Origin of the sequence: Chryseobacterium sp. MYb264 (genome assembly GCF_035974275.1) — a bacterium.
GTDB lineage: Bacteria > Bacteroidota > Bacteroidia > Flavobacteriales > Weeksellaceae > Chryseobacterium.
Window position 1 is genome coordinate 1,844,891 of sequence record NZ_CP142422.1, and the last position, 57,671, is coordinate 1,902,561.

At 36.4% G+C, this 57,671-nt stretch carries 50 protein-coding genes (2 of these 50 running past the window's edge); 16 read left to right on the forward strand and 34 right to left on the reverse strand.

The genetic code is table 11. The features are described from left to right. From VUJ46_RS07910 to VUJ46_RS07920, 3 genes are all read right to left on the reverse strand, one after another. Window positions 1-2,366, reverse strand: partial view of a hypothetical protein gene (locus VUJ46_RS07910; protein WP_326984449.1) — the 5' portion only. It extends 403 nt beyond the left edge of the window; only the first 2,366 of its 2,769 coding nucleotides appear in the window; it begins with the start codon at window positions 2,364-2,366; the stop codon falls past the left edge of the window. A 67-nt stretch (window positions 2,367-2,433) separates the two neighbouring features. After that, window positions 2,434-3,552: a hypothetical protein gene (locus tag VUJ46_RS07915; protein ID WP_326984450.1), complete on the reverse strand. Its 1,119-nt coding sequence runs from the start codon at window positions 3,550-3,552 to the stop codon at window positions 2,434-2,436. Window positions 3,553-3,563: 11 nt separating this feature from the next. Next, window positions 3,564-4,082, reverse strand: coding sequence for an RNA polymerase sigma factor (locus VUJ46_RS07920; RefSeq protein ID WP_326984451.1), 519 nt, complete (start codon window positions 4,080-4,082; stop codon window positions 3,564-3,566). Window positions 4,083-4,501: 419 nt separating this feature from the next. On the opposite strand from VUJ46_RS07920, the gene VUJ46_RS07925 reads away from it, so the two are divergent. Then, window positions 4,502-5,704, forward strand: coding sequence for an aminopeptidase C (locus VUJ46_RS07925; protein ID WP_326984452.1), 1,203 nt, complete (start codon window positions 4,502-4,504; stop codon window positions 5,702-5,704). Between the two features lie 255 nt (window positions 5,705-5,959). Here VUJ46_RS07925 and VUJ46_RS07930 read toward each other — a convergent pair whose 3' ends face one another. Beyond that, window positions 5,960-7,021, reverse strand: coding sequence for an NADH:flavin oxidoreductase (locus tag VUJ46_RS07930; RefSeq protein ID WP_326984453.1), 1,062 nt, complete (start codon window positions 7,019-7,021; stop codon window positions 5,960-5,962). A 135-nt stretch (window positions 7,022-7,156) separates the two neighbouring features. Here VUJ46_RS07930 and VUJ46_RS07935 point away from each other — a divergent pair, with 135 nt between their 5' ends. Further along, a complete protein-coding gene (locus VUJ46_RS07935) occupies window positions 7,157-7,549 on the forward strand; it encodes a winged helix-turn-helix transcriptional regulator (RefSeq protein WP_326984454.1) in 393 nt (130 codons plus the stop codon). 10 nt (window positions 7,550-7,559) lie between these two features. Next, window positions 7,560-7,961: a hypothetical protein gene (locus tag VUJ46_RS07940; protein ID WP_326984455.1), complete on the forward strand. Its 402-nt coding sequence runs from the start codon at window positions 7,560-7,562 to the stop codon at window positions 7,959-7,961. Window position 7,962: 1 nt separating this feature from the next. On the opposite strand, the gene VUJ46_RS07945 is transcribed toward VUJ46_RS07940, so the two are convergent. Together VUJ46_RS07945 and VUJ46_RS07950 are read right to left on the reverse strand one after the other, a co-directional pair. Then, window positions 7,963-8,709 carry a class I SAM-dependent methyltransferase gene (locus VUJ46_RS07945; protein WP_326984456.1) on the reverse strand — a complete coding sequence of 249 codons (747 nt, stop codon included), beginning with the start codon at window positions 8,707-8,709 and terminating at the stop codon, window positions 7,963-7,965. 88 nt (window positions 8,710-8,797) lie between these two features. Further along, window positions 8,798-11,230 carry an alpha-ketoacid dehydrogenase subunit alpha/beta gene (locus tag VUJ46_RS07950; RefSeq protein WP_326984457.1) on the reverse strand — a complete coding sequence of 811 codons (2,433 nt, stop codon included), beginning with the start codon at window positions 11,228-11,230 and terminating at the stop codon, window positions 8,798-8,800. 138 nt (window positions 11,231-11,368) lie between these two features. Between VUJ46_RS07950 and VUJ46_RS07955 the strand changes: the two genes are divergently transcribed. Further along, window positions 11,369-11,662, forward strand: a complete 294-nt coding sequence (locus VUJ46_RS07955) for a hypothetical protein (protein ID WP_326984458.1) — start codon at window positions 11,369-11,371, stop codon at window positions 11,660-11,662. A 1-nt stretch (window position 11,663) separates the two neighbouring features. On the opposite strand, the gene VUJ46_RS07960 is transcribed toward VUJ46_RS07955, so the two are convergent. From VUJ46_RS07960 to queA, 5 genes are all read right to left on the reverse strand, one after another. Further along, window positions 11,664-12,641 carry a polyprenyl synthetase family protein gene (locus VUJ46_RS07960; RefSeq protein WP_312390723.1) on the reverse strand — a complete coding sequence of 326 codons (978 nt, stop codon included), beginning with the start codon at window positions 12,639-12,641 and terminating at the stop codon, window positions 11,664-11,666. Window positions 12,642-12,816: 175 nt separating this feature from the next. After that, window positions 12,817-13,698, reverse strand: a complete 882-nt coding sequence (locus tag VUJ46_RS07965; RefSeq protein WP_326984459.1) for a hypothetical protein — start codon at window positions 13,696-13,698, stop codon at window positions 12,817-12,819. 88 nt (window positions 13,699-13,786) lie between these two features. Further along, window positions 13,787-14,725 carry a sterol desaturase family protein gene (locus tag VUJ46_RS07970; RefSeq protein ID WP_326984460.1) on the reverse strand — a complete coding sequence of 313 codons (939 nt, stop codon included), beginning with the start codon at window positions 14,723-14,725 and terminating at the stop codon, window positions 13,787-13,789. A 77-nt stretch (window positions 14,726-14,802) separates the two neighbouring features. Next, window positions 14,803-15,837, reverse strand: coding sequence for a 23S rRNA (adenine(2503)-C(2))-methyltransferase RlmN (gene rlmN / locus VUJ46_RS07975; RefSeq protein WP_326985083.1), 1,035 nt, complete (start codon window positions 15,835-15,837; stop codon window positions 14,803-14,805). 71 nt (window positions 15,838-15,908) lie between these two features. Then, complete coding sequence (gene queA, locus VUJ46_RS07980) at window positions 15,909-16,958, reverse strand: tRNA preQ1(34) S-adenosylmethionine ribosyltransferase-isomerase QueA (RefSeq protein ID WP_326984461.1); 1,050 nt, start codon at window positions 16,956-16,958, stop codon at window positions 15,909-15,911. A 174-nt stretch (window positions 16,959-17,132) separates the two neighbouring features. On the opposite strand from queA, the gene VUJ46_RS07985 reads away from it, so the two are divergent. The 4 genes from VUJ46_RS07985 to VUJ46_RS08000 all read left to right on the forward strand — a co-directional run bounded on the left by VUJ46_RS07985 (window position 17,133) and on the right by VUJ46_RS08000 (window position 21,299). Beyond that, on the forward strand, window positions 17,133-17,825 hold the full coding sequence (locus VUJ46_RS07985; protein WP_267402411.1) for an AIM24 family protein: 693 nt from the start codon (window positions 17,133-17,135) through the stop codon (window positions 17,823-17,825). A gap of 162 nt (window positions 17,826-17,987) precedes the next feature. Next, window positions 17,988-19,373 carry a Gfo/Idh/MocA family protein gene (locus VUJ46_RS07990; protein WP_326984462.1) on the forward strand — a complete coding sequence of 462 codons (1,386 nt, stop codon included), beginning with the start codon at window positions 17,988-17,990 and terminating at the stop codon, window positions 19,371-19,373. Then, window positions 19,363-20,271 carry a nucleotidyltransferase family protein gene (locus tag VUJ46_RS07995; protein ID WP_326984463.1) on the forward strand — a complete coding sequence of 303 codons (909 nt, stop codon included), beginning with the start codon at window positions 19,363-19,365 and terminating at the stop codon, window positions 20,269-20,271. Before VUJ46_RS07990 ends, VUJ46_RS07995 begins: the two co-directional genes overlap by 11 nt. After that, a complete protein-coding gene (locus VUJ46_RS08000) occupies window positions 20,262-21,299 on the forward strand; it encodes a phosphotransferase enzyme family protein (RefSeq protein WP_326984464.1) in 1,038 nt (345 codons plus the stop codon). Before VUJ46_RS07995 ends, VUJ46_RS08000 begins: the two co-directional genes overlap by 10 nt. Before the next feature lie 136 nt (window positions 21,300-21,435). On the opposite strand, the gene VUJ46_RS08005 is transcribed toward VUJ46_RS08000, so the two are convergent. The 5 genes from VUJ46_RS08005 to VUJ46_RS08025 form a co-directional block, all read right to left on the reverse strand. After that, window positions 21,436-21,924, reverse strand: a complete 489-nt coding sequence (locus VUJ46_RS08005) for a DNA-deoxyinosine glycosylase (protein WP_326984465.1) — start codon at window positions 21,922-21,924, stop codon at window positions 21,436-21,438. A 175-nt stretch (window positions 21,925-22,099) separates the two neighbouring features. Then, window positions 22,100-24,094, reverse strand: a complete 1,995-nt coding sequence (locus VUJ46_RS08010) for a S9 family peptidase (protein ID WP_326984466.1) — start codon at window positions 24,092-24,094, stop codon at window positions 22,100-22,102. A gap of 194 nt (window positions 24,095-24,288) precedes the next feature. Next, the gene (locus VUJ46_RS08015; protein WP_326984467.1) at window positions 24,289-24,633 is read right to left on the reverse strand and encodes a phage holin family protein; all 345 of its coding nucleotides are present in this window, start codon (window positions 24,631-24,633) and stop codon (window positions 24,289-24,291) included. A gap of 557 nt (window positions 24,634-25,190) precedes the next feature. Beyond that, the gene (locus tag VUJ46_RS08020; RefSeq protein WP_326980898.1) at window positions 25,191-26,639 is read right to left on the reverse strand and encodes an IS1182 family transposase; all 1,449 of its coding nucleotides are present in this window, start codon (window positions 26,637-26,639) and stop codon (window positions 25,191-25,193) included. Window positions 26,640-26,831: 192 nt separating this feature from the next. Then, window positions 26,832-27,848 carry a LacI family DNA-binding transcriptional regulator gene (locus VUJ46_RS08025; protein WP_326984468.1) on the reverse strand — a complete coding sequence of 339 codons (1,017 nt, stop codon included), beginning with the start codon at window positions 27,846-27,848 and terminating at the stop codon, window positions 26,832-26,834. A 165-nt stretch (window positions 27,849-28,013) separates the two neighbouring features. On the opposite strand from VUJ46_RS08025, the gene VUJ46_RS08030 reads away from it, so the two are divergent. The 3 genes from VUJ46_RS08030 to VUJ46_RS08040 all read left to right on the forward strand — a co-directional run bounded on the left by VUJ46_RS08030 (window position 28,014) and on the right by VUJ46_RS08040 (window position 31,623). Beyond that, window positions 28,014-29,447 (forward strand): mannitol dehydrogenase family protein, encoded by a 1,434-nt coding sequence (locus VUJ46_RS08030; RefSeq protein WP_326984469.1) that lies wholly within the window; start codon window positions 28,014-28,016, stop codon window positions 29,445-29,447. 11 nt (window positions 29,448-29,458) lie between these two features. Continuing rightward, window positions 29,459-30,805 carry an MFS transporter gene (locus tag VUJ46_RS08035; RefSeq protein ID WP_326984470.1) on the forward strand — a complete coding sequence of 449 codons (1,347 nt, stop codon included), beginning with the start codon at window positions 29,459-29,461 and terminating at the stop codon, window positions 30,803-30,805. Between the two features lie 83 nt (window positions 30,806-30,888). Further along, window positions 30,889-31,623: a hypothetical protein gene (locus VUJ46_RS08040; protein WP_326984471.1), complete on the forward strand. Its 735-nt coding sequence runs from the start codon at window positions 30,889-30,891 to the stop codon at window positions 31,621-31,623. Between the two features lie 321 nt (window positions 31,624-31,944). Here VUJ46_RS08040 and VUJ46_RS08045 read toward each other — a convergent pair whose 3' ends face one another. The 3 genes from VUJ46_RS08045 to VUJ46_RS08055 all read right to left on the reverse strand — a co-directional run bounded on the left by VUJ46_RS08045 (window position 31,945) and on the right by VUJ46_RS08055 (window position 35,622). Further along, on the reverse strand, window positions 31,945-32,367 hold the full coding sequence (locus VUJ46_RS08045) for a PaaI family thioesterase (protein ID WP_326984472.1): 423 nt from the start codon (window positions 32,365-32,367) through the stop codon (window positions 31,945-31,947). Between the two features lie 136 nt (window positions 32,368-32,503). Continuing rightward, complete coding sequence (locus VUJ46_RS08050) at window positions 32,504-34,054, reverse strand: GMC family oxidoreductase (protein ID WP_326984473.1); 1,551 nt, start codon at window positions 34,052-34,054, stop codon at window positions 32,504-32,506. 161 nt (window positions 34,055-34,215) lie between these two features. After that, complete coding sequence (locus VUJ46_RS08055) at window positions 34,216-35,622, reverse strand: aldehyde dehydrogenase family protein (RefSeq protein ID WP_326984474.1); 1,407 nt, start codon at window positions 35,620-35,622, stop codon at window positions 34,216-34,218. Window positions 35,623-35,725: 103 nt separating this feature from the next. Here VUJ46_RS08055 and VUJ46_RS08060 point away from each other — a divergent pair, with 103 nt between their 5' ends. After that, complete coding sequence (locus tag VUJ46_RS08060) at window positions 35,726-36,595, forward strand: AraC family transcriptional regulator (protein ID WP_326984475.1); 870 nt, start codon at window positions 35,726-35,728, stop codon at window positions 36,593-36,595. 123 nt (window positions 36,596-36,718) lie between these two features. Here VUJ46_RS08060 and VUJ46_RS08065 read toward each other — a convergent pair whose 3' ends face one another. The 11 genes from VUJ46_RS08065 to VUJ46_RS08115 all read right to left on the reverse strand — a co-directional run bounded on the left by VUJ46_RS08065 (window position 36,719) and on the right by VUJ46_RS08115 (window position 47,901). Further along, entirely contained in the window at window positions 36,719-38,848 is a 2,130-nt protein-coding gene (locus tag VUJ46_RS08065) for a type IA DNA topoisomerase (protein WP_326984476.1), read from the reverse strand. Between the two features lie 643 nt (window positions 38,849-39,491). Beyond that, on the reverse strand, window positions 39,492-40,139 hold the full coding sequence (locus tag VUJ46_RS08070) for a hypothetical protein (RefSeq protein WP_326984477.1): 648 nt from the start codon (window positions 40,137-40,139) through the stop codon (window positions 39,492-39,494). 342 nt (window positions 40,140-40,481) lie between these two features. Next, complete coding sequence (locus VUJ46_RS08075; RefSeq protein ID WP_326984478.1) at window positions 40,482-41,378, reverse strand: pirin family protein; 897 nt, start codon at window positions 41,376-41,378, stop codon at window positions 40,482-40,484. Between the two features lie 294 nt (window positions 41,379-41,672). Further along, window positions 41,673-42,257 (reverse strand): Crp/Fnr family transcriptional regulator, encoded by a 585-nt coding sequence (locus tag VUJ46_RS08080; protein ID WP_267406957.1) that lies wholly within the window; start codon window positions 42,255-42,257, stop codon window positions 41,673-41,675. 10 nt (window positions 42,258-42,267) lie between these two features. Beyond that, window positions 42,268-42,579, reverse strand: coding sequence for a hypothetical protein (locus VUJ46_RS08085; protein ID WP_326984479.1), 312 nt, complete (start codon window positions 42,577-42,579; stop codon window positions 42,268-42,270). 192 nt (window positions 42,580-42,771) lie between these two features. After that, window positions 42,772-44,382, reverse strand: coding sequence for a Na+/H+ antiporter (locus VUJ46_RS08090; RefSeq protein WP_326984480.1), 1,611 nt, complete (start codon window positions 44,380-44,382; stop codon window positions 42,772-42,774). A 116-nt stretch (window positions 44,383-44,498) separates the two neighbouring features. Continuing rightward, complete coding sequence (locus tag VUJ46_RS08095) at window positions 44,499-44,846, reverse strand: hypothetical protein (protein WP_326984481.1); 348 nt, start codon at window positions 44,844-44,846, stop codon at window positions 44,499-44,501. Between the two features lie 61 nt (window positions 44,847-44,907). Continuing rightward, complete coding sequence (locus tag VUJ46_RS08100) at window positions 44,908-45,528, reverse strand: alpha/beta hydrolase (protein ID WP_326984482.1); 621 nt, start codon at window positions 45,526-45,528, stop codon at window positions 44,908-44,910. Between the two features lie 2 nt (window positions 45,529-45,530). Next, window positions 45,531-46,484: a VOC family protein gene (locus tag VUJ46_RS08105; RefSeq protein WP_326984483.1), complete on the reverse strand. Its 954-nt coding sequence runs from the start codon at window positions 46,482-46,484 to the stop codon at window positions 45,531-45,533. Window positions 46,485-46,538: 54 nt separating this feature from the next. After that, window positions 46,539-46,835, reverse strand: a complete 297-nt coding sequence (locus VUJ46_RS08110; protein WP_326984484.1) for a GNAT family N-acetyltransferase — start codon at window positions 46,833-46,835, stop codon at window positions 46,539-46,541. Window positions 46,836-46,968: 133 nt separating this feature from the next. Then, the gene (locus tag VUJ46_RS08115; protein ID WP_326984485.1) at window positions 46,969-47,901 is read right to left on the reverse strand and encodes a ring-cleaving dioxygenase; all 933 of its coding nucleotides are present in this window, start codon (window positions 47,899-47,901) and stop codon (window positions 46,969-46,971) included. 592 nt (window positions 47,902-48,493) lie between these two features. Between VUJ46_RS08115 and VUJ46_RS08120 the strand changes: the two genes are divergently transcribed. The 4 genes from VUJ46_RS08120 (at window position 48,494) to VUJ46_RS08135 (ending at window position 53,722) form a co-directional block, all read left to right on the forward strand. Further along, window positions 48,494-49,522, forward strand: coding sequence for a methionine ABC transporter ATP-binding protein (locus tag VUJ46_RS08120; protein ID WP_326984486.1), 1,029 nt, complete (start codon window positions 48,494-48,496; stop codon window positions 49,520-49,522). Then, on the forward strand, window positions 49,515-50,171 hold the full coding sequence (metI, locus tag VUJ46_RS08125; RefSeq protein ID WP_326984487.1) for a methionine ABC transporter permease MetI: 657 nt from the start codon (window positions 49,515-49,517) through the stop codon (window positions 50,169-50,171). Before VUJ46_RS08120 ends, metI begins: the two co-directional genes overlap by 8 nt. A 176-nt stretch (window positions 50,172-50,347) precedes the next feature. Beyond that, complete coding sequence (gene metQ / locus VUJ46_RS08130) at window positions 50,348-51,157, forward strand: methionine ABC transporter substrate-binding lipoprotein MetQ (RefSeq protein ID WP_326984488.1); 810 nt, start codon at window positions 50,348-50,350, stop codon at window positions 51,155-51,157. Window positions 51,158-51,457: 300 nt separating this feature from the next. Next, a complete protein-coding gene (locus tag VUJ46_RS08135) occupies window positions 51,458-53,722 on the forward strand; it encodes a glycoside hydrolase family 3 C-terminal domain-containing protein (RefSeq protein ID WP_326984489.1) in 2,265 nt (754 codons plus the stop codon). Between the two features lie 299 nt (window positions 53,723-54,021). Here VUJ46_RS08135 and VUJ46_RS08140 read toward each other — a convergent pair whose 3' ends face one another. From VUJ46_RS08140 to VUJ46_RS08155, 4 genes are all read right to left on the reverse strand, one after another. Then, entirely contained in the window at window positions 54,022-54,978 is a 957-nt protein-coding gene (locus tag VUJ46_RS08140) for a Fic family protein (RefSeq protein WP_326984490.1), read from the reverse strand. 114 nt (window positions 54,979-55,092) lie between these two features. After that, window positions 55,093-55,641 carry a DUF2652 domain-containing protein gene (locus tag VUJ46_RS08145; RefSeq protein WP_326984491.1) on the reverse strand — a complete coding sequence of 183 codons (549 nt, stop codon included), beginning with the start codon at window positions 55,639-55,641 and terminating at the stop codon, window positions 55,093-55,095. A 57-nt stretch (window positions 55,642-55,698) separates the two neighbouring features. Continuing rightward, window positions 55,699-57,117, reverse strand: a complete 1,419-nt coding sequence (locus VUJ46_RS08150) for a TolC family protein (protein WP_326984492.1) — start codon at window positions 57,115-57,117, stop codon at window positions 55,699-55,701. A 149-nt stretch (window positions 57,118-57,266) separates the two neighbouring features. Further along, on the reverse strand, window positions 57,267-57,671 hold the final stretch of the coding sequence (locus VUJ46_RS08155; RefSeq protein ID WP_326984493.1) for an efflux RND transporter permease subunit. 2,736 nt of this gene lie beyond the right edge of the window; 405 of the gene's 3,141 nt are visible here — the last part of the coding sequence; the start codon falls outside the window, past its right edge; the stop codon is at window positions 57,267-57,269.

Below are 57,671 nucleotides of genomic sequence, written 5' to 3' on the forward strand. Positions count from 1 at the left end.
GAACGTCCGTAATAATCGAGAACAGCCTGAGTTCCGTTCCAGATTTGCCCACCTTTTTTCCATTCCCAGTTGATATCTAAAGTCAACCGTTTATAGTTAAAAGTATGATTGAATTTCATCACAAAATCCGGTGTCGGATCAGCAATTATTTTCATTCCATCTGCTTTTTTAGGAAAACCGAATTCATCAATAATCAATTGATTATCTGCATTTCTCTCAAAATAACTTCCCATCACCGCTCCCAAAACCTGACCCTTTGAAAGGGTTTTATAAATATCCTTAAAACCTGAAACTGCCCAATCATCATATCCCGCGGCCACATGATCTACAATATCTTTATACTTGAAAAACGAAATTTTGTTGGCAACATAAAAATTCTGACCTAAGCGAAGACGTTCATAATTAAAATTGAATTCATAACCGCTATAGGTATGATCTGCCCTATTTTTAAGTTTCAACTGATTATTTTCAAAAAAAGGAAATACATCATTTTTGATTTTTCGATTAAAATATTCCCCTTCAAGACTGACTCCATATCCCAGATCCAGTTTTCCGCCAATTTTCCATTCATGAACATCTGTATTCGAAAGATTATTAAAGCTTTCCACCTCATCAATCGGAAAATATAGGTAAGAATTTTCCGCGTTCAGCAAAGTAGTTGCATAAGAAGCATACGATCTTGTTATTTCAGGTTCAGCGCTAAGTTGAGTATAGGCTCCCAACAGCTTAAAGTTGATTCTTCTCCAATTAAAGATTTCATTGAATTTCAAATAAGCATTTGCCTTTGGAAGCCAGTATGCATTTTTATTTGAAGTGTTTGAAATATAGAATGAATTTCCAAAATTAATTCCCATTTCAAAATAATTATCACTGATTTCCATATTATAATTAAATCCATAATCCTGAGAAGTTCTTTGATAATTGTATTTTCTACCAGTTAAACTGTTGTAAACATCCGATTTTCTATCATTTAAAATAAAATTTGCACTGAAAATATTTCTAAATCCATAATTTCCCAACGTATAATTTCCTGTAATATTAGAATTATATAAACTGTTATTTTGCGTTCTTTCGTTCAAAATCCCGTTAGTAAATCCATAAGTGGAAGGTTGATACTGATCGAAATTCGAGAAATGATCGTTTTCGTAAGACTGACTGACATTCAATTTAAAATCACCCCATTTTTTCGCTATATCTAAACTGAATTGTCGCCTGTTATCCCGATAATTGTATTTATTTTCTTGTTCAAAAAGGAAAAATGGATTATCCGCTGACTTGCTGTAACTTCTTTGCAAGCCATTTGAAAGAAAAGTTTGCTGAGAATTTGAAAACGAAATGGGAGTCAGTAGAGCATTTTGGTAAATTCTATTGAAAAGCCCTATTCTATTCGCATTTGTCGCTTTATTTTCTTCATAATTAAAAACAGCATTCACTGTGTAGCCCTTAAAAGCAGAATTAAATTTAGCTTTTAATGTATTCGAAATATTGAACTGATCGATAAAATACATTTGATCTTTTTGCTGACCTAATTCCAATGAAAGCCTCAGTTTTTCCTGATATCCCCGCTTAATAAAAGCATTTATATTTAACTGATTACGGTAGCCCACCGTTGTTTTAAAAATATCATTATGATAGGCTTTGGCGGGTGAAACTCCTTTATCAGAACTTACCAATCTTCCATTTTGGTCGTATTCATAAGGCTGCCCATCAAATGTTAAAGTGGAAATATCCGGGCCGAAGCTGAAAACCTCGTTCGTTTCAGGTCCTCTCCAAACCAAACTTCCGTTATCAGATCTTCCTTGTACGTATCTGTTTTGTGTTTTGGGAATAGAATTTCGGTTCTTAATATCGAAAGAAGTTGTAAAACTTCCGTTAAAAACTAAGTATTGCTCCTGAAGGGATTTCAGCTTATACAAACTGTCATTTTTTCGTTTTAATTTCCTAATCGATGAAAAATATTTATCTGAATTTTTACTTAAACCCAACGTCGAATTTTCAATGCTGAATCGATCCTCAGAGCTTCCTGAAATAAGGCTATCATACGTTTTACTGTAAATATGAGTTACATTTTCTTTCTCATCCTGGCCTTCGAGAATAGATTTTAATTCTTTTAAACGGTAAGACATCACCACTTCCGTATTCTTCCCGTTATTCCAAACCAAAGTATCGTAAGGCTTTGCAGCAAGAATGGCAAATCCCTTCTCATCAGTCATTTCATAAATCCCGCTGTTTTTATTAAACACCTTTAAAAAATTCTGCGGTTTACCTTTATGATTAAAAAAAATTCCTGAATAGTAGAGATTAGAATCCTGGGCGAAAGCTGCCACAGCTGTTGTCATCAGACAAAAGATATATATTTTTTTCATGGTTAATGATTTACTATTAAACAGAAATTATTATAATTTAATTTTCGATTTTGAAGGGAATGAATACCTACTTTTTCTTTGCTCCAGCTTTTATCAAAATTTCATTTATTTTTTTTCTTTCCGCTCTTGAAATATCTTTTGTTTCAACAACAATGGCACCGCCTGAAGCCTTTGCTCCAAAAAACTCAATAGCTTTTTCATCCTTTAACACGGTAATGGCTACGATACGGTTGGGATTCAGTGTTCTGAATTCGTCCATATCCGTAAGTTTTCCATCAATAACATACAACGGATTTTCTTTCGCATTGGCAGAACCTCGAATGATGACATCTACTTTTCCGGCCCTTGGATTTGCTGACGGACTCATGCTCAATCCGGCAACTCTTCCCTGTAGCATATCTGCCAAAGATTGATCACCAACTTTTTCAGCCAAAATATTATTAGATGCTATTTTCTTTTTATTTCGTAAATACGTGGCATTATAGCCTAAAACCAAGGGTTCTTTCATTTCATTCTTAATCTCAAACTGACTGTTAACAGAGGCCAACGCTTCTGCGGTATCTGCTTCAATCTTCATTTTGGATCTGGTAAAATTGTCAGAAGACACTACGTTGGCCGATACATTAGAAGCTATTTTCTCTCTTTTTGTACCCAATCCCATAACCACTACTTCTTCGATATTTTTTCTTTTCACACTGTCCATTATTTTTGGCAAGGCAGGTACTAAAATTTCTTTGGTAACATATTCTGCTGAAGGATATTCAATTCCGTTGGAAGAAAGGATAAATGGCTTTTCATCAGCCTTTGGTTGATGATAGGCTAATATTTCCTGTTTTCCTGACCGCTTCGGAGCTGCTGCCTCATTTTGAATATTAACCTTTACTGTACTGTCGATTTTCTCAATGGGTGTATTTTTAGGCCCGGTGGTATTTTTTGCAACGGTATAAGGTGTATTTTCGGTTGGGCCTTCACTTTTGTTTACGAAGTAAAAAGTTCCAAAACCAATTAATAAACTTGCAGCAATGCCATAAGGAATCCAGGTTGAGATGGTTTTCTTTTTTTCTTCTTTTTTATCTAATCTTTCTTCAATTTGATTCCAGACTTTATCAAACCCAGGAAAAGTCGCAGGTTCGTCTACTGCTTTGGAAGCTTCGTTGAAAGTTTTGTCTATATTATTATTTTCCATTGTGTTTACGTTTAAATATTTTGATTCACCAACAGTTCCTGAAGTCTTTTTCTGGCAAAATTGAGTTGAGATTTCGAAGTTCCTTCGCTGATGGAAAGCATGGTTGCAATTTCTTTATGAGGATAACCTTCAATAGCAAAAAGATTAAAAATAGCCCGACAACCTTCAGGAAGGAAGTTTAAAAGACTTAAAATATCTTTTTCGAAAGAAAGACTTTCAGTTCCTGAATCATGAGATTCTGCATAGTTTTCATCCAGAGAAATATGGAGAGCTTTTTGGGAACGAAGTTTCTGTAAACATTCATTTACGGCAATTTTTCTTGCCCAGGATTCGAAGATATCGGGATTCTGAAGCTGATTCAGCTTCGTGAAGATTTTATAGAAGGTATCTGCCAATACTTCTTCAATATCTTCATCGTTTTTCAGATAGCGCTTACAAACTGTATACAGCTTGCCCGCCATCTTCTCGTACACTCTCCGCTGTGCATTGCGGTCGTTACGCTGACATTCTATTAGTAATTCTTTTTCCATAGTCAGGCTTTATACTTATAGAGATGCATGAAATTTCAGAAAGGTTGGAAACATGGTTAACTTTTTTTAAAAATAGTTGAAAATGATGAATAAGGCAAATGGGAAAATGGAAAAGAAGCTGGATGATGGAGGTTAGAGTCAGAAAGTGAAAGAGATGACCACGCCCCTAGCCCCGATTGCAGCGGATACCCCGGAACTGGGTTTGAGAGTTTGAGAGAAGGAGGGCTTAAGCGTTGGAGCGCTTTGGAGCGCTTTGGGGTGAGGAGTATGAGCGGAAAGCGGGAATAGCTTCTAATAAAAATCTTACTTTCATAAAAAATTTTCCCTTTTCATAAAAAACTTAATATTAAATTTAACTTTTCCCTTTGTAACGAATCTTTAATAGGAACGACTATTCATATAAATAATCTTTTACAGTAATGAAAAATAGAAAAATTGCCTCATTACTTTTTGTTTTGTCTGCAGGAAGTATGATGTTTGCACAGGATGACTTAATCAACAAGTTAAAAAACAACCAATCTCAAAATGCTAACTTTCAATTTACTACGGTAAAAGATGTGGGAGCCACTTCAGTGAAAAATCAGGGTTCTTCGGGAACATGCTGGAGCTATTCCGGGAATTCTTTCCTAGAATCTGAAATGCAGAGAATGGGTAAAAAGCCTGTAGATCTGGCGGAAATCTTTACTGCAAGGAACTCTTATCATGATAAAGCAAAATTATATGTTTTAAATAACGGAGCCATCAGCTGGGGCGACGGAGGGGAATTGCATGATGTTGTGAATATGTACAAAAAATATGGTGCGGTTCCTCAGGATGTTTATACAGGACTTAAATCGGGGCAGACTTTGAATAATTTCAAAGAAATGCAGGGGAAATTAAAGCCTGTTTTAGATAGTTTGGTTCAGGCTTCCTCTAAAGGAAAACTTTCGGATAACTGGATGTCTTCTGTAGATGCGATCTTAGATGAGTATTTAGGAAAAGTTCCTACTAATTTTACGTATGAAGGGAAAAATTACACTCCAAAAACCTTTGCTAAGGAAGTTGTAGGCATTAATCCTGAAGATTACGTAGAAATTTCTTCTTATAAAGATTATCCTTATTACCAAAAATTTGTAGTTCCGATTCCTGATAACTGGAGTCATGATTCTGACTGGAATGTTCCGATGAAAGATTTAACAGCGATTGTTGACAACGCTGTCAACAAAGGGTATTCTGTAGGCTGGGCAACAGATGTTTCTGAGCCTTATTTCTCTTACAAAAATGGGGTGGCGTATGTTCCGGATATGGATTTAGATCAAATTACGGCGGACAATAAAGCTACTTTATTCACGGAGCCTAAAAAAGACAAAACAATCACCGAAGATATGCGTCAGAAAGCATTGAACAATCTTTCTACAACGGATGATCACGGAATGCACATTGTAGGATTGGCAAAAGACCAAACCGGAAAAGAATATTATATGGTTAAAAACTCTTGGGGTGTAACCAATGATTTTGAAGGATATCTGTATGTAACAAGACCTTATGTTGAATACAAATCAACGGCTATTCTTGTTCACAAAAATGCAATTCCAAAGAATATTCTAAAACAATTGAAACCAACTAAAAATATTGGTTTATAAGATCACTTTTTGCCGTTTATTGGCAATTTAGATAATTAATCTGTTAAAAACCGTTCTCATTTTTTGAGAACGGTTTTGTTTTTTCAACAAAAACCGGCTTTCAGATCTTCTAAAAGCCGGTTTCGTTTAAAAATTTAAATAGGTAATCAAGATATATATAAATTGTGAACAGCTGATATCACTTTGCCAGTGAAAAGTTGTTAATAATGAAGGTTAAAATTAACCGCAAAGCAATTCACCATTCACAATCGAATTTTAGTATAAAGTCGCTAGACTTTCTGCAGAAAAATCAAGAAGTTCTTCTGTGTTCCCTTCTTTGATCTTCGTCACCCAGTTTGGATCCTGTAAAAGAGCGCGTCCAACAGCAACAAGGTCAAAATCTCCTCTCTCTAATCTTTTTGTAAGTTCGGATAAATCTGCTTTTTCAGTTCCCTGACCTGCAAAAGCTGCCATAAAATCACCTTCCAAACCTACAGAACCTACGGTAATCGTTGGCTGACCAGTAATTTTCTTAGCCCAACCTGCAAAATTCAGATCAGAACCCTCAAACTCAGCTTCCCAAAAACGTCTTTGAGAACAGTGGAAAATATCAACTCCAGCTTCTTTTAAAGGCAATAACCATTCTTCCATTTCTTCCGGAGTATGGGCTAATTTCGTTTTATAATCCTGTTGCTTCCATTGAGAAAGACGGATAATAATCGTAAAATCTTCTCCAACAGCAGCTCTGATCGCTTTCACCACATCAACCGCAAATTTGCTTCTTTCCTTCAAAGTTTTTCCACCGTATTCATCCGTTCTTGTATTCGTTATATCCCAGAAAAACTGGTCGATAAGATAACCGTGAGCTCCATGAATTTCCAGCACATCAAAACCAAGATCTTTTGCAGATTTTGCAGACGCTGCAAACTGAGCAATCGTATCCTGAATATCTTCCAAAGTCATCGTAGAAGCCTTTTCCATATCTTCTAACGGATAATCTTCAGCACTTCTCGTATCTCCTACATGCCAGATTTGAGGACCCATTTTCCCTCCATTTTCATGAACGGAATCGATCACATTTTTCCAGCCATTTAAAGCTTCTGTTCCGTAAAAATCAGGGATATTCTGAAGATTTTTAGAAGCAGGTCTGTTGATCACTGTTCCTTCAGAAAGAATCAATCCAACTTCTGCAGCTGCCCTTCTTGCATAATATTCCGTAATTTGCTGAGTAGGAACTCCGTTATCAGACTGCGCTCTCGTCATCGGAGCCATTACGATTCTATTTTTAAGTTCTAAATTTTTATATTTAAAAGGTTTGAATAATGATTCTGTACTCATTTTAAAAGTATATTTTATAATTGTTACACAAAGTAACTAATAATAGTTCGTTTTTGTATCTTTCACATTAAAAAAAGTGGTAACTTTGTGGTAACTTACATTAGTAACATAAAAGTAACGCTTGAAATTTTTACTATGAAAAAGAATGAGTTAATGGCTTACAGTTGCCCTCTTGGAAAGGCGATGTCGGCTTTAGGAAGCAAATGGAAACCCATTATTGTATTGGTAATTAAAGACCGAAAATTACGTTTTGGGGAACTTGCCGTGAGAATCAATGTGATTTCCAGAAAGGTTTTAACAGATCAATTACGAGAAATGGAAACCGATGGATTGGTGATTCGTGAAGAGTTCAAAGAGCTTCCTCCACGAGTTGAATATTCTTTAACAGAAAAGGGATTGGCTTTGCTGCCTATTTTATATCAGTTGGAAGAATGGGAAACGAAATATCATGTTTACGATCCGGAAAAAGCGAAAGATTGCAAGATGCTTTTGGAAGGAAATAAAGTAAAAAAGACGATAGAAGCTTAATAATTACAAGATGAGGTTGATATTTTTACCTATTTTGATACTTTCCATTCATTGTAAAGAAGTTAAGAACACTGACTTTTCAGGTGAATGGAATTACGAAAGTTTTGATGATAAAAATCCTCTTACTAATAAAACATTCTCTTTACAGCTCAATCAAAAGAAGGATTCGGTAACCGGATATTATTGCTCTGTGTCACGAAACGGAAACAGAGTAGATTGCTTTGATGAAAAAGATCTTAACCTAAAAGGTAAAGTAGATCGTGACACTCTTTTTGTTGATTTTAAAAGCAGTTTTAATGATGAAATTGGCAAAGCAAAACTCTATTTTAATGGTAAAAAGCTATATTGGACTATCACAAAATCTGAAGGTGTGAACTATTTACCTACCGATATTTTACTTGAAAAAAGTTAATTTAAATCTTACTTAATTTTTTCACAATCAACATATTTGCAAAAGGTGTTAATTTTTGATTCTTTACGATCTTTAAATCTGCGCCAGAAATAGCTTTCTTCCAATTCTTTTCACTCAAAAAATGAAATGCTCCAATATTAAAGAAAACAAAGTTGGTAAAATCTCTGAATTGCTCTGAAACAATGATAACCCCGTCATCTTTTAAAATTCTCTTTGCTTCTTTGAAAAATAAAACTCTTTGCTCATGATCCAAAATTTCATGTAAAGAAGTTACTGCCAAAATTACATCCTGAGATTTATCTTCAAAAGGTAATCGATTGGGCGAAATCTTTATTTCTTTAGAATGCGGCGGAAATATTTTCTTTGACGTTTCAATTCCTTTTTCCTGCTCGTGACGGTTTCCAAAGATATCACAAACCGTCAAGTTTAAATTGGGATATTTTTCCTCTAACCTTTTAGACAAAGGATCAAAACTTGCGTGAACAAGAATAGCATTTTCAGTTTTTTGCCAATCTATTATTCCATTTAAATTTTTCAGTTCATACAGATCGGATTTGTCGTATAAAGTATAAGATGCAACGAGTGAAGCGATGATATTTAAGACAATTAGAGCACTTAGAATTCTAAATGATAGCTGAATCAAACTTATATTAATCCAAAAGGAAGCGATCAATAAAACAGCTGAAACAACTATTCCTAAAAGGATTTTCTGATAATTAAAAAGAATGACGAGTTTAGTAATTTTCACGATTATGTTTTAAAAGTGAATGTACAAATTTTCAACAAAAAAACCGCCTCCAAAAGAAAGCGGTTTCAAAATTTATCTAAAATCTCAATTAAAATATCGCAGGATATTTCTGAGGATTTGTTTCATTGAATAAAGCATAAATTCTTTCCACCATATCATCTGAAGATGGCTTAGAGAAATAATCTCCGTCACTTGCATACGCCGGTCTGTGGTCGTTTGCAGCAATCGTTAACGGATCAGAATCTAAGAATCTGAAAGCTTTTTGTTTTTCTAAAATCTGTTGAAGAATAAACGCTGAAGTTCCGCCTTCCACATCTTCGTCTATTACGACCAATCTGTTTGTTTTCTTCACAGATTCAGCAATTTCGTGTGTTAAATCGAAAGGAATTAATGACTGAACGTCAATAACTTCTGCAGAAATCCCTAATTTTTCCAATTCATTAGCAGCTTCCATAACGATTCTCCAAGTCGAACCGTAAGTTACCAAAGTAACATCTTTTCCTTCTTTTGTAACATCGATTTTTCCAACAGGAATCGTAAATTCACCTAAATTATCAGGCTGTTTTTCTTTTAATCTGTAACCGTTTAAACATTCAACAATTACAGCCGGTTCGTCTGCCTGAAGCATGGTGTTGTAGAATCCTGCAGCAATCGTTAAGTTTCTTGGAACCAATACCAAAATACCTTTTGAAAGGTTCAAAATTCCCGCCATCGGAGAACCTGAATGCCAGATTCCTTCCAGTCTGTGACCTCTTGTTCTGATGATTACCGGAGCTTTCTGACCACCTTTTGTTCTGTAATGAACCGTCGCCAAATCGTCGCTCATCCCTTGTAAACAATACAAAATATAGTCTAAATACTGGATCTCGGCAATTGGTCTTAAACCTCTCATCGCCATACCAATACCTTGCCCCAGGATCGTCGCTTCACGGATTCCCGTATCGGCAACACGAACTTCACCGTATTTTTCCTGCATTCCTTCAAGCCCTTGATTTACGTCACCGATATTTCCGGCATCTTCACCAAACACTAAAGTTTCAGGATATTTTTCGAAAATTTTATCGAAATTATTTCTTACCACTACTCTTCCGTCAACCTCTTCTGAGTTTTCAGAGAAAACTGGCTTCACTTCTTTTACATTTTCAGCTTTCCATTGAGACTGAGAGTATAAATGAGAAGAATAATTGTCTTTTTCAACTTCAAAAATCTCGTTGTATTTCTGCATCAATTGGTTTCTTTCCGCAGAATTTGTTCCTCTTGTTGCTAATAATGCTTTTCTCGTTAAATGGAAAACATCTTTTTTAGCTTTTGAAACTAATTTATTGAAATGATTAATATAATTCTCAATTTCAGCATTTTGTCCTTTAATATTTTCAACTAAAGGCAACACTGAATTGATTAAATCTGTAATCGTTCTTTGGTAATGATCCCAAGCATTTTTCTGTCCTGCTTTTACTGTTTTCTTTGCTTCATCATCAATAGAATCCAGCTCTTCAACAGTAGCAATAACCTCTTCTTTTCCGTCAATTTCGATTGAATAATTTAAAATCCATTCTCTGAATTTCACCAATCCGTCGAATTGAGCTTCCCAAGCCAAACGCTCTTCATTTTTATATCTTTCATGAGAACCCGAAGTCGAGTGACCCTGAGGCTGCGTAACTTCAATCACATGAACCACAACCGGCACACTTTCAACTCTTGCAAACTGCTCTGCTCTTGCATAAGCATCCAATAAAGCCGCATAGTCCCAAGCTTTCACCTGAATGATTTCACAACCTTGGTTTTCACCTTCTTTTCTTTGGAAACCGCTCAACATTTCAGCGATATCCGCTTTTGCTCTCTGATTTTTTGTAGGAACTGAAATTCCGTAACCATCGTCCCAAATTGAAACAACCATCGGAACCTGAAGTGCACAAGCTGCATTCAACGTTTCCCAGAAATGACCTTCTGCTGTAGAAGCGTCACCAATAGTTCCAAAAGCAATCTCGTTACCGTTGTTTGAGAACTTTTCAGAACCTTCAAATTGAACTGATTTATAAACTTTAGAAGCCTGAGCTAATCCTAACAATCTTGGCATTTGCCCTGCTGTAGGAGAAATATCAGAAGAAATATTTTTCTGAGACATCAGGTCTTTCCAGCTTCCGTCTTCGTTCAAACTTCTTGTTGCAAAGTGCCCATTCATCTGTCTTCCAGCCGATGCAGGCTCTCTTTCAACGTTTGTATCTGCGTACAACTGTGCAAAGAAACTTTCTACTGACAATGCATCTACAGCCAATGAAAAAGTCTGATCTCTGTAATATCCCGAACGGAAGTCTCCATTTTTGAAAACTTTCGCCATCGCCAACTGAGGAAGCTCTTTGCCATCCCCAAAAATACCAAACTTAGCTTTTCCTGTTAAAACTTCTCTTCTGCCCAAATAAGACATTTCACGAGAAATTCTTCCTAATTTATAATCTTCAAGTATTTGATTTTTAAAATCTTGAAAGGAAATTTGCTGTGTTTCAATATAGGTTGTTTGCATAGCCAAATATTAAATATTTTTTATTTTGAAGTATTTTGCTAATATACACTTTTTAAATTAATTTTAATTTTTAATAATCTTTTTTAAAAATTTGATAATAAAAAAAATTGTGTTTATCTTAGAAAAAATTTGTAAAAGATGGAAAAAAAGTCAACGCACATCCTTAATGCATCGAGCAATCTTTTAGGATTTTCGCTGGTGATTATCACTTCATTAAAGATCACCAAAATCAGTCACAGCACGCATTTAGACGAATTCGCGGGAGTCGCGTGTCTTTTTTTTGCTTTCAGTTGTTTCTTCTCTTTTTTAGCCATAAGAGCCACCAACCAAAAGCGGGGAAACAGGTTTGAAACTATTGCGGATTATTTATTCTTAATCGCTTTATTTTGTATTGTTCTAGCTGTTATTATCGTAACAATGAAGGTTATATAATTTAAAATTTACGCTCAATTACGTAATCCAGCATTAGATGTAACGATTTTCTCGCTTCAGATTCAGGAAATTCATTCAGAATATCTTTTGCTTTTTGTTGAAAATCTTTCATTACTGTAATCGCATACTCTAAACCGCCAGAACTTTTAACGAAATTAATCAACTCTTTCACACGTTTTTGGTCATTATTATAACGCTTAATCGTGTTGAAATAGTATTTTTTATCCTTTTCGTTGGCAATTTTTAACGTATGAATTAAAGGTAAGGTCATTTTTTGCTCTTTAATATCAATTCCTACAGGTTTTCCGATAACGTTTGAACTTAAGTAATCAAAAAGGTCATCTTTGATCTGGAAAGCCATCCCCGTATAGGTTCCGAAGTCCATCATTTTTTTTGCTAATGTTTCATCAGCATTATTAGATAAAACTCCAATCTCGCAACAAGCGGCAATTAAAGTAGCTGTTTTCTGGCGGATAATTTCATAATAAACATCTTCCGTAATGTCCAGTTTTCTCGCTTTTTCTAATTGAAGAAGCTCACCTTCAGACATTTCGCGGATGGTTCTTGAAATAACCCCCAACAAATCGTAATCTTTGTGATCCGTTGATAATAAAACCGATTTCGACAAAAGATAATCTCCTACCAAAACCGCAATTTTATTCTTCCACAACGCATTGATGGAAAAGAAATTACGGCGTTTAAAACTTTCATCTACCACATCATCATGCACCAAAGTGGCGGTATGGATCAGCTCGATCATGGAAGCTCCACGATATGTTTTTTCATTGACATTTCCGATTAGCTTCGCACAGAGAAACACAAACATAGGGCGCATCTGTTTTCCCTTAGTGGTAACAATAAAACGAGTTACCTTATCTAATAAAGGGACTTTGCTCTGCATTGATTCATAAAACTTTTGTTCGAAAAGCTTCATTTCCTCATTAATCGGTTGCTTGATTTCTTCTACAATATTTGCCAAAATCTTCGGATGATGAATAAATTACTAATTCTTACAAAGATAATTTTTTTCAGGCAATTTTAAGATAAATTAATACGAATATCAGCTTTTTAGTTTTCCTCCGAATGCATACCTGAATATTTAATTTCCTGATTATTTTCAATCCGGAAACAGGCCTCCTGTTAAAAAAATAAGTTTAGAAATCTTTAAATTTTTCTTTAGGAATAAAATAGAGACTTTGCTTCGAGCTTCCTAACGGCGATCTGAACTTTTCTCCGGAAATATAAACTCCAGATTCGTCTACTGCAATACCTTCAATCTGCCCAATTGAAAGAGCGCTGCCCAAGTAGTAATACTTAGGCGCTTCCTTAAAGAAAACTCCGGGTTCCGTTTCCCTGAAAATATGCAGAAACACTTCAGTTTTTTTGGTATACCCTACCAAATACAATTTTTTATCAAAATAATAGGCATCCGTTATACAATCATTCGTTTTAAAACGTTCTATTTTTTCTGCCTGCTGTTTTTCCTGAATTTCGGGATCCACCGTATAATGCGTTGTTGATTTCGAAGCCCATTCTTTGGTAAAAACATGAAGCTTCCCATTGAGAAAAATCATAGCTTCGGCATCAAAATCATTCTTATAATACTGGGGAACGAATTCCACTTGGTCCGGATAATAAAAAGAAATCTTTTGAACAGAATCGTTGGCGATAATTCCGTCCCTGAATGGAACTTTATAAATTTCAAGATCTCTTCTTGTTCCGCCGTTATTGCCAAAATCGCCGATATAAAAATAAACCCCGTCATTGGTCAGCGCCTCCCAATCTTTATTCTTGGCGTTTACGGTATGGGTTTTCAGAATCTGCCCGTCTGCTTTGCTGATCTCAAAAATTTCAGGGGCATTTCCGCTGTCATTAAAAGTGTAAAGTTTTCCATTAAAAAAATTAAGTCCCGATGTTTCCTGAATTTTTTCATCCAGATAATTGATCCGATATTTTCTGATCTTAAACAGTTCTGCCTGCTGAGCAAATGAAAACTGAGAAATAATGATTGTAAAAAAAACAATAATCTTTTTCATATCCTATAATTAAGGGTTAAAAATAAAAAAACGGACCGAAGTCCGCCTAGTGATTATATAGATTTTATTGAAAAATTAACGTGGAGGTTTATGCCGACTCTTGCTTAACGTCAGCTTTTTTTCTGGCTTTTTTAGCCAAATATTCTTTTTGAAACTGTCTTACCGTCTTACCGGTACCGTCGTGTCTCCATCCCGGAGAATTGAAAATATAATTAATCCGGTCTGAAAATTTTAAACCAGGTTGTTTAAGATCCTTCCAGATTTTTCGCCATTCATAAAAAAGGACGGTATCAGGTCTGTTGTCCGGCATTTTTGGATAAATACCATATTTTACAGGAACGTTCGGATCTTCCTTCTCAAAAGTTCCGAAAATTTTATCCCAAATAATCAGACACATTCCCATATTTCTATCGAGATATTTGATGTTACATGCATGATGAACCCGGTGATGGGATGGTGTTACCAATATATATTCCAGAATCCCCATGCTTTTTACGGTTTGCGTATGCACCCACGTTCCATAGACCTGACCTATGGCGTAAACCACCATAATATGCCAGGGATTGAACCCTAAAAATGCCAACGGCGAAAAGTATAAATATCTGTAAAGCGGCTGTAAAACAGGACTTCTGAAACCTGTTGTCAGATTGAAAAATTCTGAATTATGATGGGTAATATGAACCGCCCAGAACGCCCTCGAATGATGATCGACATAATGCAGAACATAATACGCAAAATCTGTAATTACAAAACAGATCAGCCAATACCAAATCGTAAAATCCCAAGAAAATAATCGGTGACTGTAGAAGAAAAACATGACTCCCATCGCAAAAGCCTTCATTACGAGGTCTAATCCGAAGTTCATTAGCGCAAGATAAACACTTGTCGCAACATCTTTTCCATTATATAATTTAGCCTCTGAAACGTGGCTATAAATCATTTCTGCAAGGATAACCGTAGCATGTAAAGGTATGGACCAGGCATATACATTTTCCAGTCCGTCTTCACCTAAAAAATAATCCATCATCACCTTATAATATTAGTATACAAAGGTATGACTTTAAGAAATTTTTAACGAAATAATTTTCAGTTTTTAAGGAAATTTTAATCGGCTGTTTTGTTGGCCAGCTGTCCGCAAGCCGCATCAATATCACCGCCACGGCTTTTTCTTACGACGCAAACAATCCCGGCATTTTCAAGCTGACGGATATAATTTTCTTCAGCCTGTTTATTACACTGGTCATATTTTCCGTCACCAATAGGATTATATTGGATCAAATTCACTTTTGAAGGAACCTGTTTGCAGTATTTTATCAGTGCTTTAATATCTTCATCGCTATCGTTAATTCCTTTCCAGACACAATATTCAAAAGTAATCACAGACCCCGTCTTTTGATACCAGTACTGAAGGGCCGCCATAATATCCGTTAAAGGAAATTTATCTGAAAACGGCATGATTTCATTACGTTTCACCTCAATAGCAGAGTGAAGCGACAATGCTAATTTCACACGCAATTCGTCATCTGCAAGCATTTTGATCATTTTCGGAATTCCGGATGTGGATACGGTAATTCTTCTCGGCGACATTCCCAAACCTTCCGGCTGGGTAATTTTCCGGATCGCTTCCACCACATTTTTATAATTCATCATCGGCTCTCCCATTCCCATAAAAACGATATTGGAAAGCGGTCTGTTGAAATACATTTTACTCTGGCTGTCAATTAAAGCCACCTGATCTACGATTTCCGCCACTTCAAGATTTCTCATTCTTTTGAGTCTTGCCGTTGCACAGAATTCGCAGTTTAATGAACACCCCACCTGCGAAGAAACACAAGCTGTAGTTCTCGTTTCTGTAGGAATTAAGACAGATTCTACCAATAATCCGTCATGAAGTTTCACTCCGTTTTTAATGGTTCCGTCTGAACTTTTCTGAAGCAAATCTACAGAAACAGGGTTAATAGTATACTCTTCTGCAATTCTTTCGCGAAGAGGTTTCGAAAGATTCGTCATTTCATCAATCGAATGGAGGTTTTTACTCCACAGCCAATCATAAACCTGTTTCGCACGAAACGGTTTTTCTCCCAAAGACACAAAATAGTCTTTAAGCTGATCTAGTGATAAAGTACGGATATCTTTCATTGTAAGATTGTAGATTTCAGGTTTCAGGTCGCAGGTAACTACTACCTGCAACCTTTTACCTTATATCTTTTTTAAAGAATTAACATTGCATCTCCGTAAGAGTAGAATTTATACTTCTCTTTTACGGCTTCTTCGTAAGCATGCATTACGAAATCTCTTCCTGCAAACGCTGCAATCATCATAATTAATGTAGATTTTGGCGTGTGGAAGTTGGTGATCATTGTGTTGGCAACTCCGAAATCGTGAGGCGGATAAATGAATTTGTTTGTCCATCCCTGGAATGCAGAAATTTTCTTATTTGAAGAAACCGAAGTTTCAATCGCTCTCATGGTAGTAGTACCGACAGCGCAAACTCTTCTGTTTTCCTGAACCGCTTTATTGATAATCTCAGCATTTTTCTCGTCGATGATGATCTCTTCAGATTCCATTTTGTGTTTAGAAAGATCTTCTACCTCAATTGGGTTGAAAGTTCCTAAACCAACGTGAAGGGTAACTTCAGCAAAATCGATTCCTTTGATCTCCAATCTCTTCATCAAATGCTTAGAGAAGTGTAAACCAGCAGTTGGCGCAGCTACAGCTCCTTCTATTTTAGCATAGATCGTTTGGTATCTCTCAGCATCTTCCGGCTCTACATCTCTTTTGATATATTTAGGAAGCGGAGTTTCTCCTAATTCTTTTAATTTTGATCTGAATTCTTCATAAGAACCATCAAATAAGAATCTCAAAGTTCTACCTCTTGATGTTGTATTATCGATAACTTCTGCTACCAAAGATTCATCTTCAGTAAAGAATAATTTGTTACCAATTCTGATTTTTCTTGCAGGATCTACCAAAACGTCCCAAACACGAGTTTCTTTATCAAGCTCTCTCAACAAGAAAACCTCAATTTTAGCTCCTGTTTTTTCTTTGTTTCCATACAAACGAGCAGGGAAAACCTTAGTATTATTAAAGATGAATAGATCTTTCTCGTCGAAATAATCAACCACATCTTTGAATAATTTGTGCTCAATTGTTTGAGTTTTACGGTCAAGAACCATTAATCTTGCTTCGTCTCTGTGCTCAGAAGGGTGTTCTGCTAGTAATTCTGCAGGAAGGTCGAAATTAAAATCGGATGTCTTCATTTTTTAAATTACGGTTTAAAAATTATAAATTACAAGGTGTAATTTTCGAGGTGCAAATATACGACATTCAATACCCCTTTGTCAAGTATTATTTAACATAAATAAAAAACCGTGATATTACGGTACTTTTCAACGCCCAAAAAAACTATTTTTGAGACAGAAAATTTTACACTTATGAGCAAATATTCAATCGAATCATTCGTAAACGAAACAAAAGAAAATCCACAAAAAAGAGATTATTTTGAACTGGAAAAGCCTGCTTTACTGGAAATTAATCTCAACAACCAATATGTCTGGACGAAAACCGGAAGTATGGTAAGCTACATCGGAGATATAAAATTCGAAAGGCAGGGAATGCTTGCCGGTGGATTGGGAAATTTGTTGAAAAAAGCAATCAGCGGAGAAGGTGCAAAGCTGATGAAAGCGGAAGGAACCGGGAAATTGTATGTTGCCGACGAAGGTAAAAAAGTAAGAATTCTTTATTTAAATAACGAATCTGTTTGTGTAAACGGAAACGATGTTTTAGCACACGAGCAAAGCATAAAAAGTGATATTACGATGCTAAAAAGCATTGCCGGAGTAATGTCTGGCGGACTTTTCCAGGTAAAGCTTTCCGGAACAGGACACATCGCGATCACTACTCACGGTGAACCATTGACATTGATGGTAACTCCGGACAGCCCGGTTTTCACAGATCCAAATGCAACCGTTGCTTGGTCTGGAAATTTAAGTCCGGAACTGAAAACCAACGTTTCTCTTAAAAGTTTAATAGGAAGAGGAAGCGGTGAAGAATTCCAAATGAAGTTTTCTGGGAACGGTTGGGTGCTTATTCAGCCGTATGAAGAGGTTTACAGACTAGAAAAGTAATTTATTTTTATCATAGAAAAGACTATTTCACCCTAGAAATGGTCTTTTTTTTATTTTAAAATGTAAATATTTTATATATAAAAAGTAATTTATTCAACTTTATTCACATTTCTGTTTCGATAACAATATTTCAATATCTTTATTAAAAATTAAAACATAAAGATGACAACACGTAGAAATTTCATTAAAACAACAGCATTGGCAAGTTTTGGTGCTCTTGTTTTACCCAGTTCATTATTTTCATACTCTAAAGGATTTACAGCAGATAAAAAAGTTCGCGTTGGCTTCATAGGTGTTGGTTTGCGCGGTCAGGAACACGTGAAGCTTTTAGCAAAACGAGATGATGTGGAAGTGGTTGCTTTTGCCGATCCCAATAAAATTATGCTTGCTGCTTCCCAGAAAATTCTAAAAGACAATAATAAACCTCAGGCACAGGAATTTTCTAATGGAGCATATGATTACAGAAATCTTTTAAAGCTAAATATTGATGCTGTGGTGATTGCAACGCCGTGGGAATGGCATCTTCCGCAAGGTGTTGAAGCTATGAAAGCAAATAAAATCGTAGGAATGGAAGTTTCCGGAGCGATAAAATTGGAAGATTGTTGGGAATTTGTAAAAGCTTACGAAGAAACAAAAGTTCCCATTTTTATGATGGAAAATGTTTGTTACCGAAGAGACATTATGGCGGTTTTAAATATGGTTCGTAAAGGAATGTTTGGCGAGTTGGTTCACGGAAGAGGCGGCTATCAGCACGATTTGCGTGGAGTTTTGTTTAATGATGGAATTACGCCTTACAATTCCGGTGTCGAGTTCGGTGCAAAAGGGTTCAGCGAGGCAAAATGGCGTACTGAACACTATGTAAAACGAAATGGTGAGCTCTACCCTACCCACGGAATCGGTCCTGTGGCAATGACCATGAATATTAATCGCGGAAACAGAGTGACAAGGCTTTCTTCTTTTTCATCGAAATCTGTCGGCTTGCATAAATATATTGTAGAGCACCCTAAAGGTGGTGAAAATCATCCGAATGCAAAAGTGAAATTCAATCAGGGGGATATTGTGACGACACAAATTGCCTGTGAAAATGGAGAAACCATACTTTTAACGCACGACACCAGCCTTCAACGGCCTTATGATCTTGGTTTCAGAGTTCAGGGAACAGAAGGAATCTGGCAGGATTTCGGTTCTGGAGGATTTGATCAGGGACATATTTATTTTGAAAAAATAATGAAGCATACCCACAAATGGGATAATTCTGAACAATGGCTGAAAGATTATGATCACCCGATGTGGAAACGATTTGAAGACAAAGCAACCGGCGCAGGACACGGCGGAATGGACTTTTTCGTGATGAATACTTTTATTGAATGTATCAAAAGAAACATAGAGTTCCCGATGGATGTTTATGATCTAGCGACATGGTATTCTATCACGCCGCTTAGCGAAAAATCGATAGAAAAAGGTGGAAAAGCAATTGATATCCCCGATTTCACAAAAGGACAATGGAAAAACCGTAAACCCGTATTTGGAATGACCGATGAATTCTAAGAAAACACTACTCATATTAGCCGGCGGACTGGGAAGCCGATATAAAGGATTAAAGCAAGTCGACGGAATTTTAGACAACAATTCGCCTATTTTGGAGTATTCTATTTATGATGCGCTGGAAGTGGGCTTCAATAAAATTGTGGTAATCATCAACCGTTTTATTCCCGAAAGTTATATTGAACGATTGGAAAATATTTCTAAACTGAAAAACTTTGAACTTCATTGGATTTATCAGGATATGGAAAGATATGTTCCGGAAAATTTCGATTATGAAAACCGACAAAAACCATGGGGAACGGGACATGCGATTTTATGTGCAAAAAATGTAATTAATGAGCCTTTTGTAATGATTAATGCTGATGATTTTTACGGAAAAAAAATATACAGCTTAGCCGCACAGGAAATCGATTGGAGAAATATTTCCGAGCAACAATTTGAAATGATTGCCTACCCCATCGAGACAACATTAAGTGATAACGGAACCGTAGCAAGAGGTATTTGCACATTGAATTCTGAAAACTTTTTAGTAAAGGTTGACGAACAAACTTCTATCAGAAAAGAAAATGACTCAATAATTTACACTAAAAACGGAGAAGATATGAAAATAGATTCTGACACTTTGGTTTCTATGAATTTTCTGATATTTCATCATAAAATTTTCGTTTATCTTGAAACTTATTTTAATGAATTTTTGAATTCAAAACCGGCAATTACTGAAGAATTTTATATTCCGTTTGCGGTTCAAAAAATGATTGATTCCAATAAAATAAAAGTATTGGTGAAAAGATCACCTTCTATCTGGAAAGGCATGACTTATCCTGAAGATAAAAACATTTTGAAAGAATATTTACAAAATGAAATTGAACACGAAATATACCCTAAAGATTTATGGAATTAAAGAATATTGTTCAAGAATTCACTGATACAGAAAATTATACCATCACTCCAATTACAAACGGAATGATTAATTCAACTTATCTTCTCGAAAACAACGATAAAAAGGAGAAATATATTCTCCAAAAGATTAATATTCACATTTTTAAAGATCCGAAAATCATTATTGATAATCATTTAAAGATCAATTCTCTGCTTGGAAAAAGTAATTATCAACTTGAAATGGTAAATCCAATTCATTCTATTTCCAACAAATATTTGGTTCAAAATGAAAATTCAGAAATCTGGAGAATGCTAAGCTTTATTGAAAACAGTAAAACATTTTTAAAAGTTCCTGATCTGAAAACGGCTTATGAAGCGGCAAAAACATTTGGTTATTTTTTAGATATCATTAATTCTGAACCTATTTTAAGTTTACAAGAAACGCTTCCTGACTTCATCAATTTTGAAAAAAGAATTAATGATTACAAAAATGCATTACAAAATACTTCACAAGATTTAGCAAAAACGGCCGATCAAGAAATTAAATATATTAATCAATTATTAGAATTACCTGAAAAATGGATTGAAATGGAAAAGAATCATCTTCTTCCAAAGAGAATTATCCACGCAGATCCTAAAATCAGTAATATTTTGTTTGATCAAAATGACAATCCTCTGGCTGTCATTGATCTCGATACCACAATGATTTCTACAATTTTGTATGACTTTGGAGATATGATTCGTTCTTACACGAATAAGACCGATGAAGATCAAGGTAATTCTGAAAATAATTTTGATTCTGAAATTTACAAGGCGGTAAAAGATGGATTTCTATTTCATTTAAAAGAAAAATTAACAACACTTGAAACGGAAAATTTGAATTATGCTGCGCAAGTGGTAATTTATATTCAGGCAGTGCGATTTTTAACGGATTATCTGAATGGAAATATTTATTATTCAACACAATATCCTGAACATAATTTGGATAGAACGAAAAATCAACTGATGCTTTTGAGAGGATTGAGGGAATATTTGAATGATACTTTATAAATGCTTCGACTGTGCTCATCATGACACGGCGAATACTAACTGGTTTTTGATGTCTCTCGCAGATTTAGCAGATTACGCAGATCTTTTTAGTTTTAATTATTTTTAATCATCTGTTGAATTCGCGAGTAAATATAATTTATAAAAACTTTAAAATAGCCTTCCATTCCTCCAGCTTTTTTTCAAAGGAAATTGTATGTAGTGGGCTTGTCGACGGCAAAACATAAAAAGGAATTTTAAAATCTTTCCCTAATACTTTCTGTAAATTTTTAAATGATTTTCCGCCATTGCAAAAGATGGTTTGTATGTTGGGAAACTCTTCTAATAGTTCAGCAATTTGGTTTGCTTCTTCATTTTTGATCTCGGAATCTAAACTCCCTTTTCTTTCACAAGAATCAATTACATCCCAAAGCGCAATATTATGTTTCTTTAAGATACTAAGCCTTTCCTCATAATCTTCGGTAAAATTTTCATTAAACAATTCAAAAATAATTTTCCAGAATTTATTTTGTGGATGAGCGTAATATTGTTGCTTTTCTAAAGATTTCGCACCGGGAATTGATCCTAATATGATAATTTTAGAATCATTATCGATAATCGGTGGAAAGGAGAATATTCTGTTTTGCATGAGTCCAATTTATTTTGGCTAAAGCCATTGAAATACTATAAACAAAAAGCGGGCTAAAGCCCGCTCCTATTGATAGATCTGAATCGTTTTTACATTATGATAAACTTTTAAACCACCCCGTCAAAAATTCTTACGAATTTTCGCCACTCCTCCAAAGGAGGGGAATTGTTGATGGTTACAAAGTTTCTTTTAACCAGTCAAAGAATTCTCTTTGCCAAACTAAACCGTTTTGTGGATGCAAAACCCAGTGATTTTCGTTCGGGAAGTATACTAATTTTGATTTCAAGCCTCTTAATTTAGCAGCTTGGAAAGCTTCCTGACCTTGTTCATAAGGAACTCTGAAGTCAATTCCACCTTGAACGATCATAATTGGCTTGTTCCATTTATCTACAAAATTACTTGGATTAAATTCTGTATATGCTTTTGGAAGCGGCTTTTCCCATGGAGAACCTAAATCCCAGTTCGCAAACCAAAGTTCTTCCGTTGTCAAATACCAAGATTTCATATCAAATAATCCATCATGAGCAATAAACGTTTTGAATCTGTTTTCGTGAATTCCAGCTAACATAAATACGCTGTATCCTCCATAACTTGCACCAACAGCCGCTACTCTTTCCCCATCAACATATGGTAAAGTTTTAGCATAATCCGTTGCTGCCAGATAATCTCTCATCGGCTGGCCACCCCAATCTCTTGAGATTTCTTCATTCCATTTTGTTCCCCAACCCGGCATTCCGCGACGGTTTGGTGCCACCACGATATATCCGTTGGCTGCCATCAAAGCAAAATTCCATCTTACGCTGAAAAATTGAGTCAATGCAGATTGAGGACCTCCCTGGCAATATACAAGAGTCGGATATTTTTTATTCGGATCGAAGTTTGGCGGATAGTGGAACCAAACACCCATTTCTTTTCCGTCCGAAGTTTTTACCATTTTCAACTCAGATTTTCCCTGAGCTAAATTCGCATATACTTCTTTATTAGCCTCTGTAACCTGCTTCATTTCACCATTTTTGATGTTTACAGAGAAGATATCTGTAGCATGATTGACATCAGTTCTTCCTACTAAAAGGGTATTTTTCTGATCAGCAAAAATTTCATTCACATCAAAATCACCTTTTGTAATTTGCTGAACTTTAGCATTTTTAGCATCTAAAGAAAAAAGTTGCTTTGTTCCTCTGGAAGCCGCTGTAAAATAGATCGTTTTTGAATCTCCACCCCAGAAAACATCTCCGGAAACGCTTTCGTCCCAAGCAGCCGTAAGATTTGTTGTTTTCCCAGATTTCCAATCCATGATTTTTACATCATTTTTATCTGCTTCATAACCGTCTCTCGCCATACTTTGCCAGATCAGTGATTTTCCGTCAGGACTGAATTTTGGATTTACATCGTATCCTTTATTGGTTTCAGTTAAATTTTTTGTTGCACCTGAAGCTAGGTCGTAAGCAAAAATATCTGTGTTCGTGCTTGTAGAATATGCTGCACCACTTTTAGGTTTTGTAACATATAAAAGCTGTGCAGAATCCGGGCTCCAGATGAAATCTTCGGTTCCACCAAAAGGTCTTTGCGGAGAATCCCACATTTTCCCTTCCAACAAATCTTTTGCTGAATCTACAGCCGCTGAAGTATTTACCACAAAAACATGGTTGTATTTCCCTTCGTTAAAGTAATCCCAGTGTCTGTGGTTCAAATCGGTATATACCTGAGCTGTCGTTTTTGGAGTATCAGAGAATTTGTCTTTCCCCATTACTTTTTCCACTAAAACCTGCTTGCTGAAAGCAATCTTTTTCCCGTCCGGAGAAATTACGATATTATCAGCATCACCGATTGTATAAAACTCAGACCAAGTTTTTCCGTTGTTTTTTGACAAGAAAATTTTATCGCCTTCCTGAGCATAAATTCCGTTTTTATCCCACTGGATAAGGGCTTTTTTACCGAAATCTACTTTGGTAGACTGGTTATTAAGAACATTTAAGAAATAGTTCTCACTTTTTGTTTTCTCGGTTTTCAGATCCGTTTGTCCCACTTTGTAAATAAGCGAAGACTGATCTGGTGAAACTGCCTGTACTCCCACTTTCTTCAAAGTCCATAGGATCTCAGGCGTCATTAACTGTTGTGCATTCATTAAAAACGGAGCTGCCAAAGCCAGCAGACTGTACTTAAGTTTCATATATAAAAATTCATTTTTAACGGAGTAAGAAATCGGGCTGATTTCTACTATTCCAATTTAATTTCAAAGATTGCCAAAGTTAATTATTTAAAATAGAAACCCTATGGTGATTTAACAATAATCTTATCAAACAAAAATCCATCAATTAAAAACTGATGGATTTTCTATAATTTGATATGAAGTTTTCTGTTTGGTTAATCTCCGTCCGAAAACATAGAATTGGCAAGAGACGTAATGATGGAAAGCAAAATACTAAAGATAAATGCCCACCAGAAGCCGTCTACCGTCATACTGTCTATAAAATAATCTGCAATTAAAATGATGATTGCATTAATGACCAATGCGAAAAATCCTAATGTAATGATCGTTAACGGTAAACCGAAAAGGCTTAAAACCGGTTTTACAATTAAATTCAGAATTCCTAAAACGATGGCAAAAATAATTGCTGTCGAGAAACCAACAAAATGGACTCCCGGTAAAATTTTAGTTAAAAGAAACGCAACGATTGCGGTAATAAGTAGTCGAAGAATCAAGTTCATAATGATTGATTTTTTTAATGTTTATAGGACTTACCGTGCAAAAGGTATTCCAAATTTCACTTAAATAATGAGAACAGTGGCCGTAAGCGAAAATATTTATTAGCCACGAATGCTCGAATGATGATTCCTTTTATTTTGTGTAGATGGCATGGATTTTCACAGGTGATGATTTTGATTTTGTAAAATTCCCAAATATCTTAATTTACGGCCCTCTACCCTAGCCCGGATTGCAGCGTTTACCCCGCAACTGGGTTTGATAGGTTGAGAGAAGGAGGGTTTGAGGGTTGCGCGCGCCGGAAAGGTTTGGGGTGAGGAGTATGAGCGGAAAGCCGGAAACAGCTCCAAAAAAAGAGATGAACTGGAGAGGGCACTGAAAAACCCCGTTCATATAGAATTACCAATTGATTTGGAGTTAGAATTAAGAGTTTATTACGAAAATTAAACCTTCGTAATAAGCTTTTTTTCTTTTTTTCAGTATCAAATTTTTGAGGTTTAACGGGATTGATATTGCGCCACGCCTGCGATGTTTATAAAAGACGGAGTATAGATCGATTTCTCTATATTAATTTCAGGATTCTCTTCAAATTGACAGTGAAAATAGCCATTGCACCCTGCATTTGCATATTTTCAATACCATTTGCAATCGCCCTGTCGTAGCCGTGTACGTTTTTAAGCTCGCTGTTTTTGGCTTCGATTTTATAGCGGTGTTTCGATTTTTCTTTGTAATAATCGCTTTCCTGAAAAATCATTTGCTCCTTATGTAAGTCTGATTTTATGGAAACCGAATAAGTTTTAGATTTTGCTCCTTCTTTATAACATCCTTCTTTTAATGGGCAAACCTTGCATTTTTCAATATCAAAATAATAGGTATCCACTTGATTTCCGCCTACGTGTTTCTTCCCGCCACGAGCTTTGCGAATCGCCAAATGCCCTGCAGGACACACAAAACGGTCGGCATCTTTATTGTAATCAAAACGGTCTTCATCTTTTCGAAAACCCTGGGTGATGGAAGGATTAAGTCTGGCTACTATTTTAATATTTTGTTCGCCCGCAATTTTCAGATTTTCTTTTCCGCTGTAAGCAGCGTCACCAATGATGGCATCTACCTCCATCCCGTTGTCCTGGCTCATCTGCAGTAATTTTGGCAGTTCCGGGCCGTCGCCTTTTTCTCCCGAAGTTACCACGGCCGCCGTAATAATCCGCTCTTCGCTCATCGCCAAGTGCGTTTTGTATCCGAAAAAAGAACTGTCAGCCGATTTGTGACCCGTTTTAGCGTCGGCATCTTTTGAAAAAACCATCTGCTCCCCGGTGTCTCTCACTGTTTCCTTCAAAAGATTCAGCTTCTCCTTTACAGCAGGAATCTCCCTGATAGAAGCTTCGTTTTCAATGCGTTTTTCGAGTTCTCTGCAATAATCCAATTCTTTGTTTAAATCATTTTCAATATTTTTTGAGGGCATTTTAGTTTTAAATTCTTCATCAAACTGATAAACGGTCTTGCGAAGCAGTTTTGAGCGCTCCCGCAATACTTCTATCGTTGAAAAAGGATTGCTCATCGACAAGGTGTGAGTGGCATCTACAATGATGGATCTGGATTTGATGATGCCTTTTTCAATCGCAATACTCACGGTTTTACCAATGAGCAAGCTTAAAAGATCACTATCTTTCAAACGCAGTTTTCTGAATTTTGTAAGGGAACTGGGATTGATTACATCTTCTTCCGGAGTCATATCCAAGAAATATTTAAAGGACATATCATACCGGGAACGCTCTACCACATCTACATCAGAAACTGTATAAATACTTTTTAAAAGCAGGTATTTAAACATCCGTACCGGACTTTCAGCATTGCGACCATTGTTTAAGCAGTATTTGCTCAAAAGCTCATCATAGATGAAAGAAAAATCAATCAGCTCATTAATTTTTCTAAGAAGGTTTTCCTTCGGTACAATTAAATCATACAAACCGGAATAGGCACTCAACGGAAGTTTTTCTTGCTGTATTAACATTTGCTTTGCTATTGAAATTTACATTGAAGATAAAAAAATAAGCAAAACTTTTAAAGTTTTGCTTATTTTTTTTAATGAAGTTTACTTTTTCAGTGCCCTCGAACTGGAGCCTATTTTTTTAAAATATTTTATAAGATAACAAAACAAAGAGAGATAAACAAGGTAAATTTTGTGATTTTTTTTAATTATTTTTTACTTTCCTATAAAAGTTGACGCTCTGTAAACCAAGTCGGTATCCATCACAATTGTTGTGCTGGGAGCAGAAATATCTCTTATTTTATCCAAAATTAATTTTGCAGCGGCCTCACCCATTTTTCTGAGCGGCTGTTCCACGCTCGTAAGTTGGGGATGAACGATGGTGGCGAGTTCTGTTCCTGAAAAGCTTGCTACAGAAACCTCTTGGGGAATCTTAACTCCCTTTTCGTGAAGATAATTCATTGCGCCGATAGCCAAAGTATCTGAGAATGCAAAAATACTGTCGAATTCTACGCCTTTATCAAACAGTTTTTTAATGGCATTTTTTCCGTCCTCAAAGATCATTCCTTCGGTTTGAATAATTAAATTCTGGTCTAAAATATTATGCTTTTCGAGAATTCTTTTGTAGCCGTTAGCCCGCTCAATAACATTACGGATGGTGGAAGGTCCCATAATATGCACAATCTTTCTTTTCCCTGTATTAATGAGATGTTCCACGACCAAAGAAGCCTTGATATGGTCATCTACTACTACTTTGGAAACGTCCAGCGACTTAGCGGGAATCCTGTCAAAGAAAACCAACGGTGTTCCTCGATCAATAATATTTTTATACACATCTTCATTATAGGTCTCGTGGCTCAGATTGATAATAATACCCTCTACATTAAATTCCTCCAAAAGCTGTAAATTCTTCCTTTCTATCAAAGGATTTTCATCAGATTGGGTAATAATCACCCGATAGCCTAAAGGATATAAAACCTCCTGAATTCCCTGAAGAACCTTTGAAGAGAAAGGAGTGATCATTTCAGGGACAACCAGCCCGATATTCCTGGATTGCCCGTACTTTAAACTGATCGCAGCAGGATTCGGTTTATAGCCTAATTGTTCTGCGGCTTCCAAGACTCTTTTTTGGGTCTCAGGATTAATATTTTTGTCATTGAGGAGCGCCCGGGAGATGGTAGACGTAGATAATGACAAAAATTTTGACAGGTCTTTAATGGTTACACGCTTCATCTGATGTCTTTTTTTATCAAAAATACTAAAAAAATGGGCAATTGGGAACGTTCCCGAATCTTTGGGAACGTTCCCGTTGCTTATTTGTTAATAAAAACTCACAAGCAATATGATTATTAATATAAGTTTAGCAAAAGATTAACGGATAATTAAAAACGATTTTATATGACACTTACATCCTATCAATTCAAGCCTGAAAATATTACCACCGGAATTGTACATATCGGGGTCGGAAATTTTCACAGGGCTCATGAGCAATATTATACCAATCTGATATTGGAGGAAAAAGATCAGCAGAACTGGGGGATTTGTGGAGTTTGCCTTTTGCCTTCCGATGAGCATATTGTTAAGAACCTTCGTTCTCAAAATCTTGATTATACCCTTACGGTTTGCGGAAGAGACGGAAAAGATGAGGTCTACAAAATTGGTTCTTTGAGAGAACTTATCTGGGGAATTGAAGATCCCCAGGCTGTGGTTGATAAAATCGCGGAAAGCGATATCAAAATCATTACGTTAACAATTACAGAAGGCGGATATAATCTGGATAAAGAAACCCATGAGTTTAATTTAAATGATGAAAAAATTAAACATGATTTGGAAAATCCAAGCCAACCATCCACAGTTTTCGGATTTGTAGCGGAAGGGCTTCGTCAAAGAAAGAATAGAGACAACGGAAGCATCACTATTTTATCCTGCGACAATCTTCAGCATAATGGGGATACGACTAAAAAAGCCTTTGCCGCTTTCATCGAAGCACAGGATAAAGATCTGGCAGAATGGGTAAGATCTAATGTAACTTTCCCCAACAGTATGGTAGACAGAATTACGCCTGCCACTACTCCGCAAGATGTGGAAAGATTAAACAAAAAAAGCGGAATTGATGATAAAGCACCTGTTTATTGTGAAGATTTCGTGCAATGGGTGATCGAAGATAATTTTATTGCCGGAAGACCCAATTGGGAAAAAGCCGGTGTAGAGTTCACCGATGACGTAACGGAATTTGAAAATATGAAATTAAGCCTGTTGAACGCTTCTCACATGTTACTTTCCTACCCTTCGTTCTTAAAAGGTCACAGAAAAGTTGATCAAGCCATGCAGGACAGAAGCATCGTAAAATTTATCCGTGATTATATGGATATTGACATTACACCTTATGTTCCCGCTCCGAAAAACACCGATCTGGATGTGTATAAGCAGACACTTATTGAAAGATTTGCTAATCACAGCGTGAGCGATCAGGTGAGTAGATTATGTTTCGACGGAATTTCGAAGCTTCCTGTTTACGTGATTCCAAATCTTATTAAAATGATAAATGACGATAAGGATTTAACAAGAGTTGCCTTTCTTTTTGCCTCTTACAGACATTATTTAAAATATAAAGTAGATGATAACGGACATTCTTTTGATGTAGCAGAACCCTGGCTGACCGAAAAAGATATAGAATTAATTTCAAGTGATCATACATTAGATTTCTTAGATTTATCTTCTTTTAAAAGCACAGACCTAAAATCCTCAGATAAATTTGTCTCATTATACACCAATTTTGCAGCAGAAATTAAAAATAAAGGCGCGGGTGAAACATTAGAATCAATACTATAAAAACAAACACAATGATCGTAAATTCAGACATAAAATCCCTCAATACAAAGGCAACCGGCAGCATATTTCCGTTTGCTATCATTACTTTTATCTATTTCATTGTCGGATTTTTAACCACCGTTAATGAGCAGTTACAGGCTCCGTTGAAATTTACCTTTCTGTCTCATGCAGGAAGTTTGAAAAATACATTTACCACATTGATTTCTTTCTTTTTCTTTTTAGGATATCTCTTAAACGGAACTTTAGGAAGCAAATGGGTAAATGCTTTCGGATACAAAAACACCATTCTGAGAGGTCTTCTATTCATGATCTCAGGACTTTTCATGTATCTTTTATCATCTTGGTTCGGAACACATTATGGAGATATGCAGTTTAGTATCGGCGACGCTGTCATTCCTTTTGGATTTGTTATTTTCGTGGCGGGATCTTACTTAATGGGAACTTCGGCAGCGATCATTCAGGTTGTGGTAAATCCTTACGCCGCATCTTATCAGCTGAAAGGAACGCAGCCCGTTCAGCGTCTGAATATTTTAACTGCGATAAATTCCATCGGAACCACTTCTGCACCGTTCTTCGTAACCGTCGTGATGTTCAGCGGAATTTCTATTGAAAACATCGAGATCAAACAATTATTACTTCCACTTTCTGTTTTGATTGCCTGTATTTTAACGGTTATAATCATCACTAAAAAGCTTCATCTTCCCGATATTGAAAATACGAGAGCTGTTGCCGGAGAAAAGCTGGAAAGAAGCATCTGGTCGTTCAGACATTTTGCCTTGGGCGTGGTGGCAATTTTCTTTTATGTGGGAACCGAAGTGGCGATTGGTGCGAATATCAATCTTCACGCGTTCGAATTAACAGAATCCGGTCATCCCATCACTTTTTTTGGAAAAACAGATATTATGATCGGCGGAATTGACCTGGGAATCCACGCTTTGCTTTCCACATTATATTGGGGTGGATTTTTGGTAGGAAGATCGGTTTCCAGTTTCCTGAGCCATATTTCTGCAAGAACTCAGCTGGCAACGACGACCATTTTATCAACCATTTTGGCTATTGTTGCGATGATTACCCAGAATTTATGGTTTTTAGTAGCCATCGGACTTCTACATTCCTCGATGTGGAGCTGTATTTATTCGCTTTCCATTAAAGGTTTAAATAAATATACCTCAAAAGCTTCCGGAGTTTTCATTTCCGCGGTATTCGGAGGTGCAGTTTTCACTCTAGTTCAGGGAGGACTGGCCGATGCTTTCGGATCCTGGAGATGGACTTGGATCCTGACTGTAATCTGTGAATTATTAATGCTTTCCTATGCATTATTCGGCTCTAAGATCAGAGAAAAAGACTTACTAAACTAACTTTTATATTTTGACAGTGCATTCTGTAATCCGGTAATTTTTATCGGATTCAGGAGGCTACACTTCAATAAAAACACGGAAATATGATAAAAAAGATATTACTATTGACTTCTCTCATGACAGGAAGTTTGGTTTTGTACGCGCAAGAACTTCACTCTGCGCTTCAATTGAGAAACAGTCATTTATGGCGTGGACTGGAAGTTTCTTCAGGTTTAATTTATACAGGAGACCTTCATTTAGACGGAAAAAATTTCTACGGCGGATTTTGGACAGGTGGAAACGTTGACGGTTCATACAAGGAATTCAACAATTACATCGGTTATAAAAACAATCATCTCACCGTTGAACTATGGGATATTTACAATTTTTCACCCGGAGCAACATATAATAACAAAGAATTTTTTAATTATAATGCCAGCGAAACCGGTCGGTTTTGGGATTTGAGATCTTATTATACCATTAGTGATAAACTGCCTCTAACGTTAAGTTTTAACACTGTGGTTTTCGGTCGCGACAGAAATCAGGAAAATACGGAAAATAAATATTCATCTTTTGCTTCTGCTGAATATCCTGTGTATAAAAAAGAAGATCAGAATCTTGAAGTCCGCGGAAGAGTTGGTTATGGTTTTGCTTTAAATCATGCGGGAGAAGCCAGTAATTTTTTCGCTAAAAAAGACGGAATTACAGAAGTGAGTTTAATTGTTTCCAAGAGCTTTACCATTGCAGGATACAAACTTCCCATCGGCATTTGGGGCATGTGGAATCCCGTGGGGAATAATGCCTATCTGCAGTTTTCAGTGCAGGCGTTTTCTTTTTGAGTGGGAGAGTTTTTGGGTTTGAGAGTTTTTGGGTTTGAGAGTTTGAGGGTTTTAGAGTCTGAGAATGAGAATGTCTAAAGTTTAATGATTTGATCCTTTTGAATAAATCGTCAATTTAAGTGAAATTCTGAAAGAATTTTGTATCGAGAATTTTTAGTTTAACCGCCTTATTCTGTTCAAATATTACGTAATCTTTATTTAAAAGTATTGACAAAGTTGATAACTTTACAAGAATCTAAGTCAGAAAATACAGCCAAAAGTTCTCGATACAATTTCTCTTCACTTCGTTTCGAAAATCACTCGAACTGACGGAAATACTCTCTATTTAATTTTCATCATGGTAACCAATGATGTCGCTACATGGCTTTCCGAATTTCCGTTTTCAACCACTACATAAATCTCAGTTCTGATCACGCTTATTTTTGCTCCACCTTTGATGACATAAGATTTTGAGACCAAAGCATCTCCCATTGCAGGTCTTAGATAATTGACCTTCAGCTCTACTGTTACAACATAGCAATCTTCAGGATAATGGCTCACAGCAGCATATCCTGATGAAACATCCACTAAAGAAGCAATCATAGCTCCGTTGAACATTCCGGCTTTTCGGGTCATTAAATCCATTTTAGGAATTTTCATGGAAATAAAGTCGGTATCTGCTTCCAGCAATTCTGCTTTGTAGAATTTCAGGGTTTCAGAACGATTGAAACTATCGGTAATGAGCTGTCTTTTTTCTGGAGTCATATTTCATATTTTATTTAACGCAAAGGTAGGGCTTGTGGCATTATTTTGTCTGAATTTTGTGACAAAAAACTTGTACTGTCATTATATAAAAAAGGCCATTCACTCATGAACAGCCTTCAATTCCAATACAACTTCTCTACACCAAAGATAAGTTTTCGGAAAGATTTTGTGTTTTCAGACCATAATCTTCTTTTATCATATCAGCGGCTTTTTCGCCGATCATAATTGTTGGGGCATTGGTATTTCCGGAAACCACATCGGGCATGATGGACGCATCGGCCACTCTTAATCCTTTAATACCATAAACTTTTAGACGAGGATCTACCACCGAGAGGCTGTCGATTCCCATTTTACAGGTTCCTGTCATGTGATGATAGGTAGAACACGATTTTTTAATATAATCAATCACTTCCTCTTTTGTTTTACCTTCACCAGGATAAATTTCACCATCATTCCATTCTTTCATCGCTTCGGTTCTTCCCATTTCGCGGCAGATTTCCACGCATCGGTATAAAGCCTCCAAATCAGATTCTTCAGAAAGATATTTTGGATCTATTTCAGGAGAAACGGATGGATCTGCGGAAGTCAGTTTGATATATCCCCGACTGGCAGGTCTGATAAATCCGGCACAAAAGGTGAACGCATTTTCAGGTCCCGTAAATCCAGGACTGTAATACGGAAGTCCCATGAATAAAGGCTGTAAATCAGGAAAAACCATTTCTTCCTTACTTTTCCAGAATAATTGAGCTTCTAAAAGATTAGCTTCGGGAGCCGGAATTTCTTTTTTAGCTTTAAAAATTACACTTGTTAAAAGGTGATCCTGCAGGTTCTTTCCTACACCTTTCAAATCCTTAACAACTGGAATTGCTAAAGATTCCAGCTCTGCTTTATCACCAATTCCGGAAAGCATCAAAAGTTTTGCAGATTCTATGGTTCCGCATGAAACAACGACTTCTTTATCGGCTCTTGCTTCTACCAGTTCCCCATTTTTTAAATATTGAATCCCAACACATCGATCACCTTCAAAAAGTAATTTCTGACCCAATGCATGCGTATGAATTTCAAGATTGGTTCGTGATCTTGCGGGATCTAAAAATGCCTTGGCGGTTGAACATCTTAAACCGTCTTTTCCAACGCTCAGATGATTCAGTCCGGCTCCCCAGATTTCTTTATTAAAATCATCGGTTTCGGGATAGCCTAATTCTTTACAAGCCTCAATCGCACTGATGGAAATAGGATTCGGACGTTTTATTCTGCTAACATACAGCGGTCCGTTTCCGCCATGCACCTCATCTTCGCCTTGTTCATGCGTTTCAGATTTTTTAAAATAAGGCAAAACACTTTCCCAGTCCCAGCCCACACAGCCATTATACGCCCAATGATCGTAATCCTGGCGGTGGCCGCGAATATAGATCATCCCGTTAATAGAACTTGAACCGCCCAGCGTTTTTCCTCTCGGCCAGTATCTCGTATTTCCACCTGCACTTTCCTGAGCTACCGTATGATAAGCCCAATCTCTTTCAGTATTCCAGATCGCCGGCCACCCTGCCTGAGCATGAACTTCCGGAACCTGATCATCTGCTCCCGCTTCCAGAATAAGCACTTTTATATTTTCGTTTTCGCTTAATCTATTGGCTATAACAGCTCCTGCCGAACCGGATCCGACAACTATAAAATCGTAGTTCATAAGTTTTAATTTTTCTATTTTTTGCTAAAAATCATTTTTTAACGCAAAGCCCGCAAAGTTTTATTAACTACTGACTGCTTTTAAGTTCGCAAAGCCGCTCTGCTTAGCAAAGCACACAAAGATTTTTAGCCATTGTATTGTGAATAATTCTGAGATACTGATTACTTTTTAATACTAATCACTTTTGGAATGGTAACGGCTTTCAGACCTTCCACTCCGAATTCTACTCCATAACCGGATTTTTTTGCTCCCCCAAACGGTACAAAAGGGTTAATCGCTCCATGCTGATTGATCCAAACAGTTCCTGCTTCCAACTGAGCTGCAATTTTTTGTGCTTCTTCAAGCTCATCACCCCAAACCGAAGCTCCTAAGCCGTTTTCGGAATCATTAGCTTTTTCTACAGCATCCTCTAAAGTTTTATATTTAATGATAGGAAGCACAGGCCCGAATTGCTCTTCATCCACAATACGGCTTCCATTGTCTACATTTCCGATCAGTGTAATCGGGATAAAGTAGCCGTCCTGATCCGGTTTTTGACCTTTAAATAAGAAATCAGCATTATTATTTTCAGCATCATTCAGCAAATCCTGAATTTTATCAAACTGCATTTTATTTTGTATCGGTCCCAATACATTATTTTCATCAGCACCGTTGCCCATCGGGATATTTGCGGAATAATCGGACAATGCTTTCACCACATTTTCGTAGTCATTTTCATGAACGTACAATCTTTTTAAACAAGCACAGGTTTGTCCCATATTTAAAAATGCGCCCCAAAAAAGGTTTTCAATATGTTTTGAAAGATCAAGTCCGGGAAGAATAATGCCGGCATCGTTTCCGCCACATTCCAACGTTAGTCTTGCCATGTTTTTAGCAGATGCTTCAATCACTTTTTTTCCCGTGGCAATAGATCCTGTAAACATCACTTTCCCGATTTCAGGATGTCCCGTAAGATAAGATCCAACCTCTCCTCTTCCGGTAACCACCTGTAAAACGTTTTCAGGAAGTACAGAATTAATCACTTTAATCATTTCCAATGTGCTGAAAGTCGTGTATTCAGAAGGTTTTAAAATCACCGTATTCCCCATTCTCAAAGAAGGAATAATCTGCCAGATCGCAATCATCAACGGCCAGTTCCATGGGGCAATGGCTGCAACAACACCGATCGGTTTTCTGTACAAAATATCTTTTCTTGTATCATCTTCAAAAACAACTTCTTCAGGTAAATCCAATGATGCCGGAACTTGAGTCCAACCTACACAGGCCTGCATTTCAAAATTAGATCCTGGGCCGCTCAATGGTTTTCCTTGTTCGCGCGTAATCCATTCTGCTAGATGTTTAGAATTCTGTTGTAAAGCTTCTGCTACCTTCAACAATATTTCTTTTCTTTCTGCATCAGACCTTGCTGACCATTGTTTTTGGGCAATTTTTGCATTCTTTATTTTACGGTCTATTTCGTCTGCTGATGTATTTTCCACTTCCCCGATAACCTCTAAGGTAGAAGGGTTTAGCGATAAAAATTCTGTATTGACGGCTGCTGTTTCTTTTGCAAATGAAGTATTTTCCATTGTTTCGAATTATTTTGTATTTTACATACCCCGAAAATGACAAAAACATGACATAAATCATTTATTTATTCTCTATATTTTTTAACTTAAACTCTACGCTATAATGGAAAAGATCGAAGAAAGAACCGTTTTCAGCATTCCTTTCGGTGAATTGAATGTGTTTGAAACCAATGTTGTATGCCATGATTTCCCATTCTTTTTTGAGAAACCCGTGATCACTTTAATGCTGAGCGGAAACAAGATCATCAGAAGTGAGGAAGAAACTTTTGAGTTTAGGGAAAGAAGCGTTTTTATTCCGCCTTGTCATAAAGAATTAAGTATAGATATTCACCCGATTTTTCAGGAACCGACCAAATGTCTGGTTTTAAATATCGAACAGGAATATATCGACCATGTTTTTTCAGAAGTCATTGAAAACTGGCATCCCGACTGGGATAAAACCGGAATTATGATGCAGGAAAATACAGTGAAAAAGTTTGTAAGTTCTGATGCTTCATTATGGCAAAGTTTAACCCATCTTTACAACCGGAGGATTGATGAGAACATGCAGGGTACCTCAGATTTTCTTTTAAGTTTAAGCTTAAAGGAACTGATCTATGAACTGATGAAAACCAATGCCAAACATCTTCTTTTAAACAGCAATAAAACAGAAAATATTCAAAACGGACTTCAGGAAGTGGTTCATTTTATTAAACAAAACTACCGCGAACCGATTACCATTAAAAAACTGGCTTCTGTTGCCGGAATGAGTGAGGCGAATTTATTTAAAAAGTTCAAGCATTCTTATAATTGTACGCCTGTGGAATATATTATTGAACTGAGAATTGAACACGCCAAACAGCTGCTCATCAATAATCCTGAGATTGATATTAAAAATATCTGCTTTGAATCTGGTTTCAACACATTGGAATATTTCTACAGAAAATTCACCCAAATGACGGGAAAATCGCCGAAGAAGTTTAAAGTAAGTTGATGGTTTTTAGTTAACCGTTGATGGATTGACTGCTCTCCGGTTTATTCTCGCGAACAACTAACAACTAACAACTAACAACTAACAACTAACAACTAACAACTAACAACTAACAACTAACAACCATTAACCCAATGAAACCGTAAATTCGGGAGATAGGGAAGCTACACCTTCTGTGATATTTTCAGGATGTGTGGTGAAACCTTTTAATTTTGACGTTTTGCCTTTTACGACTAAATCCAAAAGCTGCTTATCTGATAATTTTTTACCGAAGATTTCGAAATCCAGTTTAAATCCACAATTTTTAAAATCGGAACATCCAACGGCTGTTTTGCCTTTCATTAAATGATGTTCTTTACATTTCGGGCATTTCGTTTCTTCCCAAGACTGCAATTCTTTTTTTACAGCGGGTTCACGTTTTTTCTTTTCTTTAACCTCTTCTTTTTCTTCATATAGAGTGATAACCTTCCCCTTGCCGTCGACCACTTTTTTAGTCAGTTCCGTCACCATTTGAATTAATTCTTCCTTAAACTGATTGGCTTCATATTCACCACTTTCAATTTTACGAAGTTTAGATTCCCATTCTCCGGTAAGTTCGGGACTTTTCAGCAATTCATCTTCAATTGTATCGATCAATTGAATTCCGGTTTGGGTAGCGATCAGGTTTTTTCTTTTCTTCTCGATGTATTTTCTTTTGAAAAGGGTTTCGATAATGTTCGCACGAGTTGAAGGTCTTCCGATTCCGTTATTCTTCAACATTTCTCGAAGCTCTTCATCTTCCACTTGTTTTCCGGCAGTTTCCATGGCACGAAGAAGTGTTGCTTCCGTGTATGGTTTTGGCGGTGATGTTTTTCCCTGATGAATCATCGGATCGTGTGGTCCGGTTTCGCCAACCATAAATTCAGGAATCGTCTGTTCTTCTTCCTTTTCTTTTTCTTTATCCTTATCTGTGGTTTCCTCTTTTGGTTCTTTAGCATAAACGGCTCTCCAACCTGGCTCAAGGATCTGTCGACCACTTGTTTTAAAAGGAATTGTTCCTACTTTTCCTTCCACCAAAGTATTTGAAATTTTACATTCAGGATAGAAAACAGCGATGAAACGTTTGGCAATTAAGTCATAAATCAACTTTTCTTCCCTACTCAGATTCTGCGAAGGCGGAACTTCTGTCGGAATAATCGCATGGTGATCCGTCACTTTCGCATCATCAAAAACGGCTTTTGATTTTGGAATCGGAGCTTCCAATAAAGGAGAAATCAGTTCCTGATAAGGATACATTTTCCTAAGAATTCCCTCAATTTTCGGATATAAACTTTCGGATAAGTAGGTGGTATCAACACGCGGATAAGTCACATGTTTCTTCTCGTACAAACTTTGAATATAATTTAACGTATTCTCCGCAGAATAACCATATTTTTTGTTGGCTTCCACCTGAAGTCCAGTCAAATCAAAAAGTCTCGGATTTTTCTCTTTTCCTTCTTTAATTTCAAAAGAAACGATTTCGAAAGGATTAACTTTTAGATATTCCAAACCTTTTTCGGCACGTTCCAACGTTTTTAAACGATCAATCGCAGCGTTGAAAATAACGTCACGGTATTTGGTTTTCAGTTCCCAATATTCTTCGGTGGTAAAAGCATCGATCTCCTTCTGACGCTGAACAAGCATCGCCAATGTCGGAGTCTGCACCCTTCCAATCGAAAGAACCGCTTTATTTCCGCCAAATTTTTTCGTGAATAATCGCGTTGCATTGATTCCCAACAACCAATCGCCAATGGCTCTTGCATTTCCTGCGAGATATAAATTTTTATAATCTTCGGCAGGCTTTAATTTTTGAAAACCTTCTTTAATGGCCTCTTCGGTAAGGGACGAAATCCACAGACGCTGAATGGGTTTGTTGCATTTTGCTTTCTGCAAAACCCAACGCTGAATCAGTTCTCCCTCCTGCCCGGCATCCCCGCAGTTGATGACCTCTTCACATTCTTCGACCAATCTTTCAATCACTTTAAACTGATTTTCAACACCTTTATTGGGGATCAGTTTAATTCCGAAGCTGTTAGGGATAATCGGCAGCAAAAACAAATTCCAGGATTTGTATTGCGGACCGTAATCATGAGGTTCTTTGAGGGTGCAAAGATGCCCGAACGTCCATGTCACACAATAGCCGTTTCCTTCCATATAGCCTTGTTTCGGCGTGGTAGCACCTAATACTTTGGCGATATCTCTGGCAACACTGGGTTTTTCGGCAATACAAAGTTTCATGAATATTCGGAATTATTGAAGAGGGCAAAAATCGGGATTTTTTTTGGATTTTGCTAATTTGTGAATGGTTGTTGGTTAATCGTTGTTAGTTAATGGTTTAGTGTAAAGATAATTAAGTTTTAGTTAAAAAAAATTTTAGGGTGATAAAATTCTATTCCACATCGTTCACTTTATAAATTACATTGCAAAAAGTATATCTTGCAATGGAAGAATGTAATCTTGCATCGCAAAAAAGTAACTCTGCTATTAAAGAATATTAAATAATGGGGTCAGTACTAAGGTTGGGGAGAAATTTTATGAGTTAGAATATTTTATTTCCCACAGAATACACGGATTTTCACAGATGTTACTGTTGATTTTTTTGGCCACGAATGCACAAATAGTAGTGAGAAAAATCTATTTTTTTTACCGCAAAAGAGGCAAAAGTATTTTTATAAGCTTTGCGCTAGCTGGACAAAAGAGAACAAAACATTCCTCTTATGAAGAATTTAAATTTTATTTTCTGGAACAGGTTAATAAACTCCGGCATTTGGTGTCATTCGGATATTCGTGGCCCATTTTATAACAGAAAAACGCGGACAAAATGCCCGCGCCAGAATATATTTAGTAAAAAGCCCGATGTGCGGCTAAGTTGTTGGTTCATTTAATTTTTGAACCATTTATTTTGTCGGATATTAACTCTTAATCCAAGAGAAAAACTTTTAAACTGATCTCTGTTTTCTGGTGTATCCGAAAGGTATGCCTTGGCAAAGCCCTGAGAATACATGGTAAAAACCTCTGCCCAATCTGAAACCGCGATTCCGATTCCCAAATTTGTTACATAGTCCATATTTTTAATTCTGTACTTCTTTTCCTGAAGACTTCCGGAGCTTGTATAGTCTACGGTCCATAAAACATAGTCAATTTTACCTCCTGCAATAATAAAAAAACGGGTTTTCCCTGAATCCAGCGTTATATATTTTTTAAGATTAAGTCCGCCCCCGTAAGTGCTGAACTTTAATTTGGAGTTGTAGGGGTCCTGTATCGGGAGTGAACCTTCAATATAGGGCTGAAGATAAAGTTCTCCGGAATCAAAGTGAAGAAGATGGGAAAGCAGAACATCCACGGAAAGGGTTGCGGTATTTTTGCTGATCCATGCATTTTTATCCACCTCACTATTCTTTAAAGGTCCAAGGCTATAGTTAAGTCCGAGATTCCATTTTACATATTGCAATCTTCCTTCATTAAGGGATTGGGAAAAAGCTTTTTCAGCGAAAAGCGTCAAAAAGCAAATGATAAATATTCGTTTCATACGTTGGTTTTAATATCCTTAAAAATGTCACAAAGCGGAAATGGAGCCTCTCTCGGAAAAATAACAGAAAGACAGACCTGAAATTTTTCAAGAGAAACCAAAAACTCTTTTTTCCGCCACAAAATTATTGACCAGAATGTAAAAAACGGTTACTACAAAACAACTACACCAAGATAAAAGACTACAAAACAACACATTAAACAAAATAAAAAGGTATTAATGTAGTGCTTTATTCTCCAACTGATGGACTATATCATTTTCTGTGCTCTGCAAAAAAGAGGCTTTCTTACTCAGAAAGCCTATCAACAATATGATGAAACAAGGTTCATTATTTTAATTGTATTACATCGTCATCGGAACTTCCATGAGAAGGATTTCCGTATTTTCTGATGTTGTTTTTATATTCAGATCGGCAATATCCCAAACGCCAAAACCATCTCTTTGTTCCACTTTCTGGCCTTCAATTTCTGCACTTCCTTTCAAAATAAAAGCATAGACACCGTTTCCTTTTTTCTTAATCTGGTAATTGGTTTCTGTATTGTTTTCAAAATTTCCTAAATGAAACCATGCATCCTGATGAATCCAAACTCCTTCATCATCGGCATTAGGAGAAAGTATTTGCTGGAACTTGTTTTTACTTTTTGATTTATCAAGCGTGATTTGATCGTATCTCGGAGTAACATTTCTTTTATTTGGATACACCCAGATTTGCAGGAATTTCACCAGACTGTCTTGGTTTTTATTGAATTCGCTGTGCATAATTCCGGTTCCGGCACTCATCACCTGAATATCTCCGCTTTTGATAATCGCAGAATTCCCCATGCTGTCTTTGTGCTCCAAATCGCCTTCCAACGGAATACTGATGATCTCCATATTGTCGTGAGGATGCGTTCCAAAACCTCTTCCCGCCTCTACTTTATCATCGTTCAACACTCTCAGTACGCCAAAGTGCATTCTTTCGGGATTGTGATAATTGGCAAAACTGAAGGTATGACTGCTCACCAGCCAGCCATGATCTGCCTTACCTCTTGAATCTGCCTTATGAATGACAGAGTTATCTTTAATTTTTGAATCGGTATTCGGTAAATGATTGTATCCGATAGGTTCCAATGGCTCGATCTCATCGATTTCGTTTTTCATGGTATTGCCCAATGAAGCGGATGCTACAAACATTCCTGTTCCTAATAATCCTTTCTTTAAAAAATCTTTTCTGTCCATATCTGTTCGTTGTTTATTCATTTTGATAGTACAAATTTCGGAAGATTGAAATTGCTGGACATTTAACTAGTTTAATAAATTTGATTTTCTTTTGCCTTGACTATTAATGTCTCGGATACTCTTATTTTTCTAAATGATTTTTTTAAACGACAAACTCTGTGGAAATTCCCCTTCTTTGAAGGGGTGGATTTTTGTGCAACAAAAAGACGGGGTAGTTTTTAGCATTACTAAACCACCCCGTGAAAAATTCTTTGAATTTTTGCCACCCCTCCAAGGGAGGAGAATTTGTGTTCGTATATTTTCTTTGTGGGAAATTTATTTTTCTTTCGAAGCGAGACGTTTTCTGATTGTGCTGACAAACTCTTTGGAAACGCCAAGATAAGACGCAATATAATATTGTGCGACTCTTTGCGGAATGGAAGGATACACTTTGATAAATTCTAAATATCGGTCGGTTGCTGCTTTGGAAATCGTGTTCACCAAACGGTTTTGTAAAGTGGAAAGATTTCTCTGAACCAACATTCTGAACACTCTTTCAAATTTCGGAATCTCGGTTAATAATTTTTCCTTCGTGGTAGGATTCAGCATAAATATTTCTGAATCTTCCAAGGTTTCAATGTATAATCGGGACGGTTTCTGTTCCTGAAATGAAGCAATATCGCTGATCCACCAGTCTTCAATGGCAAATAATATCGTTACTTCAAAACCATTATCATCAAGGTAATACACCCTCACACAGCCTTTTTGGATATAGCCTTCAAACTGGCAGATTTCGCCTTCCCGTAACAAAACTGTTTTCTTGGGGAACGTTTGAAGTGTTAATGAATCGGTGAAAAATTTTTCTTCTTTTTCACTAAGTTCTATGAATCGGGTGACATTTTTGACGATATTTTCAGACATAAATTTAAGTTTACGGCTGCAAATTAGGAAAAAGTGTGTAAACTTCGTTCTTTAACAGTCCGCTTCCTCCACCATAATGGTCGATTACCTTCACATCTTTCTCTAAATTTTCACAAAAAGTTTTCATATTATTTTCAAATTCTTCATTCAATCCGGAACTTAGCAAAACAATATCTACCTGATTGTCTTTAATATAATCATAGCAAACCGTTTCATCACTTTTAATTTCTGCTTTCCAGCCATCATTATTTTCGATGATTCTTTTTAAAGTCTCTACTATTTCCTGATTTTTTCCTATCACAAGGAAGTTGAGTGTTTTCATAAGATTTGTTGTTTGTTACTGGTTGAGAGTTGCTAGTTTTTAGTTGATGGTTTTTGGTGTGTGGTGTGTGACTTCAATATGAATGGAAATTTATTTTAAGTTCAGAGATTCCCTATTTCATTTACACTTCATTCTGAATTATAATTTCATTTTAAAATTGAAAATTAATCATCCGACAACCATCAACCAAAATTACATGTGTCTGCTGCCTGTAATTTTCAGTTCATTTAAATCCAACTGAGATTCCGCTTTTCGGATCTCATCATCGGTAAAGTATTTTTCACGTTTTATGTTGAATAATTCTTTCCTTTGCAATGCATAAATATCAAGCATAATTCGATGATATTCATTGATGTCATTTCTTCTGTTGGTACACATTTCCAATGATTCAAGATGACTTTGCTGTAAGGAAATATCATTTTCGATCGTATTCTTAAAATTTTCAACCAAACTGTTGGTTTCAATATTTGTTTTGTACTTTTCATTCAGCCTGCTTAACGCCAAATTATCCAGTCTGATCTGAATGCTCGCCTGCTGTTCGTGAGATGGTAAAATAGGATCAATTTCTCCAATCTTGGTTAATTTAATAATTAAAGGAAGCGTTAATCCCTGAAAAACCAAGGTCACAAAAATAACCACGAAGGTGATGAATATAATTAAATTTCGCATCGGGAATTCTGCCTGATCATTCATCATTACCGGAATTGATAATGCTGTTGCCAATGAAACCACGCCTCGCATTCCGGCCCAACCGATGATCAAAGGATTCTTCCATCCCGGGCTAGGATCTCTTCTTACTTTTTTACTTAACCATCTCGGAACGTGAGCGACCGGATAGATCCACAATAAACGAACAACAATAACAATTAAGCTGATAATTAAACCATATTTGATGCCTTCCATGACAGAAGTTTCTCCTAAACCATGGATAATATCAGGAAGTTCCAGACCAATTAAGACAAAAACCAAAGCATTCATCACAAAGATTAATGTGTTCCAAACGCCCGTCATATTAATTCTTGTTACTCCCGTTTTGAACATCTCATGCGAACGGAATGACATGAATAATCCGCCACTTACAACCGCCATTACTCCCGAAAAGTGAAAATGCTCCGCCGAAAGAAATAAAATATAGGGTGTCATGACAGTTAATGCAGCATCAATCGCAGGTGTTGTGGGTAAAAATCTATGAATAGCATAGAAAATATGTGCTCCTACAATTCCGACAACGACTCCCATTCCTGCAACCAGGAAAAATTGTCCGGTTGCTTCCTGCATCGAAAACATTCCTGTCATCACCGCGGCTAATGCAAATCTGAAAACAATTAATGATGATGCATCGTTAATCAAACTTTCGCCTTCCAGCATCGCAATGGTACGTTTTGGAACTTTTAATCCTTTTAAAACAGTTGTTGCTGCAACAGCATCAGGTGGTGAAACAATTCCTCCTAATAAAAATCCTAATGCTAAGGTGAATCCCGGAATAAAAGCCTGTGAAGCAAATGCCACTACAATTGATGTTAAAAATACCAATCCGAAAGCCATTAATCCGATGGTTCTTTTCCATTTCCAGAAATCATTCCATGAAGTATACCAGGCTGCTTCGTACAACAAAGGAGGCAGGAAAATCAGAAAGATGATTTCAGGATCTAGTTTTAGAACCGGAACTCCGGGAATTAAGCTGATTCCCAATCCCGCCAATACCAAAAAGATGGGATACGCAATCTTGATGCGTTGTGCCAGCATTACCAACATCATTACGATGAGGAGTAAGCCAAGTATTAAAAGTAGTTGTTCGTGCATAGTTTGTATTTTAAGATGTTAGATATCAGATCCTAGAAGTCAGACTAAAACTTTATGTTTAACTTCAACATCTTTTATCTTTTATCTTTTATCTTTTATCTTTTATCTTTTATCTTTTATAAATGAATAAAAAGTGAAGTTCGTTCTCTCTTTTCAAGGTTTTTGGTTTTATGTCCTTTTCCTGAAATATCTTCCACCAAAAGGATGTCACCGGTTTGGAATTCTCTGATATCGCCCAATGATGTTTCGATCTTGATTCCGCCATCCAAAAGTACAATAAATTGTTTCTGCGGAGCACAATGAAAATCATAATCGTAATCGGCAGAAACTTTTCTGAACTGTAATTTTTTAACGTCTATATTTTCAGATAAAAATCCGATATCGCCCTGATTGATTAATGGAATTTCAATATTTTCAAAGTGAGAGTCGCCGTTTTCGTCGCTGAATATTCTTGTGATTTTCATGTTTTTTTATTTTTTGCCACGAATTCACTCATAATTTAATTCGTGCATTCGTGGCAAATAATTATTTAAATACAATCGAATTCGCCAGTTCTATTTCTTCCTGGTTGATGGAATGTCCGAAATTAGCATAGACTTTTTCCGTAACATCCGCGTTCATTTCTTTTAAAATATTCGCTGTAGCGTACACTCTTTCCACGGGAACGTGGAAATCGGGGTTACTCGTTCCAAGGAAAACCGGGGTTTGATTAAAATCTCCTTTATAATTTTCACGATTGATCTTATCTCCGATTACACCGCCAATTATCGCTGCTGCTCCACCGAACTTCTGAGCGTTTCTTGCTAAAAATTCTAAGGTTAAACACGCTCCTTGAGAGAATCCGAAAAAGTAAATATTTTCAGTTTTTATGCCTGCATCCAAAGCTGTCTGAACTGTTTTTTCAACCGTTTCAATCGCTGATGACAACAAAGGTTCGTTTTGCTCGACCGGAGCCATGAACGAAAGCGGATACCAGGTTCCGTTCGTTGCCTGCGGTGCTAATAAAGCATAGTTTTCCACATTCAAATGTTGTGATAAACTTAAAATATCCTGTGCACTTCCCCCTCTTCCGTGAATCATGATTAAAACTTTTTCAGCTTCTTTCAATGATTTCCCTCCTGTTTTTATATCTAAAATATGACTCATTTTTATCTGTATTTTTCTGTAGGATAATTAATTTTTGGTAAAACTTCTACTAAGTGTTCTCTTTTCTCTTCAAATTGTGATGGCAGATTTAAGTGTTCTCCCAAAGAAGCCAATTCTTCATCCACATCGAATCCCGGACCTGAAGTTGCGATTTCAAATAAAACGCCACCCGGCTCCTTGAAATATACGGAAGTGAAGTATTTTCTGTCTTTCACTTCGGTATGTTCCAATCCGAATTTGTTTAATTTTTCAATCATTTCAAGCTGAGTTTCAGCGTTGGGTGTTGCAAAAGCGACGTGATGAACCGTTCCTCTTCCTGCCAGACCTTTTAAAGCGGAAGGCGTGCAAAGTAAATCGACATATTTCCCCGGCGCATCTTCCGTCGCAAACCGGAATCGGTCTGAACTTTCAGCAATTAATTTGTGATCCATCTGAGTGGTCAACAAAGCCGCAGTTCTTTCATAAGCATCCAGCCAGATTTCAACATGATGAATTCCCTTGATAGCATAATCTTTAGGAATAAATCCGTTGTAATATCCTTTTCTGTCGTCTTTTTCATTGAAAACCAATTCCAGTCCCAACCCATCAAAATCTTCCAGATAGATAAAAACTTCGCCTGAAAATCTCTGCTGCGGATGTTTAAAAGGAATATTAAACTGCTCTAAACGGCTCGTCCAATAATCCAACGCCTCCATCGATACTGAAAAAGCGGTCGTATTCAACATGCCTTTTCCATGCCTTCCGTTCACCAGTCCTTTTCCATACGGGAAAGTCGTCATAATGGTTCCCGGCGTTCCGAATTCGTCTCCGAAATAGAAATGATAAACATCTGAATAATCAAAATTGACGGTTTTCTTTACCAACCGAAGTCCTAAAACTCCGGTGTAAAAATCTATATTTTCCTGTGCGTCGCCTGTGATAGCGGTAACGTGGTGAAGACCTGTTATTAATGACATTTTTTGTTGATGGTTTTTGGTTAATTGTTGATGGTTTTTAGTGTTTAGCTGATTTTATGCTTCTTCTTTGAACCAAACATCCTGATATTCCTCTGGATTACGTTTGAATTGGGCATGAACGTAAGGACAAAGCGGTACAATTTTTAAATCGTTTTCTCTCGCGTAAGAAACCAGTTGGTTTAATAATATTTTTGCAAACCCTTTTCCGGCATATTCTTCGTCAACTTCGGTGTGATAAACCGTTAATTTATCTTTAATCACCGAAATATCCATTTTTCCTGCTTTTTTATCGTCCGAGAACAATTGAACTTCTCCCCTTACGTTTCCTAAAACTACTTTTGTTGTTTCCATAATACTGCTTATTGCTTATTGCTTATTGCTTATTGCTTATTGCTTATTGCTTATTGCTTATTGCTTATTGCTTATTGCTTATTGCTTATTGCTTATTGCTAAATTACTTTCTTTATTAATGATGATGAATGATCTATGATAACTTCGGTAAAGCTTCTTCAATTCTTGCACGTAATCCTTCGTGTTGTTTTGGAAGTTTTAAGTTTGTCCCCAATTCATTCAAAGGCTCATCTACAGTGAATCCCGGATTATCGGTTGCGATTTCGAATAAAACACCACCCGGTTCACGGAAATACAATGAGTAGAAATAATCTCTGTCGATTTTCGGAGTGATACTCAATCCTGCGGACATTACTTTTTCACGGAATTCCATTAAAACCTGATCATCTTTTACTCTGAAAGCAACGTGGTGATTGGTTCCTGCAGCATTTCTTCCTGTTATAATTTTATCATTTTCAATAATATCAACAAGATTAGCTGTTTCAATGGCGTCGGTTGCAAATCTATATCTTTCACCTTCCTGTTTTTGAAGATCATATCCGAAAATATCAGTTAAAACTTTAATCGTCGGATCCGCTTTTTTCAAAGTTAATGTGATATTATGGAAACCTTTCAAAGCATTTTCATCTTTAATATCATCGGTTGTCCACACTTTTCTGTCATCCGGTGTTGAAGATTCAATGAACTGTAACTGTAAACCGTCTGGATCTTTGAATGAAATTAATTTTTCACCGAAAATTTCACCTTCCTCAACATGTACATTAAATTGCTGTAATCTGTTTTTCCAGAATTCTAAGCTTCCTTTTGGAACTGAATATCCGATGTGAGTTGCCAAACCAGAACCGTTTGTTCCTTTTCCGATGCCTTCCCAAGGAAAGAAAGTAAGGATTGTTCCCGGAGTTCCTTCTTCGTTTCCGAAGTAAAAGTGATACGTTCCCGGATCATCGAAGTTTACCGTTTTTTTCACTAATCTTACTCCTAAAACCTGAGTATAAAAATCTAAATTTCTTTTTGCATTGTCTGCAATCGCAGTGATGTGGTGCAGTCCTAATATTCTATTTTCCATTTTGTCTGTTTGTTTAATTTTGATATGACAAATGTAGGACGATTGAGAACCCTGGACATTTAACTAGTTTAATAAATGATGGAAAATGATTTTTATTTGAAATTAACGTAATTTTGCATTTTGATAAGTAGATGCAAAGCTTACATTTCATAAAAAGACGATCGTAAAAGTCTTCTTTTATATTTAATTTGTAAACTATAATTTTAATTTAATTATTTGCTATATTCGCCATTAACAATAAAATAAGATAAGAAATTGCATTGTTAATCAGCGGTCTATTTTAAACCTAAAATACCGTTTAGCAAATATTTATACACTTATCAAAACATTTTTTATTTAAAAGTCTACTTTTTTAGTGGACTAATAAGATTTATGCCTTATATTAGCAGACATAATTACAGAAGTCTATACAATGAAGGCAGAATTGAAATATAATTCAGATAAAAGACATTACATCACGAATATGATGTGCTGTTTTATGCCTGTTTTGAAGTACAACTGTGGTTAACCTTACTTTTATATGACATATTTTAAAGGCCTTACCACGTTGTAAAGCCTTTTTTAATTTTAAAATGAACGTATTTATAATAAAATGATAGAGATAAAGAATATTTCAAAGACCTTCCATCAGAAAAAACAGTCTTTTAAAGCGCTGGATGATGTGAGCCTGAACATTGAAAAGGGCGACATCGTTGGAATCATTGGATTTTCAGGGGCTGGAAAAAGTACGTTGATACGAACCGTTAATCTTCTTGAAAAACCCGATCATGGCGAAATTATCATCAATGGAAAAGATTTTACGAAATTAAATTCTAAACAATTGGCCAATGAAAGAAAAAAAATCGGGATGATCTTCCAGCATTTTAACCTTCTTTCTTCAAGAACAGTATTTGAAAATATTGCACTTCCTTTAGAGCTTGATCATGTGAATAAAACGGAGATCAGCCGAAAGGTTAACGAACTTTTAAAAATTGTAGGCCTGGAAGAAAAAGCCAATGATTATCCGAAAAGTCTTTCCGGCGGGCAAAAACAGAGGGTTGCCATTGCGAGAGCTTTAGCCAACGATCCTTATCTCTTACTTTGTGATGAAGCCACCAGTGCGCTGGATCCCGCAACCACTCAATCTATTTTGCAGTTGTTGAGAGATATCAATCAAAGGTTGGGCATCACCATTTTATTGATTACCCACGAAATGGAAGTCATTAAAACGGTTTGCAATCACGTTGCCGTAATCGACAAAGGAAAACTTTTAGCCAAAGGAACTTTAGGCGAGATCATCTCCAATAAAGAGAATCCTATCATTAAACAATTTTTAAATGCCGGTGTAATGACTATACCACAAGAACTTAATAAAAAACTACAAAAAGAACCTCAAGCCGGATTATTTCCACTTGTTGAGGTTGAAATAAATGATAAAGTATCTGTTGAAGCATTACTTTCTATCGTTTATGATCAATATAAAATCCCTTACCAGCTGTTGAAGGCTGATGTAGAATATCTCGGTGAATCCAATTTCGGAAAAATACTATTGCAATTAAAAGGTAAAGAAGAGGAAAACCAACAGGCAATTTATTATTTCAATCAAAACAACATTCAAAATACAGTAAGAGGATATGCTTAGTGATACGGTAATTTCGCTTTTATCAAAGGGAATTTGGGAAACAGTTTTTATGACATTCGTGTCCGGATTTTTTGGATTTGTTTTAGGACTTCCTGTGGGAATCCTATTGTTTTTAACCCGAAAAGATCAGTTGCTGGAAAATGCAATTTATAACAGAGTCTTATCTGTTTTGGTTAATATTTTCCGTTCCATTCCTTTTATTATTTTGATTGTCTGGATGATTCCTTTTACAAGAAGCATTGTAGGCACATCGATCGGGATGAATGCCGCATTGGTTCCTTTAAGTATCGGTGCCGCGCCTTTTATCGCTAGATTGGTTGAAAACAGTCTTCTGGAAGTTCCTCAAGGTTTAATTGAGACTGCAAGAGCATTGGGAGCAACTCCACTTCAGATCATCAGAAAGGTTTTGTTGCCGGAAGCCCTTCCTTCACTGATTAATAATGCCACGATCACGTTGATCACTTTAGTCGGATATTCGGCGATGGGTGGTGCTGTCGGAGCTGGCGGACTGGGACAAATTGGTTATCAGTACGGATACATCGGGTATGACGCCGTGATTATGAATCTTGTGTTAGGATTGTTGGTTGCGATTGTATTTATTATACAGTTTGCAGGTGATAGATTGGCTAAGAGGTTTGATCACCGATAGTTTTGGGTTTGAGCGTACTAGTGTTTGAGAGTATGAGAGTTTTAGAGTTTAGTTTGGGCGTGAGAACGTTTAAGCTATACCATACAATATATGTGAATGTGAAATAGTGTTGATAAAGGGCTTCTTTGCAATAGCTTATCAGCCTTTTATCATTTTTAAAAAGAAAATAATTTATAATGAAAAAAATAAAAATCTTAGGATTCTTTGCCGCTGGTTTATTGCTGTTTACCGCCTGTAATTCGCCTAAAAAAGAAGATCCTAATTTCATCAAAGTGGGGGTTACTACGGGGCCTGAACAGGAAATTGCCGAAACTGCTAAAAAAGTAGCCAAAGAAAAGTATAATCTTGACGTAGAGCTCGTTGCTTTCAATGATTATGTAGTTCCCAACGAAGCATTGAACAACGGAGATATTGACGCCAATGCCTTTCAGCACGTACCTTATCTGAACGAGCAGTCTCAGCAGAGAGGTTATAAACTAGCCGTAGTTGGGAAAACATTCCTGTACCCTATTGTTGCCTATTCTAAAAAAATAAAAAATATCAGTGAACTTAAAAACGGAAGCACGGTGGTTATTCCTAATGATCCGACTAACGGAGGTCGTTCGCTGCTTCTTTTACAGAAAAACGGTTTGTTAAAATTAAAAGACGGCATCGGTCTATTACCCAAAGTAACTGATATTACAGAAAATCCGAAACAACTTAAAATCGTTGAAATCGAAGCTCCGCAATTGCCAAGAGTATTGGATGATAAAGAGGTCGTTTTGGCGATCATTAATAATAATTTTGCCGCTCAGGCTGGATTAGATGCTGAAAAACAGGGAATTCTTACCGAAGACAAAGATTCACCTTATACCAATGTTGTGGTGGCAAGACATGACAATCAAAATTCCGATAAAGTGAAGAATTTTGTAAAAGCTTATGAATCTGATGAAGTAATGAAAAAAGCACAGGAAATCTTCAAAGGTGGGGCGGTTAAAGGCTGGTAGTCTTGACGTGAATGGCTAAGCTAATAGTCAATTTTTAATAGTATGGAAAAATTGACTCATTGACAATTCACAATTGACCTTTTAATTATTCTATTATTATATATTCAGACATTGTTTCAGATTATTGAAATGATGTCTTTTTTGTTTTATGCCTTTATTTACAGGACTGATTTGAATAGATTTACACTTTTTCGCCAAACAACTGGTTAGAAATAACCATTTCTTGAAAAATTACATTTTCTCAATTTGAGATAATAAATATTTTTGCTATTTTTGTTACCAATCAAAAAAAAGGCTTTTATGTTAAAGAGAACTGCCATTGTAAGTTTATTCACCCTTATATCTGCTTCGTATATGGCTCAAACAAATACTACTTTACCCGTTTATTTAGATGAATCAAAACCTGTGGAACAGCGTGTGAAAGACGCACTTTCCAGAATGACGCTGGAAGAAAAGGTGGCCATGCTGCATGCACAGTCGAAATTCAGTTCACCAGGTGTTCCGAGATTGGGAATTCCTGAATTCTGGACAACCGACGGTCCTCACGGGGTAAGACCTGAAGTAATGTGGGATGAATGGGATCAGGCAGGCTGGACAAACGACTCTATTATCGCTTATCCTGCACTAACAGCCCTTTCCGCGACATGGAACAAGAAAATGTCCTGGAATTACGGTAAAGCATTGGGAGAAGAAGCCCGTTACAGAAAAAAAGATATTATTCTGGGACCTGGAGTTAATATTTACAGAACTCCACTGAACGGAAGAAACTTCGAATATATGGGTGAAGACCCTTATTTAACATCGAAAATGGTTGTTCCTTACATCAAAGGGGTGCAGTCGAACGGTGTAGCAACTTCTGTGAAGCATTTCGCACTGAACAATCAGGAAATGTTCCGTCATACAAGTAATGTAAATGTAGACGACAGAGCATTGTATGAAATTTACCTTCCGCCTTTCAAAGCTGCGGTTACAGAAGGAGATTCCTGGACGTTGATGGGTGCTTACGACATGTACAAAGGTCAGTATGCGAGTCAAAACAAATATCTTTTGAATGATATTTTAAAAGGTGAATGGAAATATAAAGGCGTTGTAGTTTCCGACTGGGGAGCTGTAAACAATACAGAACAAGCCATCCACAACGGATTGGATCTTGAATTCGGAAGCTGGACCAACGGACTTTCTGCCGGAACAAAAAATGCTTACGACAACTATTATTTAGCAAAACCTTACTTAGATTTAATTAAATCAGGAAAAGTAGGAACTCAGGAGCTTGACGATAAAGTGACAAGACTTTTGAATCTTGCCTATAAAACAACGATGAACAGAAACAAGCCTTTCGGAAACATCGCTTCTGAAGAGCATAAAGCGGTGGCTAAAGAAATCGGTGAAGAAGGAATCGTATTGTTGAAAAATCAGGGAAATGTACTTCCAATCGATATTAATAAAGCTAAAAAAATCGCTGTCATTGGTGAAAATGCTATTAAAATTATGACTGTTGGTGGAGGTTCTTCTTCATTAAAAGTAAAATACGAAACGCTTCCTTTAGACGGAATTAAAGCGAGATTCGGAAAACAGTCTGATGTACAATATGCAAGAGGTTATGTTGGAGATATCGGCGGAGAATACAACGGGGTAAAATCTGGACAGGATTTGAAAGATACACGTTCTGAAGCTGAATTATTGAATGAAGCAGTAGAATTGGCAAAAAAATCTGATTATGTAATTTTCGTTGGAGGTTTAAACAAAGCAGATTTTCAGGATAGCGAAGGAAACGACAGAAAAAGCTACGGATTGCCTTATAATCAAGATAATGTGATTGCTGCATTAGCAAAAGCGAATAAAAATCTTGCCGTAGTTTTGGTTTCAGGAAATGCTGTTGCAATGCCTTGGATCAAAGAAGTTCCGACTGTTCTTCAAGGTTGGTATTTGGGTTCTGAAGCTGGAAATTCCATCGCTTCAATCCTTGCGGGAGACGCAAATCCATCAGGAAAACTACCATTTACTTTCCCAGTGAAATTGGAAGATAATTCTGCTCATAAATTAGGAGAATATCCTGGGCAAAAAGATGAATTGGCTGCAGGAAAAGGAAAAGATCAGAAAAATCCGATCAATATTACCTATAACGAAGGAATTTTTGTTGGATACAGATGGCACGACACAAAAAAAATTAAGCCATTATTCAGTTTCGGACACGGTTTAAGCTATACTACTTTCGAGTTTGGAAAAGCTAAAGCTGATAAAACGACGATGTCCCAGGACGATAAAATTACGTTCACAGTTTCTGTAAAAAATACAGGTAAAAAAGCTGGAGCAGAAGTGGCTCAGCTATATATTACTGATGTGAAATCTTCTGTGGAAAGACCTTCAAAAGAACTGAAAGGTTTTGAAAAAGTATTTTTAAATCCTGGTGAAGAAAAAGAAGTAACGTTCACAATTGATAAAACAGCGTTAAGTTTCTTCGATGTTCAAAAGCACGACTGGGTGGCTGAACCCGGAGATTTCGAAGCTCAAATCGGAAATTCTTCTGATGCTATTAAAACGAAGGTGAAGTTTACTTTGAAGTAATCTTACTTATATATTTCTAAAACGAATGCCTGAAATTTTTTTCAGGCATTTTTTATTTTTTGGCGTAAAAAAGTTTTCTTATTTCTTCGTTTGGTTTTTATCTGGAGCTAACCATGTCAAGGTTTAAAACCTTGACATGGTTAAAAAAATGAATGCCTGAATTTTTTTCAGGTATTTTCTATTTTTGGTGAAAAAAAAATTTTCTTATTTCTTCGTTTGGTTTTATTTGGAACTAACCTTGACAAGGTTAAATTCTTTTTCGACTTTTCAAGATCACAACGTTCTTTCAAAAAAGATCATTATTGAAATTGATATTCCGTAAGTCTCATGTCGCCGATTTTTATCAGAATGTGCTGATCAACGGCCCATTTTAAATCCCGGCTTGCCGTTGGAGCGGAGATATTTTTAAAATGTTGTAAATAATCTTTTCTGCTGAATTTTTCACCTCCGAACTTCTCTTTAAATAAAAATATCCGGTCTTTTGTAGTTAAATTAGTATTTTGAGATTGTAATACCTGTTTCAGCGATTCTAATAGTATCCCCAGCATAAATTCAATAAAAGGAGTCGAATGACCTTTTTTATCAGATTCAGACAGCGTATTATAATAATCTTTCTGATTTTCTCTGATGAGACTTTCAACCGGTAAATATTCAAAAACAGGATATTGCTGCATTAAGATTAAAGTTTGCCATAATCTTCCCATTCTTCCATTTCCATCTGTAAAAGGATGAATAAATTCAAATTCATAATGAAAAACACAGCTTTTGATTAAAATTAATTCTTTATCATTTTTTAAATATGAAAATAAATCATTCATCAATCCTTTTACCATAGTTCCGCCTGGCGCGAGATGTTCTACTTTTGAGCCTTTAACAATTCCTACATTCGTTGTCCTGAATTTACCTGCATGAGCAACCAGGTCATTCATTAAAACAGCATGCGCCAACTCTAAATCTTTAATTTTATTCGGATTAAAACGTTTTAAGTCTTTATAAACCTCAATGGCATTCTGAACTTCCAAAATATCTTTGGCAGGAGCAACAATCCTTTTATTCTCTAACAACGCGGTAATTTGATCTTCTGTCAAGGTATTTCCTTCAATTTCAAGAGAAGATTGAATCGTTTTAATTCTATTTTTCTTTCTTAATTCTGTTGTAGGTTTGTAGAGATGATTTGCATTAATTTCTCCTATCTTTTCTGAAATAGAAGTAATTAATGTTAAAATCGTATCTGTAATATTATAAGGTGGTTTCAAAATATGATAGTATCATTTGATAGTATCAAAGATATAACTTTTCTACAAAAAAAGCGCCCGAATTTCTCCGGACGCCTGCAATTGCAAAATTACAAGGAATTAAAAAATATAAATCTAATTCTCGAAATAATGGATCATTCCAACTTCGGGATGATGTTTTTTTTCTGAATTAAAATCATTTTTGCTGTTCTGACTGCTTTCTAGAAACGAATTGCTAAACAAAACATATGACGGATTTTCTGCTAAACCGTTCTTCAACATTTGATGAGCCTCCACAATAGTTTTTCCGTATAATTTTCTGAAATTTCCGATTTTGTATTGCGAAAATTTCCCATAATGAACGATAAATTTTAATGATAAATCGATCGCCATGCTTAATGATGTACTCAATTCTTCCACTTTTCGGGTAAAAGCATTCTGCATATTCCTCAACATCTTTGAAATTTTCTGGTACGATGGTTTTTCATCATATCGGTAAAATAAAATGGCATCGCCTTCGATTTCTGAAATTTCAAAATACTCATTATTCATATCAATGAGCGTAGAAAGTAGTTGTCTTACAATATATTCTCCGGTATAAAGTTTTGTATTGAATACAAATTCCGTAAACCCGCTGAAATCCGGAATAAGAATAATGCCATCTTTAATATTTGTATTCTCCATAATAGTTTTGGGTTAAAATCCTGTTACCTCCTTAGACGTAACAGGATTGATTTTACTTTATTGCCATCCTCCGCCAACAGAGCGATAAAGGGTTGTTATGGCATTTAATCGTTGAGCTTTCAGAGAAGCCAGGTCTAATTCGGTTTGCAGTTTATTGGTCTGGGCCAAAATTACCTCAACACAAGTCGCTGAATTGTATTTAAATAACAAATCTGCCTTTTGAACTGCTTCATTTGATTTTTTCACTAAACCTTCCGCAATTTTCTCCTGTTCTTCCAATTTTTGAATCTGCACTAAAGCATCCGAAACTTCACCCACCGCTTTTAAAACCGATTGTTTAAAGCTGATTTCTGCCTGTTCCGACACAATTTTTGACTGTTCGTACTGCGTTTTCAATTGTTTTCCGTTCAAAATCGGTTGTGCTAAAGTTCCTACCACAGTACCGAATAGTGAACCCGGAATATTAAACCAGTTGCTCGCTTTAAAAGCATTCAAACCGCCTTGGGCTGTGATGTTAAAAGACGGATACATATTGGCTCTCGCTACATTTACAGAAGATACACTTCTTCTCACATCCAGTTCGGCACTTTTAATATCGGGTCTGTAGCTCAATAATTCAGAAGGAATTCCTGTTGAAATCTGAGCCGGTGACTGAACGTTATGCAGACTTGCACTTCTTTCAATTTTATCAGGCATTGAACCCGTTAAAATACTCAACGCATTTTCCTGAGTTGCGATCGAGCTTTCAATGGCGGGAATTGATTTTAGGATCTGATCTTTTACAATTTCCTGCTGCTGAACCGCTAAAGCTGTGGTTAAACCCAATTCCTGCTGTTTGGTTAAAAACTTCAGCGTGCTGTCAGAATACGTTAAATTAGATCTGGTAATTTCCAGTTGAGTATCCAGCATCAGCAGATTATAATATCCCTGAACAACGGTCGCCACCAACTGTGTTTTCACTGCTTTTGCCGCTTCCTGAGTTTTCAGATAATCTGCCAGAGCCTGTTCTTTTCTGCCTTTAATTTTTCCCCAGATATCCGCTTCCCAGGAAATATTAATGGAAGAGGTATAATCCTGAGTATACTTACTTCCCAGAAACTGACTGGCCATGACGCCATTCATACTGTTGTCTGAAGGTCGATTGATGCTCGCGTTGGCCACCGTTGCGCTCACGGTTGGTACATTTCCCCATTTACTCTGATTATACGCTAACGAAGCAAATTCGATTTGTTTTAAAGCAACCTGCAGATCATTATTCTGTGCCATTGCCTTATCGATTAAACCTACCAGAACAGGATCTTTGAAGAAATCTTTATAACTTATTTTAGCGATATTTTCATTGTGATCTTCCGTTATACTATCGTTTCTGAAGGCTTCGGGCATTTTCACTTCAGGCTGTTCATATTTCTGAACTTTACAGGCAATGGCCGTTCCTGAAATTAATGCGATATATGCTATATTTTTAATTGAATTCATTTTAAAAATCATTTGAATTAATAGAGGTTATTTTTAATCTCCCGCAGATTTTTTTGATTGAGCAGATGATAAAATTAAATCAGCCTAATCCTTTTGATCTGCGAGAATAAATGCATTACTATATTTAATTAAATCATAGCCTCTGTAAATTAATATTCCCAATCGGCTTCTGTCACTACTCTGCCGTTGATTTTTTCATGCAACGCCTGAAATACCACAAACAGAACAGGAACTACGAAAACTCCTAAGATCGTTCCGAATAACATTCCCGAAATTGCAGCATAGCCAATAGAAAGGTTACCCATTGCAGACGGTCCTACCACGAAAATCAGCGGAATTAAACCTGTGATGAATGCCAGTGAAGTCATCAAAATCGGACGAAGACGTGCTTTTGCTCCTTCTACCGCCGAAGCGATCAGGCTTTTCCCAGCTCTACGTCTCTGGATGGCAAATTCCACGATAAGAATCCCGTTTTTCGCTAATAGACCAATCAACATGACCAAAGCGATCTGTACGTAAATATTATTGGATAATTCTGCCAATGTAATTCCCAC

Coding starts and splice junctions, on each gene's coding strand:
- VUJ46_RS07965 (WP_326984459.1), bottom strand. CDS start 13,698: ATGAAAAAGATTATTGTTTTTTTTACAATCATTATTTCTCAGTTTTCA.
- rlmN (WP_326985083.1), bottom strand. CDS start 15,837: ATGAAAGATATCCGTACTTTATCACTAGATCAGCTTAAAGACTATTTT.
- VUJ46_RS07920 (WP_326984451.1), bottom strand. CDS start 4,082: ATGGAAAAAGAATTACTAATAGAATGTCAGCGTAACGACCGCAATGCA.
- VUJ46_RS08000 (WP_326984464.1), top strand. CDS start 20,262: ATGGAATTAAAGAATATTGTTCAAGAATTCACTGATACAGAAAATTAT.
- VUJ46_RS08025 (WP_326984468.1), bottom strand. CDS start 27,848: ATGAAGCGTGTAACCATTAAAGACCTGTCAAAATTTTTGTCATTATCT.
- VUJ46_RS08090 (WP_326984480.1), bottom strand. CDS start 44,382: ATGCACGAACAACTACTTTTAATACTTGGCTTACTCCTCATCGTAATG.
- VUJ46_RS07935 (WP_326984454.1), top strand. CDS start 7,157: ATGAAAAAGAATGAGTTAATGGCTTACAGTTGCCCTCTTGGAAAGGCG.
- VUJ46_RS07915 (WP_326984450.1), bottom strand. CDS start 3,552: ATGGAAAATAATAATATAGACAAAACTTTCAACGAAGCTTCCAAAGCA.
- VUJ46_RS08085 (WP_326984479.1), bottom strand. CDS start 42,579: ATGAAAACACTCAACTTCCTTGTGATAGGAAAAAATCAGGAAATAGTA.
- queA (WP_326984461.1), bottom strand. CDS start 16,958: ATGAAGACATCCGATTTTAATTTCGACCTTCCTGCAGAATTACTAGCA.
- VUJ46_RS08070 (WP_326984477.1), bottom strand. CDS start 40,139: ATGAAACGAATATTTATCATTTGCTTTTTGACGCTTTTCGCTGAAAAA.
- VUJ46_RS08065 (WP_326984476.1), bottom strand. CDS start 38,848: ATGAAACTTTGTATTGCCGAAAAACCCAGTGTTGCCAGAGATATCGCC.
- VUJ46_RS07985 (WP_267402411.1), top strand. CDS start 17,133: ATGAGCAAATATTCAATCGAATCATTCGTAAACGAAACAAAAGAAAAT.
- metQ (WP_326984488.1), top strand. CDS start 50,348: ATGAAAAAAATAAAAATCTTAGGATTCTTTGCCGCTGGTTTATTGCTG.
- VUJ46_RS07990 (WP_326984462.1), top strand. CDS start 17,988: ATGACAACACGTAGAAATTTCATTAAAACAACAGCATTGGCAAGTTTT.
- VUJ46_RS07925 (WP_326984452.1), top strand. CDS start 4,502: ATGAAAAATAGAAAAATTGCCTCATTACTTTTTGTTTTGTCTGCAGGA.
- VUJ46_RS08035 (WP_326984470.1), top strand. CDS start 29,459: ATGATCGTAAATTCAGACATAAAATCCCTCAATACAAAGGCAACCGGC.
- VUJ46_RS08020 (WP_326980898.1), bottom strand. CDS start 26,639: ATGTTAATACAGCAAGAAAAACTTCCGTTGAGTGCCTATTCCGGTTTG.
- VUJ46_RS08105 (WP_326984483.1), bottom strand. CDS start 46,484: ATGTCATTAATAACAGGTCTTCACCACGTTACCGCTATCACAGGCGAC.
- VUJ46_RS08050 (WP_326984473.1), bottom strand. CDS start 34,054: ATGAACTACGATTTTATAGTTGTCGGATCCGGTTCGGCAGGAGCTGTT.
- VUJ46_RS07930 (WP_326984453.1), bottom strand. CDS start 7,021: ATGAGTACAGAATCATTATTCAAACCTTTTAAATATAAAAATTTAGAA.
- metI (WP_326984487.1), top strand. CDS start 49,515: ATGCTTAGTGATACGGTAATTTCGCTTTTATCAAAGGGAATTTGGGAA.
- VUJ46_RS08150 (WP_326984492.1), bottom strand. CDS start 57,117: ATGAATTCAATTAAAAATATAGCATATATCGCATTAATTTCAGGAACG.
- VUJ46_RS08120 (WP_326984486.1), top strand. CDS start 48,494: ATGATAGAGATAAAGAATATTTCAAAGACCTTCCATCAGAAAAAACAG.
- VUJ46_RS08045 (WP_326984472.1), bottom strand. CDS start 32,367: ATGACTCCAGAAAAAAGACAGCTCATTACCGATAGTTTCAATCGTTCT.
- VUJ46_RS07940 (WP_326984455.1), top strand. CDS start 7,560: ATGAGGTTGATATTTTTACCTATTTTGATACTTTCCATTCATTGTAAA.
- VUJ46_RS08060 (WP_326984475.1), top strand. CDS start 35,726: ATGGAAAAGATCGAAGAAAGAACCGTTTTCAGCATTCCTTTCGGTGAA.
- VUJ46_RS08135 (WP_326984489.1), top strand. CDS start 51,458: ATGTTAAAGAGAACTGCCATTGTAAGTTTATTCACCCTTATATCTGCT.
- VUJ46_RS08005 (WP_326984465.1), bottom strand. CDS start 21,924: ATGCAAAACAGAATATTCTCCTTTCCACCGATTATCGATAATGATTCT.
- VUJ46_RS08080 (WP_267406957.1), bottom strand. CDS start 42,257: ATGTCTGAAAATATCGTCAAAAATGTCACCCGATTCATAGAACTTAGT.
- VUJ46_RS07970 (WP_326984460.1), bottom strand. CDS start 14,725: ATGATGGATTATTTTTTAGGTGAAGACGGACTGGAAAATGTATATGCC.
- VUJ46_RS07955 (WP_326984458.1), top strand. CDS start 11,369: ATGGAAAAAAAGTCAACGCACATCCTTAATGCATCGAGCAATCTTTTA.
- VUJ46_RS08110 (WP_326984484.1), bottom strand. CDS start 46,835: ATGGAAACAACAAAAGTAGTTTTAGGAAACGTAAGGGGAGAAGTTCAA.
- VUJ46_RS08115 (WP_326984485.1), bottom strand. CDS start 47,901: ATGGAAAATAGAATATTAGGACTGCACCACATCACTGCGATTGCAGAC.
- VUJ46_RS08075 (WP_326984478.1), bottom strand. CDS start 41,378: ATGAATAAACAACGAACAGATATGGACAGAAAAGATTTTTTAAAGAAA.
- VUJ46_RS08100 (WP_326984482.1), bottom strand. CDS start 45,528: ATGAGTCATATTTTAGATATAAAAACAGGAGGGAAATCATTGAAAGAA.
- VUJ46_RS08010 (WP_326984466.1), bottom strand. CDS start 24,094: ATGAAACTTAAGTACAGTCTGCTGGCTTTGGCAGCTCCGTTTTTAATG.
- VUJ46_RS07950 (WP_326984457.1), bottom strand. CDS start 11,230: ATGCAAACAACCTATATTGAAACACAGCAAATTTCCTTTCAAGATTTT.
- VUJ46_RS08015 (WP_326984467.1), bottom strand. CDS start 24,633: ATGAACTTGATTCTTCGACTACTTATTACCGCAATCGTTGCGTTTCTT.
- VUJ46_RS08040 (WP_326984471.1), top strand. CDS start 30,889: ATGATAAAAAAGATATTACTATTGACTTCTCTCATGACAGGAAGTTTG.
- VUJ46_RS08030 (WP_326984469.1), top strand. CDS start 28,014: ATGACACTTACATCCTATCAATTCAAGCCTGAAAATATTACCACCGGA.
- VUJ46_RS08145 (WP_326984491.1), bottom strand. CDS start 55,641: ATGGAGAATACAAATATTAAAGATGGCATTATTCTTATTCCGGATTTC.
- VUJ46_RS07995 (WP_326984463.1), top strand. CDS start 19,363: ATGAATTCTAAGAAAACACTACTCATATTAGCCGGCGGACTGGGAAGC.
- VUJ46_RS08055 (WP_326984474.1), bottom strand. CDS start 35,622: ATGGAAAATACTTCATTTGCAAAAGAAACAGCAGCCGTCAATACAGAA.
- VUJ46_RS08095 (WP_326984481.1), bottom strand. CDS start 44,846: ATGAAAATCACAAGAATATTCAGCGACGAAAACGGCGACTCTCACTTT.